At 66.1% G+C, this 57,671-nt stretch carries 48 protein-coding genes and 3 pseudogenes (2 of these 51 only partly in view); 26 read left to right on the forward strand and 25 right to left on the reverse strand.

Translation table 11 applies throughout. The features are described from left to right. From ACFO5K_RS08870 to ACFO5K_RS08895, 6 genes are all read right to left on the reverse strand, one after another. Positions 1 to 134, reverse strand: the beginning of a protein-coding gene (locus ACFO5K_RS08870; RefSeq protein WP_378558780.1) for a phosphoenolpyruvate synthase. Its footprint begins 2,563 nt before the window's first position; the window shows 134 of its 2,697 coding nt (coding positions 1–134); the start codon lies at positions 132 to 134; the stop codon falls past the left edge of the window. A 207-nt stretch (positions 135 to 341) separates the two neighbouring features. Further along, the gene (locus tag ACFO5K_RS08875; protein WP_378558784.1) at positions 342 to 773 is read right to left on the reverse strand and encodes a PPOX class F420-dependent oxidoreductase; all 432 of its coding nucleotides are present in this window, start codon (positions 771 to 773) and stop codon (positions 342 to 344) included. A 30-nt stretch (positions 774 to 803) separates the two neighbouring features. Further along, the gene (locus tag ACFO5K_RS08880; RefSeq protein ID WP_378558788.1) at positions 804 to 2,252 is read right to left on the reverse strand and encodes a sugar porter family MFS transporter; all 1,449 of its coding nucleotides are present in this window, start codon (positions 2,250 to 2,252) and stop codon (positions 804 to 806) included. A 1-nt stretch (position 2,253) separates the two neighbouring features. Beyond that, positions 2,254 to 3,681 (reverse strand): glucose-6-phosphate dehydrogenase, encoded by a 1,428-nt coding sequence (locus ACFO5K_RS08885; RefSeq protein WP_378558793.1) that lies wholly within the window; start codon positions 3,679 to 3,681, stop codon positions 2,254 to 2,256. A gap of 270 nt (positions 3,682 to 3,951) precedes the next feature. Next, positions 3,952 to 5,103: an acyl-CoA dehydrogenase family protein gene (locus ACFO5K_RS08890; protein WP_378559008.1), complete on the reverse strand. Its 1,152-nt coding sequence runs from the start codon at positions 5,101 to 5,103 to the stop codon at positions 3,952 to 3,954. Beyond that, the gene (locus ACFO5K_RS08895) at positions 5,103 to 6,170 is read right to left on the reverse strand and encodes a phosphotransferase family protein (RefSeq protein ID WP_378558797.1); all 1,068 of its coding nucleotides are present in this window, start codon (positions 6,168 to 6,170) and stop codon (positions 5,103 to 5,105) included. The genes ACFO5K_RS08890 and ACFO5K_RS08895 overlap by 1 nt, the downstream gene beginning before the upstream one ends. 321 nt (positions 6,171 to 6,491) lie before the next feature. On the opposite strand from ACFO5K_RS08895, the gene ACFO5K_RS08900 reads away from it, so the two are divergent. Continuing rightward, the gene (locus ACFO5K_RS08900; RefSeq protein WP_378558801.1) at positions 6,492 to 8,021 is read left to right on the forward strand and encodes an aldehyde dehydrogenase family protein; all 1,530 of its coding nucleotides are present in this window, start codon (positions 6,492 to 6,494) and stop codon (positions 8,019 to 8,021) included. On the opposite strand, the gene ACFO5K_RS08905 is transcribed toward ACFO5K_RS08900, so the two are convergent. The 4 genes from ACFO5K_RS08905 to ACFO5K_RS08920 all read right to left on the reverse strand — a co-directional run bounded on the left by ACFO5K_RS08905 (position 7,975) and on the right by ACFO5K_RS08920 (position 10,627). Further along, the gene (locus ACFO5K_RS08905; RefSeq protein ID WP_378558804.1) at positions 7,975 to 8,649 is read right to left on the reverse strand and encodes a TetR/AcrR family transcriptional regulator; all 675 of its coding nucleotides are present in this window, start codon (positions 8,647 to 8,649) and stop codon (positions 7,975 to 7,977) included. The genes ACFO5K_RS08900 and ACFO5K_RS08905 overlap by 47 nt on opposite strands. Before the next feature lie 72 nt (positions 8,650 to 8,721). After that, positions 8,722 to 9,606 carry an oxygenase MpaB family protein gene (locus ACFO5K_RS08910; RefSeq protein WP_378558807.1) on the reverse strand — a complete coding sequence of 295 codons (885 nt, stop codon included), beginning with the start codon at positions 9,604 to 9,606 and terminating at the stop codon, positions 8,722 to 8,724. A 62-nt stretch (positions 9,607 to 9,668) separates the two neighbouring features. After that, complete coding sequence (locus ACFO5K_RS08915) at positions 9,669 to 9,944, reverse strand: NAD-dependent epimerase/dehydratase family protein (protein WP_378558811.1); 276 nt, start codon at positions 9,942 to 9,944, stop codon at positions 9,669 to 9,671. Between the two features lie 56 nt (positions 9,945 to 10,000). After that, positions 10,001 to 10,627 (reverse strand): NADPH-dependent F420 reductase, encoded by a 627-nt coding sequence (locus ACFO5K_RS08920; protein WP_378558814.1) that lies wholly within the window; start codon positions 10,625 to 10,627, stop codon positions 10,001 to 10,003. A 133-nt stretch (positions 10,628 to 10,760) separates the two neighbouring features. Here ACFO5K_RS08920 and ACFO5K_RS08925 point away from each other — a divergent pair, with 133 nt between their 5' ends. Continuing rightward, complete coding sequence (locus ACFO5K_RS08925) at positions 10,761 to 11,423, forward strand: TetR/AcrR family transcriptional regulator (protein ID WP_378558817.1); 663 nt, start codon at positions 10,761 to 10,763, stop codon at positions 11,421 to 11,423. 21 nt (positions 11,424 to 11,444) lie between these two features. Here the strand turns inward: ACFO5K_RS08925 and ACFO5K_RS08930 are convergent, their stop codons facing one another. Continuing rightward, positions 11,445 to 12,014, reverse strand: a complete 570-nt coding sequence (locus tag ACFO5K_RS08930) for a TetR/AcrR family transcriptional regulator (RefSeq protein ID WP_378558821.1) — start codon at positions 12,012 to 12,014, stop codon at positions 11,445 to 11,447. A gap of 87 nt (positions 12,015 to 12,101) precedes the next feature. Between ACFO5K_RS08930 and ACFO5K_RS08935 the strand changes: the two genes are divergently transcribed. From ACFO5K_RS08935 to ACFO5K_RS08955, 5 genes and pseudogenes are all read left to right on the forward strand, one after another. Continuing rightward, positions 12,102 to 12,995: an NADP-dependent oxidoreductase gene (locus ACFO5K_RS08935; RefSeq protein WP_378558824.1), complete on the forward strand. Its 894-nt coding sequence runs from the start codon at positions 12,102 to 12,104 to the stop codon at positions 12,993 to 12,995. A 463-nt stretch (positions 12,996 to 13,458) separates the two neighbouring features. Next, on the forward strand, positions 13,459 to 13,878 hold the full coding sequence (locus ACFO5K_RS08940; protein WP_378558828.1) for a hypothetical protein: 420 nt from the start codon (positions 13,459 to 13,461) through the stop codon (positions 13,876 to 13,878). A gap of 155 nt (positions 13,879 to 14,033) precedes the next feature. Beyond that, positions 14,034 to 14,186, forward strand: a pseudogene (locus ACFO5K_RS08945) (MBL fold metallo-hydrolase); the annotation flags it as partial. 88 nt (positions 14,187 to 14,274) lie between these two features. Continuing rightward, a complete protein-coding gene (locus tag ACFO5K_RS08950) occupies positions 14,275 to 15,090 on the forward strand; it encodes an SDR family oxidoreductase (RefSeq protein WP_378558831.1) in 816 nt (271 codons plus the stop codon). A gap of 19 nt (positions 15,091 to 15,109) precedes the next feature. Continuing rightward, positions 15,110 to 16,021, forward strand: coding sequence for an NAD-dependent epimerase/dehydratase family protein (locus ACFO5K_RS08955; protein ID WP_378558834.1), 912 nt, complete (start codon positions 15,110 to 15,112; stop codon positions 16,019 to 16,021). A 97-nt stretch (positions 16,022 to 16,118) separates the two neighbouring features. Here the strand turns inward: ACFO5K_RS08955 and ACFO5K_RS08960 are convergent, their stop codons facing one another. The 3 genes from ACFO5K_RS08960 to ACFO5K_RS08970 form a co-directional block, all read right to left on the reverse strand. Next, positions 16,119 to 17,741, reverse strand: a complete 1,623-nt coding sequence (locus ACFO5K_RS08960; RefSeq protein WP_378558837.1) for a pyruvate, phosphate dikinase — start codon at positions 17,739 to 17,741, stop codon at positions 16,119 to 16,121. Positions 17,742 to 17,743: 2 nt separating this feature from the next. Then, entirely contained in the window at positions 17,744 to 18,253 is a 510-nt protein-coding gene (locus ACFO5K_RS08965; RefSeq protein WP_378558840.1) for a hypothetical protein, read from the reverse strand. A gap of 116 nt (positions 18,254 to 18,369) precedes the next feature. Further along, entirely contained in the window at positions 18,370 to 18,654 is a 285-nt protein-coding gene (locus tag ACFO5K_RS08970) for a hypothetical protein (protein WP_378558844.1), read from the reverse strand. A 110-nt stretch (positions 18,655 to 18,764) separates the two neighbouring features. Here ACFO5K_RS08970 and ACFO5K_RS08975 point away from each other — a divergent pair, with 110 nt between their 5' ends. Next, positions 18,765 to 19,970, forward strand: a complete 1,206-nt coding sequence (locus ACFO5K_RS08975) for an FAD-dependent oxidoreductase (RefSeq protein WP_378558847.1) — start codon at positions 18,765 to 18,767, stop codon at positions 19,968 to 19,970. Positions 19,971 to 20,138: 168 nt separating this feature from the next. Here ACFO5K_RS08975 and ACFO5K_RS08980 read toward each other — a convergent pair whose 3' ends face one another. Further along, a complete protein-coding gene (locus ACFO5K_RS08980; RefSeq protein WP_378558851.1) occupies positions 20,139 to 20,666 on the reverse strand; it encodes a CAP family protein in 528 nt (175 codons plus the stop codon). Positions 20,667 to 20,981: 315 nt separating this feature from the next. Then, on the reverse strand, positions 20,982 to 21,704 hold the full coding sequence (locus ACFO5K_RS08985; RefSeq protein WP_378558855.1) for a TetR/AcrR family transcriptional regulator: 723 nt from the start codon (positions 21,702 to 21,704) through the stop codon (positions 20,982 to 20,984). Between the two features lie 85 nt (positions 21,705 to 21,789). Between ACFO5K_RS08985 and ACFO5K_RS08990 the strand changes: the two genes are divergently transcribed. Both ACFO5K_RS08990 and ACFO5K_RS08995 read left to right on the forward strand, forming a co-directional pair. Continuing rightward, positions 21,790 to 22,206 carry a hypothetical protein gene (locus ACFO5K_RS08990; protein ID WP_378558860.1) on the forward strand — a complete coding sequence of 139 codons (417 nt, stop codon included), beginning with the start codon at positions 21,790 to 21,792 and terminating at the stop codon, positions 22,204 to 22,206. Continuing rightward, positions 22,203 to 23,144, forward strand: a complete 942-nt coding sequence (locus ACFO5K_RS08995; protein WP_378558863.1) for a hypothetical protein — start codon at positions 22,203 to 22,205, stop codon at positions 23,142 to 23,144. Before ACFO5K_RS08990 ends, ACFO5K_RS08995 begins: the two co-directional genes overlap by 4 nt. A gap of 126 nt (positions 23,145 to 23,270) precedes the next feature. Here ACFO5K_RS08995 and ACFO5K_RS09000 read toward each other — a convergent pair whose 3' ends face one another. From ACFO5K_RS09000 to ACFO5K_RS09015, 4 genes are read right to left on the reverse strand one after another with little or no spacing between them, the layout of a single operon-like run. Next, positions 23,271 to 24,761 (reverse strand): MFS transporter, encoded by a 1,491-nt coding sequence (locus tag ACFO5K_RS09000; protein WP_378558867.1) that lies wholly within the window; start codon positions 24,759 to 24,761, stop codon positions 23,271 to 23,273. Beyond that, positions 24,761 to 25,474: a hypothetical protein gene (locus ACFO5K_RS09005; protein ID WP_378558871.1), complete on the reverse strand. Its 714-nt coding sequence runs from the start codon at positions 25,472 to 25,474 to the stop codon at positions 24,761 to 24,763. Before ACFO5K_RS09005 ends, ACFO5K_RS09000 begins: the two co-directional genes overlap by 1 nt. Next, the gene (locus ACFO5K_RS09010; protein WP_378558874.1) at positions 25,471 to 26,877 is read right to left on the reverse strand and encodes a condensation domain-containing protein; all 1,407 of its coding nucleotides are present in this window, start codon (positions 26,875 to 26,877) and stop codon (positions 25,471 to 25,473) included. Before ACFO5K_RS09010 ends, ACFO5K_RS09005 begins: the two co-directional genes overlap by 4 nt. Continuing rightward, complete coding sequence (locus ACFO5K_RS09015; protein ID WP_378558877.1) at positions 26,877 to 33,302, reverse strand: type I polyketide synthase; 6,426 nt, start codon at positions 33,300 to 33,302, stop codon at positions 26,877 to 26,879. The genes ACFO5K_RS09010 and ACFO5K_RS09015 overlap by 1 nt, the downstream gene beginning before the upstream one ends. Positions 33,303 to 33,571: 269 nt before the next feature. On the opposite strand from ACFO5K_RS09015, the gene ACFO5K_RS09020 reads away from it, so the two are divergent. From ACFO5K_RS09020 to ACFO5K_RS09035, 4 genes and pseudogenes are all read left to right on the forward strand, one after another. After that, a complete protein-coding gene (locus ACFO5K_RS09020; RefSeq protein ID WP_378558880.1) occupies positions 33,572 to 35,827 on the forward strand; it encodes an MMPL family transporter in 2,256 nt (751 codons plus the stop codon). 25 nt (positions 35,828 to 35,852) lie between these two features. Next, on the forward strand, positions 35,853 to 36,920 hold the full coding sequence (locus ACFO5K_RS09025; RefSeq protein ID WP_378558883.1) for an alpha/beta hydrolase: 1,068 nt from the start codon (positions 35,853 to 35,855) through the stop codon (positions 36,918 to 36,920). 582 nt (positions 36,921 to 37,502) lie between these two features. After that, positions 37,503 to 37,715, forward strand: coding sequence for a hypothetical protein (locus tag ACFO5K_RS09030; protein WP_378558886.1), 213 nt, complete (start codon positions 37,503 to 37,505; stop codon positions 37,713 to 37,715). A 455-nt stretch (positions 37,716 to 38,170) separates the two neighbouring features. Continuing rightward, positions 38,171 to 39,574: pseudogene (locus tag ACFO5K_RS09035) on the forward strand (cytochrome P450). Between the two features lie 90 nt (positions 39,575 to 39,664). Here the strand turns inward: ACFO5K_RS09035 and ACFO5K_RS09040 are convergent. After that, the gene (locus ACFO5K_RS09040) at positions 39,665 to 41,239 is read right to left on the reverse strand and encodes a GMC family oxidoreductase (RefSeq protein ID WP_378558889.1); all 1,575 of its coding nucleotides are present in this window, start codon (positions 41,237 to 41,239) and stop codon (positions 39,665 to 39,667) included. Positions 41,240 to 41,262: 23 nt separating this feature from the next. Further along, positions 41,263 to 42,972 (reverse strand): aldehyde dehydrogenase family protein, encoded by a 1,710-nt coding sequence (locus tag ACFO5K_RS09045; protein ID WP_378558892.1) that lies wholly within the window; start codon positions 42,970 to 42,972, stop codon positions 41,263 to 41,265. Positions 42,973 to 43,226: 254 nt separating this feature from the next. Here ACFO5K_RS09045 and ACFO5K_RS09050 point away from each other — a divergent pair, with 254 nt between their 5' ends. Beyond that, positions 43,227 to 44,414, forward strand: coding sequence for a PucR family transcriptional regulator (locus tag ACFO5K_RS09050; RefSeq protein WP_378558895.1), 1,188 nt, complete (start codon positions 43,227 to 43,229; stop codon positions 44,412 to 44,414). Between the two features lie 353 nt (positions 44,415 to 44,767). Here ACFO5K_RS09050 and ACFO5K_RS09055 read toward each other — a convergent pair whose 3' ends face one another. Continuing rightward, positions 44,768 to 45,529, reverse strand: coding sequence for a nuclear transport factor 2 family protein (locus ACFO5K_RS09055; protein ID WP_378558899.1), 762 nt, complete (start codon positions 45,527 to 45,529; stop codon positions 44,768 to 44,770). Positions 45,530 to 45,681: 152 nt separating this feature from the next. Between ACFO5K_RS09055 and ACFO5K_RS09060 the strand changes: the two genes are divergently transcribed. The 7 genes from ACFO5K_RS09060 (at position 45,682) to ACFO5K_RS09090 (ending at position 51,766) form a co-directional block, all read left to right on the forward strand. After that, entirely contained in the window at positions 45,682 to 46,578 is an 897-nt protein-coding gene (locus ACFO5K_RS09060) for a helix-turn-helix domain-containing protein (protein WP_378558904.1), read from the forward strand. Positions 46,579 to 46,697: 119 nt separating this feature from the next. Then, positions 46,698 to 48,173: a 2-hydroxymuconic semialdehyde dehydrogenase gene (locus ACFO5K_RS09065; RefSeq protein WP_378558908.1), complete on the forward strand. Its 1,476-nt coding sequence runs from the start codon at positions 46,698 to 46,700 to the stop codon at positions 48,171 to 48,173. Positions 48,174 to 48,184: 11 nt separating this feature from the next. Beyond that, positions 48,185 to 48,985 (forward strand): 2-keto-4-pentenoate hydratase, encoded by an 801-nt coding sequence (locus ACFO5K_RS09070; protein ID WP_378558911.1) that lies wholly within the window; start codon positions 48,185 to 48,187, stop codon positions 48,983 to 48,985. A gap of 40 nt (positions 48,986 to 49,025) precedes the next feature. Further along, the gene (locus tag ACFO5K_RS09075; RefSeq protein ID WP_378558914.1) at positions 49,026 to 49,796 is read left to right on the forward strand and encodes a 2-keto-4-pentenoate hydratase; all 771 of its coding nucleotides are present in this window, start codon (positions 49,026 to 49,028) and stop codon (positions 49,794 to 49,796) included. Further along, the gene (locus tag ACFO5K_RS09080) at positions 49,793 to 50,251 is read left to right on the forward strand and encodes a RidA family protein (protein ID WP_378558918.1); all 459 of its coding nucleotides are present in this window, start codon (positions 49,793 to 49,795) and stop codon (positions 50,249 to 50,251) included. The genes ACFO5K_RS09075 and ACFO5K_RS09080 overlap by 4 nt, the downstream gene beginning before the upstream one ends. Beyond that, positions 50,248 to 50,769, forward strand: coding sequence for a 3-hydroxyanthranilate 3,4-dioxygenase (locus ACFO5K_RS09085; RefSeq protein ID WP_378558921.1), 522 nt, complete (start codon positions 50,248 to 50,250; stop codon positions 50,767 to 50,769). Before ACFO5K_RS09080 ends, ACFO5K_RS09085 begins: the two co-directional genes overlap by 4 nt. 4 nt (positions 50,770 to 50,773) lie before the next feature. After that, positions 50,774 to 51,766 (forward strand): amidohydrolase family protein, encoded by a 993-nt coding sequence (locus ACFO5K_RS09090; protein ID WP_378558925.1) that lies wholly within the window; start codon positions 50,774 to 50,776, stop codon positions 51,764 to 51,766. Positions 51,767 to 51,874: 108 nt separating this feature from the next. Here the strand turns inward: ACFO5K_RS09090 and ACFO5K_RS09095 are convergent. Beyond that, positions 51,875 to 52,045 (reverse strand): annotated as a pseudogene (locus tag ACFO5K_RS09095) (metal-dependent transcriptional regulator); the annotation flags it as partial. 150 nt (positions 52,046 to 52,195) lie between these two features. On the opposite strand from ACFO5K_RS09095, the gene ACFO5K_RS09100 reads away from it, so the two are divergent. After that, entirely contained in the window at positions 52,196 to 53,011 is an 816-nt protein-coding gene (locus ACFO5K_RS09100) for an alpha/beta fold hydrolase (protein ID WP_378558929.1), read from the forward strand. A gap of 8 nt (positions 53,012 to 53,019) precedes the next feature. Further along, a complete protein-coding gene (locus ACFO5K_RS09105; protein WP_378558933.1) occupies positions 53,020 to 53,886 on the forward strand; it encodes an alpha/beta hydrolase in 867 nt (288 codons plus the stop codon). A 62-nt stretch (positions 53,887 to 53,948) separates the two neighbouring features. Here the strand turns inward: ACFO5K_RS09105 and ACFO5K_RS09110 are convergent, their stop codons facing one another. Continuing rightward, positions 53,949 to 55,394 carry an amidohydrolase family protein gene (locus ACFO5K_RS09110; RefSeq protein ID WP_378558937.1) on the reverse strand — a complete coding sequence of 482 codons (1,446 nt, stop codon included), beginning with the start codon at positions 55,392 to 55,394 and terminating at the stop codon, positions 53,949 to 53,951. 136 nt (positions 55,395 to 55,530) lie between these two features. Here ACFO5K_RS09110 and ACFO5K_RS09115 point away from each other — a divergent pair, with 136 nt between their 5' ends. Then, entirely contained in the window at positions 55,531 to 56,463 is a 933-nt protein-coding gene (locus ACFO5K_RS09115; RefSeq protein ID WP_378558941.1) for a LysR substrate-binding domain-containing protein, read from the forward strand. Positions 56,464 to 56,623: 160 nt separating this feature from the next. After that, positions 56,624 to 57,671, forward strand: the 5' portion of a protein-coding gene (gene hsaA, locus ACFO5K_RS09120; RefSeq protein WP_378558945.1) for a 3-hydroxy-9,10-secoandrosta-1,3,5(10)-triene-9,17-dione monooxygenase oxygenase subunit. The gene runs 113 nt beyond the window's last position; only the first 1,048 of its 1,161 coding nucleotides appear in the window; its start codon is at positions 56,624 to 56,626; its stop codon lies beyond the right edge, outside the window.

Genomic DNA, 57,671 nt, shown 5'->3' on the forward strand with positions numbered 1-57,671 from the left:
CCGTCCAACCCTGCCGCACACACGAACGTGGCGAACACATCGCTACCGAGCGCCACCCACTGCGGAACCCGCACCCCACTGCTGTGTAACCCGTGGAGCCCACGGGCCTTCCCGCCCGCGAGCTCATCGATCACTACCGAATCTGACCACGGACCAAGCACCTGCACTATGGCTCTCCCACCACTCCCGGTCCGCGAACCGAGCACCGCGATGGTTCGGCCGGGAGGCAAACAAGATCAAAGGACACTCTCTGATTAGTGCATATTTCAGAGGTACGCCAGCCCACAGTTTTTGGGTTTGCGCCGACTTGGTTATCGTGATTTCGATACGGCCATGCCTGACTACGACCCCATAGCGCTTTCCGTCGCACGCATTGTCGACGGGTCCACGTCGAGGCTGATTTCCAGCCCCACCGCCCGTCCGCCGTACTGCCGGCGGCTGCCGAGCAGCGTGGTGAGCACGAACACACGGAACTTGTTGCCGTATTTCGTGGTCATCGCCCGCTTCGCGGTACGCATCTCGTGCGCGGGCAGCACACGCGCCGAGCCCGACTGCCACGGACCGGTCGGGGTGCCGTCGAAGGTCGACGCCGCGATCTCCACCCGAGGGTTGCGCCGGATCCGATCGACCTTCCACGAGCGCGCAGGTGTATACCCGTACCAGCGGCCACCCGCAGGTGCCAGCCACACAGGCGTCGTCCGCGCCGAACCGTCTCGTCGGAACGTACGCAGCGCAAAGAACTGGTCACCATTGGGATCGTCGCGAAACGCCATACCCGCAGTATCCCAAACTTCGCCACCCCATCACAGGTCTGGCGACCGGTGCTGAGTCGCTGCGGCGCCCGAGACGTGTCTGCCCGCGCGGGACTGCAGGTCTTCATCGATTCGTGCGAAGTCGCGGTCCTTGGTCTCGGGAACGCGGCGGTAGACGAATATCAAGGCCACCAGGCATATCACGGCGAAGATCAAGAAGACCGGGCCTGAGCCGATTGCCCCGGTCAGCGGCAGAAAAGCCGTCGACATGATGAAGTTCGACAACCAGCTCACCGCTGAGCCCGCGCCCGTCCCCTGTGCCTGCGCGTCGGGCGGGAAGACCTCCGCGAGGATCACCCAGAACACCGGGCCCATCCCGATCGCGAAGGACGACACGAACACCAGCATGCACACCAGCAGAATCACCGAACCGAGATCGACGATGAACGAGACACCGAGCAGTGCCACGGAGATCCCCATCCCGATCAGGGAGATCAGCAGCAGCGGTCGGCGCCCGAGCCGGTCGATCAAGCGCAGCGAAACGAACGTCATCGTGAGATTGACGATGCCGATGATGACCGAATAGACGATCGAGTTCGAGGCGCTGAGGCCGGTCTCCTCCATGATCGTCGGCGCGTAGTAGAGCACGGTGTTGATGCCGACGAACTGCTGCAGGATGGCGAGTCCCAGCGCGACGACCAGCGCGGGGCGGACCCGAGGCGCCAGTAGCACACGCCAGCCCTTCCGCTCGGGACTGTTGTCCTGTTTTCGAAGGCGCTGGCGTTCTTCCTCTTGGTGGCGGAAATGCTCGATCACCTTCTCGGCGCCCGCAGCACCGACAACCGATCCGATGGTGGTTCGTGCCTCATCGATACGCCCCTGCGCGATCAGCCACGCCGGCGTCTCCGGCAGCCGTCGCACGATCAACACCAGCAACACGGCCGGAATCGCGCCGACCCAGAACATCGCGCGCCAGTCGCCGCTGCCGCTGAAAGCCAGGTTCACGACGTATGCGACGAGCATCCCGACCGTCTGCAGCAACTGATTGAGAGTGAGCATTCGCCCACGGATCTGCGGCGGCGATATCTCGCCCAGATAGGTGGGAACGAGCGCTGACGCGATGCCGACACCGAAACCCATGACCAGGCGGCCGAGGACGAGCACCGTGAATCCCGTCGCCAGCGCCGATACGCTGAATCCCACCGCGAACAGCAGCCCGGCGCAGCCCAGCACCGCCTTGCGGCCGAACCGGTCCGCGAGCCCGCCGGTGAACATCGCCGCGACCAGCGCGCCGAGCAGCAGAATGCTCGTCACCAGACCCTGTTGGGCGTCGTGCAGGTCGAGGTCACCTCGGATGTAGAGCAAAGCCCCGGAGATGACGCCCGTGGCGTAGCCGATCATGAAGGTCGCGAGGTTGATCCACAGCCCCCACCGAGCGACCATGCGCAAGCCCGCGTTGGGGACGTCGAGTTGACTCGAACTCCCTGAGTTGTTCGTCATGTCATTCCCCCCGACCGGGGAGCCCGGTCGGAGCCCAGCCGCCGGGGCCGGTGCTGCCTGCCGCGTATTCGCCTATCGGCACCTGGTTTTCGCGCCACGCCTGGCGTACCGGCTCGATGATGCGCCAGCACTGGACGGCCATGTCGCCACGAACCGACATCGGCGGGATGCCCTCGAGAATGCCCCAGAGCACCTGGCCGTAGGGCGGCAGCATGCCCGCGCCGAACTCTCCCGCCAAGCTCACCGGGTCGATCTCGAACGAGTCGCCCGGTCCGCTGATGTTCACGTCGAGACCGAATGTGTTGGTGCCCAGGGAGATTCCGATGTGGAGCCGGTTGGGTTGCACGCTGCCGGTCAAGCCGACAGGTACCTGTTGCGGCGGCTCGAAGGTGACCGTCACCTCGGTGCGGGGCGAGCCGAGCGCCTTGCCCGAGCGCACCCGGAACGGCACACCCGCCCAGCGCCAGGTATCGACAGCGAGCACCAGCTCGGCGAAGGTCTCGGTGTTGCGGGAACCGTCGATGCCGTCCTCGTCCACGAAGGAGCGCACCTGACGGCCGTCGATCTCGCCCGCGGTGTAGCGCGCGCGGCGGCTGTATCTGATCGGGTCGTCGTCCCAGATCCGGGTGGCGCGCAAAATCTGCGCCTTCCCATCGCGCACGTCGTCCCCGTGCAGGGACGGTACGGGCTCCATCGCGAACAGCGACAGCACCTCGAGCAGGTGGCTCTGGATCATGTCCGCCAGCGCGCCGGTGCCATCGTAGAAGCCGGCCCGCCCTTCCAGCGTCAAGCTCTCGTCGAAGACCACGTCCACGCTGTGCACGTGCTGGTTGTTGAGCAAGGGCTCGATCACGCGGTTGGCGAACCGCACTCCCAGAATGTTGAGAACTGTCGACATGGCGACGAAATGGTCGATCCGGTGCACATGATCTTCCGGAACCAGCTGCGTCACCAGCTCGTTGAGAGCGGCGGCACTGTCGGCGTCGGTGCCGAACGGCTTCTCGATCGCCAGCCGCGTCCCCGCGGGCAGGTCGAATCCGGTCAGCACGCGGCAGACCTTCTCGGTGACGGCGGGCGGCAGCGCGAAATACAGGATCAGCTGACCCGAGCACGAATCGAGCAACCCGCGCAGATCGTTCTCGTCGGTGGCGTCCGCCCTGACATAGCGGGTGGTCGAGACGATGGCTGCCACCTGCGGTCCGCGCGCATCCACCGTGGCGAAGGACTCGGTGACCTGCGAGCGCCAGCGATCGTCGTCCCAGCTTTCCACCGCGCTGCCGACGAGCTCGAGCTTGTCCACACTGCCGGTCGCCAACAGCGCGCCGAGCCCCGGCAGTAGCAGCCGCGCAGTCAGGTCGCCGCTCGCGCCGAGAATCACCAGTGTCTGATCACGTGAACTGTTCGGAACAGTTGTCGAGTCCGAGGTCATCGTCCTTCGCTCCTGTCGTGCGGGATTGCGACGAGCAACGCGGCCTGAAATGCCGATCCGACCCTGAGCGCACCGCAGAGCGGAGCCTCTCGATTGAACTTGCGCGGGACAACTGTATGTCGCCGATGGTCCCGGTGCGGGGAGGCCGTGAGCAACGCGTCACCGAGTCATGCGCCACGGCAGGTCGCGAGCCCTGTCCGTCTCCGCTCCGCGGCGGTTGGGCACTCCTCGGTGCCGACCTGATGCGGTCGGATGACGACGACAGTGCACTCAGTCGATATCCCTCAGCAATCGGCGCGAGATGGCGTACTTGTGCACCTCGGTCGGTCCGTCGTAGAGCCGGAAGGCACGGATGTCGGTGAAGATCGCCGAGACCGGCGTCTCATCGCTGATTCCGATCCCGCCGAGTACCTGCACGCAGCGGTCGGCGACCTTGAACAGTTCCTCGGAAACCATGGATTTCACCATCGAGGACTCGTGGCGGCCCTTGCCGCCCTTGTCCAGGGTCCAGCACGCCCACCAGATCATCAGCCGGCATTGCTGCAGAGCGATCTCGTTGTCGGCCAGCATGAAACCGACACCCTGGTGCTGACCGATCGGTTTACCGAAAGACGTGCGGGTCTTCGCGTGCTGCACGGCGATCGACTGGGCACGCGCCGCGGCACCGAGCCATCGCATGCAGTGCGTGAGGCGGGCGGGGGCCAGCCGCAGTTGCGCGTAGCGGAACGCCTCGCCCACGGTGCCGAGAATCGACGACTCCGGCAGCACCAGGTTCTCGAATCGGACGACGCAGTGCCCTTCGACATAATTGCGGTCCATCGTGTTCATGACCCGCTCGATGACAATGCCCGGTGTATCGCCGTGACACAGGAACAGCGTCGCACCGTCACCGGGAACGTCGGCCATGATGATCCAGGTGTCGGCATTCACCGCGCCGGTGATCAGCCATTTGCGGCCGTTGATCACGAAGGTGTCGCCGTCACGGACCGCGGTCGTCGACAACTGGCTCGGGTCCGAACCCGCGCCGTCGGGTTCGGTCATCGCGAAAACCGAACGCCGCGTGCCGTTGATGACCGGCTGCAGGTATTCCGCGGCCTGCTCGGCATCGGCGACTTTCGACAGCAGGAACATGTTGCCCTCGTCGGGCGCGGCGCAGTTGAGCGCGACCGGACCCAGCGTCGACCAACCGGCGGCTTCGAAGACCACCGCCTGTTCCAGGTGTGACATCCCCTGGGGCCGGTGCTGGATCGACAGCAGACCGGCCGCTTTCGCCTTCGCCACCAGTTCGTTGCGAAGCTCGTCGGTCGGGCCGTGCGCTGTGACGCGCGGGTCGCGCTCGTACGGCACCACTTCGGTGTCGACGAATCTGCGTACCCGGGCACCGAGTTCAGCGGTCTCGGTGGGGATCTCGAAGTCGATCATCATTCTCCGCTCATCAGCGACTGCGCCCTGTCGAACAGCCGCAACGTCGTGTTGTGTAGTCGCTCACCGACACTCATCGGCGCCTTACCTGCCAGCGCTCTGGCGTAGCTCCCCTCGAGCACGATGCCGAGCTTGAAGCAGGCCAGGACGGTGTACCAATCAACAGCCGCGAGATCGCGTTTCGATCGCTCGCTGTAGCGGGCGACCAGTTCTCGCGGAGTGGGCAGGCCGCCCCTGCGCGCCAGTTCGCCCGCGAACTCATCGGGCGAACCCGGCAGGTCCCAGGTGGCCAGCAGCCAACCGAGATCGAGCAGCGGGTCGCCGATCGTGCACATCTCCCAATCGACCACCGCAACCACCGCCGGCTCGGTGTAGGAGAACATCACGTTGGACGCATGGAAGTCGCCGTGCAGAATCCCCGGCGAATACGCAGTGGGCCGGTGCTCGTCGAGCCATCGCGCGACCTCCGCGACCGGACCGATCACCGGACCGGGATATTGCGGGAACGCCGCGTAGGAATCGAGTTCTTTGAGCCATCGCGGCACCTGACGTTCGAGGAATCCGTCCGGTCGACCGAAGTTCCCTAGCCCGACCGCCACGTGGTCGACCGCACCGAGCCGGGCCTGCGCGTCGACGATGCTGAAGCACATCTCTCGGCGAAAGGTGACGTCACTCGCGTGTGGGTCGGGCAGTTCGACACCGGCATTGAACCCGGTGACAGGTTCCATGAGATAGAAGACCGCGCCACCGAGGACGGACTCATCGTCACATGCGGCGATCAAACCGGCATGCGGCACATCGGTTTTCGCAAGCGCGTCCAGGATGGTGAACTCTCGCCGGATGACCTCGTTGCTGCGTGGACGCAGATGGCGCGGGCCGCGACGCAGAATGAAACTGCGACCGCCGCGGTCGAATCGGGCCATCACGTTCTGTGTCCCGCCGGTCACCGGCCGCACCGATTCCAGTGGCCCCGATCCGAGGCCGCGGGCATCCATCCAGGCGGTCAGCGCTGCCAGATCAGCCTGTGTGAGCACGGCACCGGCATCGATCGAATCTTGCTCGAACATACGCTCCTCGAACGGGTTTCAGGCCTCCCGAACGCAGAGCGCCGACGTGGCGGCCGGCTCAGAATGTGTCCAGACAGGTTCTCGTACTAGAGAATGTGGATTAACATAGATCTGCTGGAGTACGTTGTCAACAGGAAGTATTCGGGTAGCATGTTCGACACTTATCTAGAATCGCTCATCACTTCTGTGCCCAGCTGAGGCTAGACGCACACGCCGAGCCCCGAGGTTCTACGACCACCCGGTTCTGACAGAGTGATATACAAACCATCTCACGCTATCTAAGGTGGGTCCGGTAGATCGCTCGGCCAGCCAGGAGAACAAGTGTCTGAATCCGCCACACCCACCGCCGACGCCACCGAACTGACTGTGCGCAACCCGGCATCCGGAGAACCGGTCGGGACCGTCGCCGTCACGACCGAGAAGGAAGTCGCAGCAGCGACGGCTGCCCTGCGCAAGGCGCAGCCGCGGTGGGCCTCGATCCGCGCCGCCGGACGCAAGCAATGGCTGCTCGCGCTGCAGGATTGGGTGCTCGACCACAGCGCCGAACTGGCCGATTCGATCCAGGACGAATCCGGAAAGCCGCGCGTGGAAGCCGAAGTCGAGGTCGCTTTCACTGTCGACCTCCTCGGCTACTACGCGCGCAATGCCGCGAAGTTCCTCGCCGATACCGACGTGCGCCCGCACAGTCCCTTGATGCGGATCAAGAAGCTGACCACCACCTACACCCCGCATCCGGTGGTCGGGATCATCACGCCGTGGAACTTTCCGCTGGCCATGCCCGCCTCCGATCTCGTTCCGGCGCTCGCCGCCGGCGCCGCCGTGCTGCTCAAGCCCTCGGAGGTGACCCCGCTGACGCCACTCGTCCTGGCGCGTGGCTGGGCCGAGATCGGCGCACCACCGGTGTTCACGGTGGTCTCCGGGTCCGGCGACACCGGGGCCGCGGTGGTCGACAATTCCGACTTCGTCCAGTTCACCGGCTCCGGCGACACCGGGCGCCGCATCGCCGTCGCGTGCGCGAAGCGCACGCGACCCTACAGCCTCGAGATGGGTGGCAAGGACCCGGCGATCGTCCTCGCCGACGCCGATCTCGACCGCGCGGTCAACGGCATCGCCTTCGGTGCGCTGACCAACGCCGGACAACTGTGCGTATCGGTGGAGCGGGTGTACGTCGAAGACCCGGTGTACGACGAGTTCGTCGACAAGCTGGTCAGCCACGTCGCGTCGCTGCGACTCGGCCGCGACGACCGCACCGGCAATGCCGACATCGGTCCACTCGCCAACGAGACGCAGCTCGCGATCGTCACCCGCCATGTAGACGACGCGATCGCCCGGGGCGCGCGAGCGCTCACCGGCGGAAAGGCGACGGGAGAGGGCAACTTCTTCGAACCGACCGTGCTGGTCGACGTCGACCATTCGATGTCGTGCATCACCGAGGAAACCTTCGGGCCGACCATCCCGGTCATCAAGGTCGCCGACGAGAACGAGGCCATCCGGCTCGCCAACGATTCCGAGTACGGCCTGTCGGCCTCGGTGTGGACGGGCGACAAGTCTCGTGGGCAGGCGATCGCCCGGCGGCTGACCGTCGGCGCGGTCAACATCAACGACGCCACCATCAACCTGTTCAATTTCGCACTCCCCCATGGCGGTTGGGGCCAATCCGGCACCGGGTACCGATTCGGCGGCGCCGACGGCGTGCGCAAGTACTGCCGCAAGCAGGCGATCACGGCTCCGGCGCTGCCTACGCAGAAGAAGGAACTCGTCTGGTACCCGTACAGCCTGAAGAACTTCGGGTTCATGCGCGACGCTATGCGCGCGACCGGTGCTCGCGGTCGGCGCCGATTCGGTCTGTGAGCGGACGGAATCCGGGCGCGATGTGATCGCGGGCGAACCGGCGCGCGGCCGCCTCGTCGTCGAGCGGAATGACCGTAGGCCTGGTCAACACCAGCGACAGCGCCGTGCGCGCGACCATCTCGGCGACGGGCAGCGGATCGTAGGCGGGGAGTTTTCCTGCCTGCTGCAAGCGAGTGATGAACTCGGCCAAGAAGTCACGACCGAGCTCGATCACCGGCGCACCGTCGGTAGTGAGATAGGGCAGAACTGTGGCGGCGTCGGTGGCGAGAAGGCGGTCCAACAGGGGGTTCTGCCGCAGGCCGACAGCAAAGGTGACGAACAGTTCGACGATCTGATCTTCGGCGCCCGCGTCCGCCTCGGCCAGCTGACGCATCGAGGCGTCGGCCTGCTCCAGCAGATCGCGCACCTGCCAGAGCCCGACCGCCTGGACCACCTCGGGTTTTCCGCCGAACCGGCGATACAGGCTCGCCAAGGACAGACCGCCCCGGCGGGCCACCTCGCCCATGCTGGTGCGTTTGATCCCGAAGTCCAGAAATGCGGCCAGGGCACCCTCGAGGACTTCGGCATTGCCGCGCTCGACACCGCCGTGTCCGCGAATCCGCGCCAGCAACCTGGTCGACTCGGCCACATCCCACTCCCCTCACCCGGACAAGAGCCCGACCCTAATGTGGTCCGCCATGGACTCGCAATCCTGCCACGCTCACACGAGTGGGCGTCCGAGCCGGTGGCGCCGCCGCATATCCCAGAGCAAGATCGAGTACGGGAAGATCCGCGCGCGGACGGGCAGCCGTCGGTAGACGGTGCCGATGATCCGGAACAGCAGCCGATGCCGCCGCTCCTGCCCGTCGGTCCACGGCAGGTAGAGCTGAGCGCGCATAGGTGCGGGCAGCAGACCGGTCACGACGAAGCGATGAAAGTTGGCGAGCTGACGTGGCCTCGCAACATTGCGCAGGCCGACGAGCTTGCGCAGGTACTCGGCGACGACGTCGTCGATCTGCATGCTCGCCAACCCGGATTCGAAGTAGCGTTCGAAAGCCGCCACGTCGGCCGGCCACATCTGCGGCCTCATCTGCAATCCGGTCCCGAATCTGGCCCCGTACTGCACGAAGACTTCCTTGGTCGCCTCGTCCAGTGGCCCGTACAGGCGTTCGTGGGTGTCCATCACTCCCCAGCACAGGCAGACCGCGACCCACTTCTGCAGCTCCGGATCGAACGCGTTGTACTCGACCTCCGCGCCCGGCGCCGAACGAACGCGCCGATGGACGCTGCCGACGGCCCGTCGATACACAGCGCGGTCGTCCTCGGTACCGAGCATCGCCACCGCGATGTAGGTGAGGGTGGTGCGCAACCGTTTCCACGGATGGACGTCGGCGCGACCCGACTCGACCGTGCTCTCGACAACGCCGTGGCCCACCGGCCGATTCGCCAGCTGCACGATGACGTTCGCGCCCGCCCCCGCGAAGGCGCCGATCCCATCGAGGAACCGCTCGATGTCGAAGTCCTCGACAGTGCCGTACCGACAGCTCAGCACCCCGCCGGGCGCACCCATCGCCGTCGGGCCGGGCACCGATGAAACAGCACGCATAATCCCGCGCCTCCTTGATTCGACCGCCACCCACGCGACGATACATTGAGATACTTTGCACCTCATCCTCTCATGAGGGTCGCTACTTCCGCGCCACAATGCGCTCGTCCGCGGGAATGCTCACGACGTGGATGACGCCGTCGGAGTCCGCGGCTGCTCTCGCGAGCCCCGTCGAGATCCTCGAGGTCGCCGCCACGCACCTTCGCGCCGAGCGCGGACAGCGCCGCCGCTGCCACGCCCGACCGGGCCAGGCCCGTGACCTCGTACCCGGCGGCGATGAGCTCGGGGATGATGCACGAACCGGAGTGGCCGGTCCCGCCGGTGATGAAGACGCGCATGCTGCTGCTCCCTGTGAGTGATGTGGCGTGAGAATTGGTGGCGCAGGTGAGATGCGTCAGTGGAATTCGACGCCCAGGGCGAGGTCGAAGCCCGCGCCGTTTCGCGCCAGCCCCATCAGCAGGAGGCCGGCCGATTCGAGGACCGAGGCCATCCGCAGCCCTCCTGTGTCGAGGGGCCGCAAGTCCAGGGTCTCCAGGAACGCGGCGACGCGTGCTTTTGCCTCGACGCTGTCGCCGGCGAGAAAAGCGTCCAGCGGCTTGTCGTGAGCGAGGACGTGGCCGAAGATCGTGTTCAGCGCCTTCACGACGTGAGTGCCCTCGGGGGCGGCAGCGGCGATCTCCTGTGCCGCCGAGCCGCCCGGGGTTGTTACGAGTCCGGTGGCGTCGGCGTTGAACGGGTTGGAGATGTCGACGAGGATCTTGCCTGCCAGCGACTCGCCGTAGTCCGCGACCGCTGAAACCACGTTGGTGTACGGGACGGCCACGATGACGATGTCACCCAGCGGCGTTGCGCCGAACGTGCCGACGACTGCGCGCGTGCCGATCTGGTCGACAAGCGCCTGAGCCGTGGCGGCGTTGCGGCTCGAGATCTCGACGGTGTGGCCGTGTTTCGCCGCCCGGTTGCCGATGGCGGTGGCCATGCCGCCCGAGCCGATGATGCTGATGGTGGTGGTGTTGGTCATGACGATGCGCCTCCGTGGATTCTGAGCGAGCGCCAATATGAGGCACCCCTCCGGTTACTGATGTCCACATAACCGGAGGGGTGCCTCATTTTATTCCGGAGGGGTGCCTCCGCGCCGTTGTTAGAGTGAAGAGATGAGCCAGAGCGACGCCGAGCGGACACGGAGACCCCGGCGCCGCGACGCCCAGGAAAGTCACGACAAGCTCGTCGCCGCGGCGCAGCGCGACTTCGCCGCACACGGTGTGGATGCGTCCCTGGAGAAGATCGCACGCGAAGCCGGCGTATCCATCGGCACCCTGTACCGCCACTTCCCGAAACGCCTCGACCTGCTCATGGCGGCCTTGACACCTCGCCTCCAAGAGTTCCTCGATGGTGCCGAGAAGGCCCTGCAGATGGACGATCCGTGGGATGCATTCGTCTACTACTTGGAGAACCTGCTCGGCAGGCAGGTGGGCGACCGAGGTTTCAGTGACTTCCTCTCTCGCCGCTTCACTCACAGCGCGGAGACCGAGCGCATCCACGACCAGATGTCCCAACAGATCGTCGACGTGCTCAGCCGAGCCCAGGAAGCCGGCCGAGTTCGCCCCGACATCGCCCAGGCCGACATCATCAATCTGATCTGGTCCATCGGCCGGATCATCGACGCCACCAGCGCCACGGCGCCCACGGCCTGGCGGCGCAACCTCTATCTCATGCTCGATGCCTACCGGACCGAGCGGGCACACCCGATCCCCGAACCGCCGATGACGGACCAGCAGCTCTATGACGCCATGGTCCATCTCAGCCAGGCGAGGTAGGGGCAACGGCCTGCCGTAAGGTCAGCCCACCTCCCAGGCCGCCTCGATCATCCGGAAGATCTCGTCTACCGCGGCTTCCGGGTCGGCCGCCTCCCGGGCCAGCGAATAGGCGTCGATCACGAACCTCGCGATCGTCGCACTCGCCGTCGCGGTCCGCGCCAGTTCGGGATCGGCGGCGATGGCCGCTGCCAGCGCCTCCGCGTGACGCAGCCGCATCGACTCCCCGTACCTCCGCAGCGCGGGCGATTCGTCGATCATGTTCCAGATCGGAGCAGCGCCGTCCGCCGCGCAATGTCGCACCATGGAATGGATTTCGCGGCGCAGCGCCGGGATGAGCGGTTCGCCGACCCCCCGGCTGGTGACCGCCTGCACGAGCCCTTGCTCGAAGTCTTCATCCCGCTCGAACACCAGGGCCTCTTTGCCAGCGAAGTGGGCGAAGAGCGTGGTGACGGCGACATCGGCCTCAGCGGCCACTTCGCGGATTCCCACCTCGTCGTACCCGCGTTCCAGGAACAGCCGCAGAGCGGTGTCGGCGATCTTCTGGCGGGTCGCCGCCTTCTTGCGCTCACGACGCCCGGTCGGCACGGTCATGTCATGAGGCTACCAGTTACAAACTTGAATCAGTTATGAAGTCATACCTGTTTCAAAACACTAACCGTTAGTGTTAGCGTTCAGGACATGAAAAAGGTGAGCTTCGCCGAATTCGGCGGTCCGGACGTTCTGCAACTCCTCGATGCCGAGGAGCCGCACGCGGGCCCCGGTCAGGTACGCATCGCCGTGCGGGCGGCGGGCGTCAACGCCGTCGACTGGCGGCTGCGGGAAGGCCAACGCCTCGGCCCGCATCCGATTCAGCTGCCCGCCGGCGTCGGGCTGGACGCGGCCGGGGTGGTGGACCGAATCGGCAGCGGGGTCGAAGGAGTCGAGATCGGCGACCCGGTGTTCGGCGAAGGCTTCAGCACCTACGCCGAATTCGCCGTGCTGTCGGCCTGGGCCGCCATGCCCGCCGGCCTGACCTTCGAAGAAGCGGCCGGGTACCCCTCCGTGGTGGAGACCGCTCTGCGCATCATCGGTGCCGTCGGCGCGCAGAGCGGCCAGACACTGCTGGTCAGCGGTGCGGCCGGAGGCGTCGGATCGGCGGTGCTGCAAATCGCGCGCGAACGCGGCATCACGGTGATCGGCACCGCCGGGGCCGCGAACCAGGACTATCTGCGGAGTCTGGGCGCCCTCGCCACGACGTACGGCGAAGGTTGGGTCGAGCGGGTGCGGCGACTCGGCCCGGTCGACGCGGCCCTCGATCTGGCCGGCTCGGGCGTGATCCGCGAGCTCATCGAGTTGACCGGGGACCCACAGCGGGTCGTCTCCATCGCCGACCTCGATGCGCCGAAGCTCGGGGTCCGATTCTCTGGCGTGGCCGGGAGCGTGCCGGATGCACTGGCCGAGGCCGCCACGCTCATTTCACAGGGAAAACTCCGCATCCCGGTCGAGAAGTCGTACTCGCTGTCCGAGGCCGCCGCGGCGCACATCGACAGCCAGGCGGGTCATTCCCGTGGGCGCCGGGTCATCGTCATCTGAGGCGCGGGCGCTGGCACGCCCAAGAGTTCACCCGGCCAAGTCGACCCGGTCGGCCATCGCACGGAGTCGGCCACGCGCAACACCCACCCACTGCTGTTCGTCGATGTCGACGGGCTGCTCCTCCCGTTCGGTGAAGCCCCCGAACCCGAGCTGTGCAATGTGGTGTCGAACTCCCAGTTCTCGCGGCTACGCCCCGAAGTCGGCCGCCGGCCGGCAGAACTGCCATGCCAGTTGGTCTGGGCCACAACCTGGGAAGACACTCCTGCGGCACGTCGAGCCATCCCGAGGATCGCCGCCCAACCGGTCCGTAGCAGAGTTCGGATCGGCACCGCGGCGATCAGCATCTCAGTGCCTCAGCGTTGGACCGTGAACTCGGAGCGAAGGTCTGTCGAGAACACGCGTTCGGCTCCGACCTATGGGCAGAACCCCGCCACAGGGGATCAGACCATCAGAGGAGCCCGTCATGAACATCATCAAGAGTATCGCCGCTGTCGGCGCCGGTTTCGTCGCCACCGCCGTGCTGTCCAGCGCGGCCGACGCCGTGCTGCAGGCGGCGGGAGTGCTGCCACAGGAGCACATCTACGTTGCCGCGCCGGTGATAGCTCTGGTGATCGCCTACCGCACCGCATTCAGTGTCCTCGGTGCCTACCTGGTCGCCCGGTTGGCGCCGAACCACAAGACAGCCCACGCCGTCGGCCTCGGTATTGTCGGCTCGGTCGGCTCGGTGATCACGGGTGTGGCGACGATGAACATGCAGGTCGGCCCGCTGTACTACCCACTGGCCCTCGCGGCGCTCGGCGTGCCGGCGGCGTACTTGGGAGCCAGAATCGCCCAGCGCGACGTCTCGGCGCGGCCCCACGCTCTCGCCGCCACCCCTGCCTGATCGCAGGTGTGGTCGGTGAAGCTCGTTGCGACGGAATGCGGACACCGTCGACGCTGGTGGAATTCGCGTGCGTCGAGTGGGGAGTTCAGGAAGATCCACAGGCCTTCCACACCATGCACGCCGGCCAGGTGCTCCGCTCGGTCGTCGTGCTGTGAGCCTTCTCCGACTTCCCCACCATCATCGGCTCGCTGCGCGATCGTCTGCTGACGCTACCCGGCCACACGAGCGTCTACACCGGTCACGGCGACGCCACCACCATCGGCTCCGAGGCGCCCCATCTCGAAGAGTGGATAGCACGCGGCTTCTGACCCGAGGCAGGGTCCGCCGGCACGGAAATGTTCCCACTCACCGAGAATCTGTCCCGGCAGTCCCCACGCGATGCACTCGAATCAGGACATGCTGCACAGTTCGGCTTTCACTCCGGGCGCCCTGCTCACCGGTCGGCGGGCACTGGTGACCGGCGGCGCCGCGGGAATCGGCGCCGCCATCGCCCACGCCTTCGCCGCACACGGAGCCGACGTCCTCGTCGCTGACATCGCGCCCCGCGCCCCGCTCGACTTCGATCCGGGCGCGGGCGGGGCGATCACCACCGTCGAGTTCGATGTCCGTACCGGCACCGCGGACCTCCTCCTCGCGCACGAGCCCGACATCCTGGTCAACAATGTCGGCCACTACCTGCGCCCGCCACATCTGTTCGCCGACAACACCGTCGAGTTGTGGCGGGAACTGCACGAGATCAACCTCGGACACGTGTTGCGCCTGACCCACGCCGTCCTGCCCGGAATCACCGAGCGCGGACGCGGAGGTTCGATCATCAACCTCACCACCGTCGAGGCACACCGCGCCATCCCCGGCCACACGGTCTACTCCGCCTACAACGCCGCGCTCACACAGTTCACCCGCTCCCTCGCCGCGGAGGTCGGACCGGCCGGGATCCGCGTGAACGCGATCGCCCCTGACCTCATCGAAACCGTCCAGGTTCCCTACGCCGACCTCGTGCCCGAGGAAGACCTGCCGCTCTGGCCGACCTGGTCGCCCCTCGGCGGGCCCGGACAGCCCGAGGACGTCGCGGGCGCCGCCCTCTTCCTGGCTTCTGGCCTGTCCCGATTCGTCACCGGCACAACCATTCACGTCGACGGCGGTACCAACGCAAACGGCGGTTGGTCACCCCGGTCGTCCGGCGGCTGGACCAACCGTCCCCGCAACCCCTGATTCGAAAGGCACTCGAACTGTGAAGATTCTGGTCATCGGCGGCACCGGCATGATCGGCGCACACGCCGCCCTGCACCTGCGCGATCATGGCAATGACGTCACCGTCGCGGCGCGCAGCGCAGTCGCCGACGACTCACCCGTCGCCGGTTTCCCGGTATTGTTCGGCGACTACACAATTCCGTCCTTCACCCCCGCACAACTGGAGGGTTTCGACGGCATCGTCTTCGCAGCCGGCCAAGACGTGCGGCACAAGAGCAACGACGCGGACGAGGCCGAGTTCTGGGACAAGACCCAGATCCGTGGTGTCCCCCGTTTCGCGGCGCTGGCGAAACAGGCAGGCGTCCCCCGATTTGTCCAGGTGGGCAGCTATTACCACCACCTGCGCCCTGACCTCGCGGCGGGAAATCCCTACATCACCGCCCGTCAGGCCGCCGACGAGGGCGCGCGCGCCCTCGCGGACGACTCGTTCACCGTCTCGACCCTCAACCCACCGTCCATCATCGGAGTGGTGCCGGGTGCCTCGACGAACCGCTATCGCCGCATGGTCTCGTGGGCGGCGGGCAACGAACCGGCGCTGCCGGACTTCGCACCGACCGGTGCCACCAACTTCATGTCCGCTCGCTCACTGGCGGAGGCCATCTGGGGTGCACTGCGCAACGCCGAGACGAGCACGGCCTATCTCGTCGGTGACCAGAACCTGCGCTACCGCGAGTTCTTCCAGATGCTCGTCGACGCCGCAGGGGGTTCTCGGGTGATCGATGAACGCGATGAGGAGCACCCACTGCTGCCCGACCCCTTCATCATTCAAGGCCGTGGCAATACGCTCGCCTATGAACCGGACACCGACAGCCTGCGCCTGCTGGACTACACGCGCAACGATTGCGCTCGTGCGGTCGGGGAACTCGTCGACGCCGTTCGCGCTGCTGACTGACTCGAACAGCGTCTTCGCGATCAGCGTCGCACCGCCACGGTCTCGATACAGTCGATACGGGCTGGGCCGGGTCGGCGGGGTCGGTTGGCGCGGCAGGCTATCGGCGACGGAGAGCCGAGTGTGCGGCGCTGAGGCGTTCGGCGTCGCTGCGTTCAGTGCTGTCGCCGGAGATCTGGTCGGCCCATTCGAGCAGTCGGTGCACGTGCGGGGCGGTGGTGGTCCCGATGGGTGGGTTTCCGGCGGTTATCTCGCCACCGGTTCCATCAATGGCGATGAGGGTACCTGCGGGGATTACGTGCCGGCCGATTCGCATCGTGGTGGCGTCGATGGTCAGATCGGCGACTCCGACGACGGCGGGTTTGCCCATCGCGCGCGCGACGACGGCGGCGTGGCAGGTGGGGCCGCCGTGCGCGGTGAGGACTCCGGCGGCGGCGGCCAGACCGTGCATGTCGAGCGGAGAAGTGTCCGGTCGCACCAGTATGACCGGGCCGTGTGCGGCCATGCGGACCGCGGCATCGGGGGTGGTCGCTACGCGGCCGACGGCGACACCCGGGCAGGCGCCTTGCCCGCGGGCGAGGATGTCGGCAGTGCTGTCGAGGATCATGCGGGGTGTGCGGGCGTGCTGAAGCTGCAGTGGGGTGATTCGCCGCAGTGCCTCCCGGTGCCCGATCACATCCTCCTCGACGAGAGCGACCGCGATGTGTACGGCGGCCGCGGCGGCCACTTTGCCGCGGTGTACTTGCAGGATCCAGAACTCACCGCCTTCGAAGGTGAACTCGATGCAGCACGAGTCTCGGTAGCGCGCTTCGATCCGGTCGAGGGCCGCCACGAGCTGGGCCCACACGGCCGGCTCTCGATCGGCCAGTTCACCCAGCGGCAGCGTCGGCGATCTGCCGGAGACGACGTCGTCGCCTTGGCTGCCGAACAGGACGTCGCCGAAGGGGACCCGTTCGCCGGTATTGGGATCACGGCTGAACGCGACTCCGGTCCCGCTGTGCCGGTCGCGGTGTCCGAAGACCATCGCCTGCACGGTCACGGCTGTTCCGAGGTCGTGCGGGATATCGTGGATCGCCCGGAACGTGCGCGCGCGTGGGTTGTCCCATGAGGAGCACACGGCTGTGATCGCCAGCTCCAACTGCCGGAACGCATCGTGGGGAACCTGCTGTCCGACTTGTTCCGAGACGAGGGCCTCGATGACTCCGATCGCGTGGCAGATGCCTGACTGCTCGTCACCGAGATTCTGCTGGATCGACTCGGCCATCACCGATTCCGCGCTCGCTGCGCCGATGCCGGCGACCGTGGAGGCGAAGTTCGACAGGAATCGCAACCGGGCGATGGACGCGAACCGCGGATTGCCTGTCTCGGTGGTCAATCCGCGTGCGGCCGCGGCGGTGAGCCCGAGATTGAGGACGGTATCCATCATGCCGGGCATCGACACCGCGGCCCCGGAGCGAACAGATACCGTCAGTGGCCTTTCGGAACCACCGAGCCTACGCTGCGTGGCAGTTTCGAGGTCACCGACGGCGGCCGTGAGTTCGGCGGCGAAGCCCTCGGGAAAGCACCCGTCACGCAGGACCGCTCGGCATACCTCGGTGCTGATGACGAAACCGGCGGGCACAGGCAAACCCAGGCGTCGCAGCATGATGAGCCCGTGCGCCTTGGCGCCCAGGACTTCCGAGGTCTCCTGCACCTCAGCGGAAAGTGTGTGAATGTATCGCATCTTCAGAATCTCGGGATGCCCAGCGTTGCCAGGAGATCTTCGTGAAGCTGGAACCAGACGGTGTGGTACGACGACGTGCTGGTCGCCACGTACTCCAACGCGCCGGATCGCGCTCGAACGAGCGCATCGGCCAGACGTGGACCGTACCGCCCGAACCGACCCACTGCCGCGGACAGCTGCGCGCAGACGACCTGCGCGCGGTTGTCCAGGTCGCTCAGCCGCTCGAGAATTCGGGCGTCGTAGCCGGGGTCGGTGTGGTCGTTCGCGGTCAGGACTCCATGGGCCGATCGCGTCTGCCATGCTGCGCACAGGTCGAGCAATTCCGGGTTGAGCGCGAGAAACCTGTGGTAAGCCTCGGTCACGGCGGTTCGGGCTCCTGCGTTTTCCAGTTCGTCGGTGATCCGTTCCGCGTCCAGAGCACGACCGGTGGCCGTGAGTCCCCACCCGCCGAACTCCCCGGGCGTATGCGTGACATGTCCGCCTGCGCCGAGGTCTATCAGCTCGGATTCCACGACAGACTCCGGCAGGCCCGTCGCTGCCGCCACTCGAGACACGCTCGCGTGGCCGACGCAGCGAAGGGAATGCAGTACGAGCAGGTCGGCACCGGCTGAGCGCGAATCCGGCCACGTCACGATCCTGCTCCCAGCCGTGAATGTGTTGCCGCACGCGCTGCGACCCTGGCCCCGAATCGCTTCTGCGCTGCTTGCCGCGACACACCGAGGCAGGCGCCGATCTCGGCCCAGGGCACGTCTGCTTGCCGCGCCTGGTCCACGAAATAGTCGAGCAGACTATCGGCCAGCCGCACCCAGTGCGCCGCAATGATCGCCGCTTGGGACAACTGATCCACAGTGTTGCCGGGCCGGGCCCGCTCGATAGCGGCGATCACATCGCGCAGTGGCACCTGACGATCCATTCGTCAACTGTAGGTTGACTCTTGCATCATCGTCAACTACTTGTTGACGATACGCGAGCGAGTGCAGTACCTGCTTTCGCTGATAACAGACCGATCCAGGAGTGGTAGTGATGGCTATCGAGAACGCGGCACGGGATGCCGCCGGGACAGAGCCCAAGCGGGTGCTGATCGTGGGCGCCGGTATCGCCGGCCTGGCCGCCGCGCTGCGGATGCATCGGCACGGCTGGGATGTCGTCGTGGTCGAACGCGCGCAATCCCGGCGCAGCAGCGGCTATCTGGTGAACCTGCACGGACCCGGATACGACGCCGCGGAGCGGCTCGGGCTGCTACCGACACTGACTCCGCGTGATATCGGGTTCTTCACCTCGATCCTGGTTCACGCGGACGGTAGCGAGAAGTTCGCGATTCCGGCCGCTGTCGCACAAGCCGCTGTCGGGAATCGGGCACTGAGCCTGTTCCGCGGGGACCTGGAGTCGGCGCTCTACGACGCGGTGGCCGATCTCGCCGACATCCGGTTCGGTACCACCGTGCAGGCGGTCGCCCAGGACGCCGGCGAAGTCGTCGTTACGCTCAGCGACGGCACCCGCATGCAGGCCGAACTTCTCATCGGCGCCGACGGCGTGCACTCCCGAGTTCGTGAACTCGTATTCGGCCCCGAGGCCGACTATCTGGTGGATCTGGGCCACATGGTGGGAGCGTTCCCGCTCGAACAGGTTCCCGAACAGGTACCTGAAGGCGCCGGCACGACATTCCTCGGACCCCGGCGCACGGCCGCAGTGATGAACCTGGGGCCGGGCCGGTCCTCGACGTTCTTCGCCTACCGCAGTCCCGATCCGGCCACCGAACTGGCGCTGGGCCCCACACCCGCACTCACCCGAGCCTTCGGAGATCTCGGCCGAGGTGTCGCCGATGCCCTGCGCCAACTCGGCGCCGACCCCGCCTCCGCCTATTTCGACTCGGTCGGCCAAGTCGTCATGGACCGCTGGAGCCACGGCCGTGTCGTCCTGCTCGGCGACGCGGCGTGGTGTGTGACCGTATTCGCCGGTTACGGAGCAGCCCTCGCCCTCGAGGGCGCCGACCGGCTCGGTGCCGCGGTAGCAGCACACGGCGACGATATTTCCACCGCACTCGACGCCTGGGAGACCTCGCTGCGCCCCGAAGTTCGCAAACGACAAGCACTGGCCCGCAAAGGAATAAGCCGATTCGCCCCGCCCTCACGCGCTCACGTCTGGGCCGGCGAACTCATGCTTCGCGCCATCGGGCTACCCGGCATCCGCGGCCTGGTCCGGCGCGCCATCCAACGCGCCAACAATTAGGCGGGACGCCAATTGTCATACCCCCCGCCCCGGCGCCCACCCACCGACGCACTTCTCCTGCGCACCGTCATCGCAGCCGACATGGGGCTGTAGCATCCGACGGTCCGAGGCCACAGATCAGCCGATGGCCAGGCCGTCGGCGCGCACGGCTGCTTTCACAGGCCCGGCTCAGCGCGGTCGTGCCACATTCTGTGGATACTGCCCCTGTACATTTCCTGGTGGATTGTAGAGCGCGACTACGACACTCGTGCCACCGTCCGAGGCGTAACCGATCCCGAGACGCGTACTGGATTTCCACACCAACTGTGTGAAATGGCCCGTCGCCATACTGAACCCAGGATTGTTGAAATCGTAGTATTTGATCTCGTCGTACCACATCTTCGTACTCATCTCGACGAGTGATACAGCACTGAAGCTGCCCTGCCCCATGACGAGGTTTTCCCCGGCCCCGTTCTTGTACGGGCAGCTGTGATCGATCGCGCCTTTGGTGGCGTAGTACTTCGCGCATTGCTGGGCACGGTTGTTCAGGTTCTGGGTCAAGGTCATAGCGGGGGAACCGTGCTCGGCCCGGTACGTGTTGTGCATGGTGAGCCCGGTCTGCGCATAATCGCTCTGCCCGGCGGCGGGGCCGCCGCCGTTGACGAGCGCGGCGAGCATCACCGTGGCAACAACCGATACCAATCCACCGACACGCACGACGACCTCCCGAGGCGGAGCGGGACACAACAGAAACGAACCACAAGGCCCTCGGAACCCACACAGGACGTGAGGTCTCGGGATCAGGCCAGCATACCCGGATCCGCTGCACTGCTACTCGAATCCGTCAACGTACGCCCAGCCCCTGAATGTTCGCCGGGGACACGGCGAGGTCAGCACTGCTCCTGGCACTTCCCGGTGGGCGAACCAGTCCCCCGTTGTTCGACAGATCCGACTCTTGCGCATCGACCGGACGAGATCCCGATGCGCGACTGCTGGTGGCCTGAACTGGATCTCGTCGAGACAGGCGCGACGTCAGTCTCGGTGTTCGGCTGTGGGGCCGACCGATGACGGCGGGTTCGCGACAAGTCCGCCGCGTAGGAGTTCGGCGACCGCGTTGTCCCAGCGATGCAGTTGCGATGGGGCGGTCAGGGGCTCGGGCAGGTGGCGGTCGATCTGTTTTCGCAGCATGGCCGTGCCGATGACCAGGATCAGTGGGTGCAGTGGCGCCCAGGTGCGGTCGACACCGGATCGGAGCAGGCCCTGTTCATCGAATTGGTTCCATTGGTTTGTGCTGATCGCGACCAGTCCGTCGAAGATGGTTGCGCCGACGGTGTCGCCCTCGACGAATGCGCGCGCGATGTAGTCGACGACCTCGGGATGGTCGGTCATGATCGAAGTCACCCGGCGCCCCAGTTCGCCGAGCGAATCTTCCGGTGGTGGTGGTAGTGGTTCGGAGGCAACCGCTGTCGCGACGGTTCGCAGCACGTACTCGTCGACAGCGGCGACGAGCCCGGCCTTGGTCCCGAAGTGATGTTGCACCAGTCCGATGGATACCCCCGCCTTGTCTGCGACCGATCGTAGCGAGGTCGCCGCGACCCCTTCGGCGCCAAAGCAGCGCAATGCGGCGATGCGAATCCGGTCGGCAGCAGATGGGCCAGGGGCTGCCGGTAAGGGGAATGGCCAGGAGGGGTACACGAGTCCACCATAGACAATATGCTCGTATGGTGCCACAATATAACCATATTGTCGCACCATATGAACGTATTGTCAGCGGGATCGAGGTTGGTCAATGTCCATCCAGAACGATCGGCGTAGCGCTCGGAACCTGCGATCAGCCGCTGTGCTGTTCGCGATCGGCTTCGGCATCCACGGCCTGGATCATCTTCGGCGTGGCATGGATGCCTCGCCGATGGCGATCATGATCGGTGGCAATGTACAGGCCGTGTTTGTTGCGATCGCCGTCCTCATGGCGGTGACGCATCGCTACCGGGCACCGGAAGCGGCGATCGGCATCGGCTTCGGCAGCGCCGTGGTCTTCGTTTACGCCCATCTGCTACCGACGTTCTGGGCCGACTACCAAGACAGCTACATCTCGTTGCCGCACACCGGCGTCACCTGGTTTTCCTGGACGAGCGCGGTCACCGAGATCTGTACCGGCCTGATATACGGGTTCGTCGGCGTCAGAGCACTACGCGCCAGGAAATCACCCAGCGCACCGGTGAGCCTCGGCGTCCGCGCACCTGGAACGACCCGATGAGGGTCCTGGTACTCGGCGGCTACGGTGCCGTCGGCGGCCATCTCGTCACCCATCTTCGCCGCCGGGGCGACACGGTGGTGGTCGCCGGGCGCGATCCGGATCGCGCGGGCACCGTCATCGATCTGCAGGATCCCGCGCTGGCAGCCTATCGTGCGGCGCTGCCGGGCATCGACGTGACAGTCAACGCTTCGGGTGCCGAGAATCCACGACTGGCCGCCCTGGCCGGCTACCACGGGTCGGCATTCATCGAAATCTCGGCCAGCACCGCCTATCTCCGTGACCTCGCCCAGCTGAAACCACAGTCCCCGGTCGTGGTCGAGGTCGGCCTCGCCCCGGGACTGACCAACCTGCTCGCAGCAGCGGTCTACCGAACTTCGCCGGGGCCCATCGACCTCGCGGTGTTCCTCGGCGCCGGCGAACAACACGGCCCGGCCGCCATCGAATGGTCATACCAACTGCTGGGCAAACGCTTCCGCGACGGCGACGAGAACGTCCGCAACTACACCCAGCCCGAAACTTTCCTGCTACCCGGGCATCGGAAGCCACGGCGGCTCTACCGCCTCGATTTCGCCGACCAGCACACCCTGCAGCGCGACTTCGACGTAGCGGTCCGCACATTCTTCGGCCTCGATTCCCGGCTTGCCACCACCGCGCTCGCCGCACTGACCTGGCTCCCCGGCGCATCGAAAGCACCACGCGGATTTCACTTGCCAGGAACCGACCAATGGATCGTGCTGGCTCGCGGTCACGACCGCACCACACGATGGGCACGCGGGACAAGCCAATCCCGAGCCACCGCGATCATCGCGGCCACCGCCGCATCACACGCCCTTCATGTCCCCAGCGGAACCCACTCTCTACACCACATCCTCGCCCTCACCGACCTACCTCTCGACGAAATCGAACTCGACACTCGACAACACCGTTGCGATCCATGACCCCGCCGACCGCGGGCAGCCACCGGCCTGGCCCGCGGTGATCAACACCGCCGACCCGCGACCGTTGCCACCACCACGACGGGTGTCGACGCCGCCGACCATGCCCTGAGATCGTTGCTCGAGCGATTATCCGCAGCGTGGTTCCGCCTCCCGAGCAGCGCTGGTCGCAGCCTGTTCCGTCCGATCGAGCAGGCCCGCCGCAGCCCGTTCCCGCCGCTCGTGCGACGGCATCGCCAACGTCAGCACGGCGAGCACGACGGCGACGACGGCGATGGCGCCCATCATCATGATGCTGCCACCGAGGCTGTGCGAACGGAAGAACACCGTGGTCAACACCGCGAGACCGACCGCGTTCCCCACCTGCTCGACGGTCGGCAACACACCGGAGGCCTCAGCCATCCGATCGGCGTCGAGCCCGGACAGCATCATCGGCTGCAGCTGCACACCGAAAACCCCGACCCCGAATCCGGCCGCGAACACCGGACCCGCGCAGAGCAGTGCGTTCGCCACACCGTCGACCAGATACAGGTACACCCCGCCCGCGCCGATACACCCACCGAACAGCGCGATCCCGGCAGCCAACGCCCAGATATCCCAGCGGGGAACCAGAATCAGTGAGCCGAGGGCACCGGCGCCCGCGCCCAGCGCGAACAGTGTCATCACCATGCCGGTGAGCAGCGGCGAGTAGCCGAGCACATCCTGCATGGTGATCGAGGCGGCGAACACGAACGCGGTGAACAGCCCGAAGAAGGCGCCTACCAGTACCGAGCCGATCCGGAAGCCGTGGTTGGCGAACAGGTCGAGGCGCACGAGCGGGTCGGCACCTCGCGCGGTGCGGGCGCGCTGCTGGGCGAGGAACACCGCCGTCAGCACCAGCCCGGCACCGGTGGCGGCGATGACGTCGAGCCGCCACCCGTGCTCCTGAATCCGGGCCATGCCCGCGATCAGGGCGAACAGACCGAGCCCGGACAGCGCGGCACCGACCAGATCGAGTCGGTGACGACCGACCGGGCTGGTCCGGTCCAGAAACTTCCAGGCCAACGCGAACGCGAACAGCCCGATCGGCAGGTTGATCAGGAAGACCGATCGCCACCCCCAACCACCGACATCGATGGTGAGCAGCACGCCGCCCACAATGGGCCCGAGCATCCCGGCGAATCCAGCCACGCCCCCATAGAGCGCGAAGACCAGGGGATGGCGCTCGCGCGGGAAACCGGCCGTGAGAATGGCGATCGTCTGGGCAGCCATGCCCGCCCCCGCCGCGCCTTGGAACACGCGCGCGATGACGAGTTCATCGGGGTCACTGGCCAATCCGCACCATGCCGAGGCCGCGGTGAAGGCGACCACCGACACCAGAAACATTCTGCGCCGACCGACCATTGCACCGATCCGTGCGGCGGTGAGCAGCGTGCAGGCGAACGCCAGCGCATACCCGGAGATCACCAGCAGCTGTGCCGACCTGGACGCCCCGAGGTCGGCGGTCAGACTCGGCAGCGCGGTGTTCACGATCGTCACGTCGATCATCTGCATGAACACCGCGATCAGGCAGGCGCCGAACGCCAGCCACGCGCCGAGCCCGGGCGCCTGTGCCTTCGCGACGCCGGTGGTTTCGCTCATCACGCCAATTCCATCGTGGCGCGCGGGGCCGACATCGACATCTGGGTCGGGAAACTCAGCTGCACCATCCGATGCGGCGCCACCACCTCGAACAGCGCGATGAACGGCGGCACGACGGAGCCGACCATCTTGTCCAGCATCCCGTTCACCTGCTCGAAGCCGGGCCGCAACCGCACTTGCCAACACGGGAACACCCCGGCCGGTCCCGCGAACACGACCTGTTTCTCCACCCGGACGAGCAGCGGCCAGTGCACCGAGGACGCGAGCCACACGTCGATCGATTCGACCAGTCCGTCGGCGAATTCCAGTCCACGCAGCATCGTCAGACCACCGGCGATCGGCATCACGTTCGGGGGGAACGGCCCGGGCAGGCCGCCGAACTGCAGATGCACGGTGTCGACGAAATTCACTTCTTCGCGAGAAACCACCGTTGCGCCCGACCGAGCCTGCGCGCGATAGGTTTCCGCGTGCAGTCGCCCGTCGATACGACCTATTCGCTGCTCGACCGTCATGACCAGTTCCCGGTCGCGCCCACCTTTTTCTGCCGGGCTCACCTCGGTCGTCGTGTGATATCCGCCCCGGTCGTGCACGACGACGTGCGAAACCTCGAAGCCGCTGGGCTCACCGGCGATGCCGACGCGATACCGCGACTTCTCGCCGTCAGGAATGCCAGGGTCACCGAAGATGGTCGGTACGAATTCTTCTCGGATCATGGGTGCTCCGTGGCGCTGTCGATGATGGCTCCGAACACGGACTTCATGGTGGTCAGGTAGCGGCGCACCGACTCCTGCGCGATCGCGGTGTCGGGGAAGATGACGCTCAGCGACGTTCGGCCGGGTAGCCGGTTGATCCAGATGAGTGCTTCCTCGGAGGCAGCGCGGTTGGCGAAGACACCGGCCTTCATGCTGTCGAACAACTCGTTACCCAGGAAGTTTCTGGCGTCGATGAACGAGATCATCGGGGTGACCCACCCCGGTTCGACCTTGATCTCGGAATCAGCGGGCAGCAGGTCGAGAACACGGTGGAACGAGGTGGGTGCCAACAGCAGACCGCTGTCGTAGGCCCGTTGCGCGATCGTGAGCGCGCGGGCGAAGGTGGTGCGTTCGGTGAGCGGGAACGCGACCGGAACGAGCGTCACGTACCAGCCGACCGAGTTGTTCTCCGCTGCCGAGGACCTGGTGCTGACCGGGGTCATTCCGAAGTAGTAGTCCGAACCCACCAGCTCCCGTTCGGCAAGTGCGGCGGCGGCGAACACACCGCCGACGAATTCGGCGCCGTTGGCACGGCAGACGCTTTCGAATCGATCGGCCTCGTCGTCGTCGAACAACACGACGTTGCGGTGGGCGCTGCGATGGTAGCCGTCGGTCTTCTTGCCCAAGTCGAGTGGGAAAACCGGCAGTCGGTTGTCGTTGCCGTGCAGCAGGGCGAGCCATTTCTTGACCCCCGGCGAGGACAGGCTCTGCTGATCGCTGAGTGACCGCTCGTTGCGGCAGTAGTCGAGGTAGCTCGCCGCCGGGGCCGGCGGTTCGGCCTCGTCCCATAGCTGGGTGGCGTAGAGCTGGGCGAAGTCGGCCGCCGAAAGGTACTGCCCGAGGCCGTCGGTGTGCAGATGGTCGACCGCCAGGTACACGGTGGTGGAGTCGCTGTGCTCGATGGTGCCGAAGGTGAAGCAGTCCCATTGAAACGGGCCGGGTGTCGTCTTCTCCACGTGCCGGCAGATCGACTCGGGGTCGTCGATGTAGCCGTAGTCGACCGGTACGAACTCGACATCTGCCTCGGGAACCAGATGGCGCCGTACGGTGCCACCGGCTTCGACGGCGAACCACGTGCGAAAGGTGTCGTGGCGCATCAGGAAAGCGTGGATCGTCCGGGTGATCGTGTCGCGATCGAGGTCACCGGCGGGGATCTCGGCGACCGCCAGACACAGGCCCGAGAACCGGAAGTCCGCGCCGGCGTGCCGGTCGGCCAGGCGCAGGTACTGCTCCTGTTGTAGTGAGGGGGGTGCCGGATGTGCCGGGGCCCTGGCCGCGCGCGCGACCGAGTCCGCCGAGGCGAACCAGGTCACGAGCCGACCGGGTGACGGGCGCCATTCATCGATCAAGCCGAAGTCGACCATCAGTGCGATCCCGCCATCGATACTTCCGCCGGCCGGTCGAGGTCCCATGGTGCCGGCGGTTCGGCACTCGACGCGGCAGATTCTGCGGGCGCCGTGTCCGGCCGTAGCGGTGTGCCAACGGATTCAGAGGCCAGGATCAGTTCGGCGACCTTGGGACCCGCCTGTTCCAAACTGAACGAGCGCCCCATCTGCATCGACATCAGGTCGATGCCGAGCGTCTTGGTGACGCGCGCGCCCAGTTCGACCGCCATCAACGAGTCCAACCCCAGTTCGGGCACCGGCACCGTCATGTCGATCGACTCGACCGGCACCCCCATGACAACGGCGAGTTCGTCGGCCATCTTGCGGGCGATGGCGGGCCCGCGCTTGGCCTCCTCCATCGCGGCGAGATCCGCACGCAGCTTGGCCAGTTCGGAGGTGTCCTCGGCCGAGGACCGGGCCAGTGCAGCGGTGCGACCGGTGCGCACCAACTGCGGGAAGGTTCCGGTCAGTTTGGCCCAATCGGTGGGAATGATCGCCGCGTTGGTCACGCCCAGGCGCAGGGTCTGTTCCAGGTAGGCGGTGGCGTCGGCCATGTCTATCGGACCGAATCCGACCAGATCCAAGTACTTTTCGGCGGTTTCATCCGAGGCCATGCCTCCTGAGGCGCCGGACAGGTGTCCCCAGCCGATGCACAGTGCGCGCTCGCCCGCGGCGGCCCAGCGTTGTGCCAATGTCTCGACGGCGACGTTGGCAGCGCAATAGTTGTACTGACCGTAGATCCCGTACATGGAGCCACCCGAGGAGCACAGCACGAACATGTCCAAAGTGATACCGGCATCGGCCACCGCCTGGTGGACCACCTGCGCGCCGTGGACTTTGGGGCGATAGACCCGGTCGAGCTCGTCGAGCGCCATGCTGGCGAGCCGGTTGTCGGCCACCGCGCCCGCGGCGTGGAACACCGCGCGCAACGGGTGCTGTTCGCTGTGCGCACGAGCGACGAGCGCGGTGACGGCGGCGGCATCGGTCACGTCGGCGTGTTCTTCGATCACCTCGATGCCCGCCGTGCGCCACACCTCGAGCTGGCGGCGAGCCGTCTCGGTGCGGGCACCGCTGCGCCCGACCAGCACCAGCCTGCGCGCACCACGCAGCGCCAGCCAGCGCCCGATCGCCATGCCGAAGCCACCGAACCCACCGGTGATGAGGTAGCTACCGGCGCTGTCGATGTCGAGTGGCGGCAGTGCGGGCCGTACGGGCGGCTGCGGGTCGTCCATCCGCAGGGCGACCCGGCCGACGCGCGAAGACCTCAGCGTCTCCTCGAACGCCTGACTCACCTCGTGTGTCTCGAACATCTGGTACGGCAACGGGGTGTAGACACCCTCGGTGACCTTCTCGAACACTCGCTGCAGCAGCCGCGACAGCCGTTGCGGGCGCACCGCGACCAAGCGGTCCAGATCCATCGAGTAATAGGCGAGATTCTTGTCGAAGTTGGCCAGTTCCAGCAGGCCACCGGTGTAGATGTCGGCCTTGCCGACCTCGACGATGCGACCGAATTCCGCGGCGGCATTGAAATTCTGGCGCAAGATCTCACCGGGCGCACTGCTGATGATCACGTCGGCGCCGGTACCGCCGGTCAGCGCGAGCACGTCGTCGACGAAGTTGAGCGAACGTGAGTTCACCGCGAAGTCCGCGCCCATCGCCAGCACGTGCTCGCGGCGCTCGGGCGAACTCGCCGTGCCGATGATGCGTGCACCGATCGCCTTGGCCACCTGAATGGCCGCGGTGCCGACACCGCCGGCCGCACCGTGGATCAGCACGGTCTCGCCCGGTTCGAGGCGAGCCAGATCGTGCAGAGCGTATTCGGCCGTGCCGAAGGCAATAGTGCTGGTGCAATACCCGGGATCAGTGTCGGCGGGCACTATCACGGCCAGCGCCCGATCGACGATGGCGAATCTGCGCATCATGCCCTTGGACGCCACCGCGACCTTGGCACCGACCGCGACATCGGTGACATCGGCGCCGACCCGCACCACGGTGCCGATGCCCTCCATGCCGGGCACGGTGCCGAAATACGTGGGCGCGAGTTCGCGTTCACCGAGCAGTCCGATCACCTTGAGCGGATCCTTGTAGTTCAATCCGATCACCGCCATCGCGACCTCGACCTGGCCGGCGGCGGGTTCCGGACGCGGGCACGCACGCCACCCCACCTGCGAGAGCACACGGGTCCGTGGCAGGTCCAGCTCGAAGTTCGCCGCCGGGTCGGCAAACGGGTGCGAGGTCTCGAGCTCTTCGATGCGCTCGGGCAGCGGCTTGGTCACCATCGGCGCCCAGCGCTTGCCGCCGCGCAGCAGCACCTCGTCGCTGTTGTCGAGGGTGAAAGCACCGGGCACACCGAGTTCGGTGACGAGTTCGGTGATCGGGGTGGCCGGCTCGGTATCGACCAACCGCCAGCGCAGCGGGGTCTGTTCATTGAGCAGCACCCGGCGGCCGCCGGCGAGCGCGGCCTGGCGCGGGTCCGGTGCGACATCGCTGCCAGGAACCATGAAGGCGGACTCGGTGACCAGTGTGGCGTGGACGTTGCCGTCGCCGAAGCTGATCTGTGGTGGGGCGCCCTCCACGGTGGGCGTGACGTACTCCGACACCGCGACCGCGACGCGTTTGAGCGTCCACAGGTCGGCTACGTCGTCGGTACCCGCACCGACGACGACACAGACGTGCGTGCGCTGGGTTTCCTCGGCTGTTGCCGCCTCGAGATGCGCGAGGAGATCCGGTTCCAGCTCGTCGCTGTCCGGGTCGGCGAGCATCACTCGCGCCCCTGGGATCGCGGCGGCGAGTTCAGCGGTACGCGAACTGTCACCGAGTGCGACGATCACAGTGGACACCGACCCGACGTCGGCCAGGGCCGCGGGGTCTATCGGGTCCCGTTCTTCCAGCACCTCGGTGTAGTAGAAGTCGGCCATCCGGTGCAGCGGGCTGTTACCTGGCTCGAGCGCACCGATCTGCAGGCCGGTCAACCGTGCGACCAGCTTTCGGTCGCGGTCGAGCAGGTCGACGTCGGCGCGCAGGCGGGCTCGGGGGTCGCGGCGAGCGATGACGGTGATCTCCGTGGGGAGTTCGGCGAGCAGGCGCACCGCGTTCACCCCGACGGGCACCATGACACCCTCGTTGATCCGTTCGTCGGTGAAAAGCATTGCGGCGCACTGCATGGCGGCATCGACGACGGCCGGATGCGCCAGATGTCGCGAGCCTTCGGCGATGCTGCCGTCGACGGTCGCCAGCACCACATCGCGTCCCACACGCACCGAGGTCACCCGCCGAAACGTCGGACCGTACTGCAGGCCGGCCGAGGCGAGGCCCGCGTAGAACATCGCCGGGTCGACATCGACCCCGATCTCGATGGTGGGCAGCTCGACTGCTGTCTGTTCGTGACTGCCGGTCAGCGTGCGCCCGGTCGAGTGCACTGTCCACGCCGTTCCGGTCGCGCTGCGCGATCTGATCATGAAGCGGCCGCTGGCTTCCTCGACGCTGATGGCCACCAGGGGCACATCCGGGGCACCCATGATCAGCGGCGCGACGAACCGTACTCCTTCCAGCGCAACCTGTTTGCTGCCGATCCGGGCAGCGGTGGCGCTCAGTGCCGCGTCCAGGTACGCCGCACCCGGCATGATCTTGACGCCGTTGACGACATGGTCGACCAGCCACGGCAGCAACTCGGTGCCCACCTGCAACAACCACTCGGGACGACCCTCCACATCGGGGTCGCCGAGCATCGCGTGGCCTTCGGGCGTGCCGAGGCGGGCCTGCTCGAACAGCGGCAACGCCGAGTGCAGGCGGGTGCGCTGCCAGGGGTACCGCGGCAGCGGTACGTGCGCGGTGACACCCCGATCCGCGGGGAACAGCAGGTCGCGGTCGAGCACGCCGGCGGCGTGCAGGCCGATGAGGGTGCGCCGGATGCTGTGCGAATCGGATTGCTCGCGGTCGAGGGTGGGCACCGTGGCGCCGTTCACGTCCGCGTCGACCAGAGCCTCGCGGATATTGCCCGACAGCACCGGGTGTGGACCGACTTCGAGGAAGATCCGGTTGCCCGCGTCGATCAGGTTCCCGATCGCAGCGAAGAATCGCACCGGCTGACGAACATTCGACCACCAGTACTCGGCGTTCCAGACGCCCTCGGTGACGAGTTCGCCCGTCACCGAGGAGTACAGCGGCACCTTCGGTGCCTGTGGCGTCAGATCGGCCAGCGCCGTGCGCAGTTCGTCGCGGATCGGGTCCATCAGCCGGCTGTGATACGGCACCTCGACACGCAGGCGGCGTGCGAAGATGCCGTCCTCCGTGAGCTTTTCGGCGATTTCGTCGAGCCGGTCGACGTCGCCGGACAGGGTCACCGAGGTGGGGCTGTTGATCGCCGCGATGTCGACGCGCGGATCGTCGGCGATGAGCTCGTCGACCTGTTCCTTGGTCATGCCGACGGCGAGCATCCCGCCGGTTCCGGCGGTAGTGGCCTGCAACCGCGCCCGGTGACAGGCCACGCGCACCGCTTCGCGCAGCGACAGCATGCCGCTGACATACGCGGCCGATACCTCGCCCACACTGTGTCCGACGATGGCCGCGGGGACGATCCCGTATTCGGCCAGCTCACGCACCAGACCGACTTGGACCAGAAAGTTGGCCGGCTGGGCGACCTCGGTGCCGGTGATCCGGGACTCGTCCGCTGGCTTGCCCAGCTCCTCGATGATCGACCAGCCCGCGATCGCGCGGAATTCCGCATCGATCTCCTCGGCGGTTTCGGCGAACACCCCGCCGGCCGCGAGCAGCCCACGGGCCATCTTCCAGTGCTGTGGCCCCATACCGGAGAACACGAACACCGGCTCGGCGGCGCTGGAGGAGACCGTGCGACCGGCGTCGCGACCGCCGCCCGACGCGTACTCGTGCAGTTCGCGAACCAGTTCGTCGGCGGAACCGTCGAGGAGTACACCGGTGCGGAACGGGTGGTGCGCCATCCGGGTCCATGCCGCTTCGGCCAGCTGATCCGGGTCGGCGCCCGCGGTGATCAAGTTGGCGAACCGGCCGGCCAACGCACGAGCGGCGCCGGTACTGCGGGCCGAGATGGGCAGGATGCCGAAGTGCCGGGCCGGTTGGATCAGCGGTGCGGGTGCGCGGAACTCCTGCAGGATGGCGTGAGCATTGGTGCCGCCGTAGCCGAAACCGTTGACCGCCACCGCCATCGGCGCGGAGTCGGCGGGTAGCGGTTGCGCCTCGGTCTGCACGTGCAAGCCCAGCTCGTCGAACGGGATGTCGGGGTTCGGGTTGTTCAGCCAGCCCTGCGGTGGCAGTGTGCGATGTCGCAGTGCCAGCGCGGCTTTGATCACGCCGGCCACGCCCGCGGCGGCCTCGGTGTGACCGATCGTCGCCTTCACCGAGCCGACGCCGATGCTGCCGGAGCGCCCGGACGGTGCACCGAAAACCCGGCCGAGGGCGCGCAGTTCGACGGGGTCGCCGACCAGCGTGCCGGTGCCGTGCGCCTCCAGGTAGGTGATCTCGTCGGGTGCCAGGCCCGAGCGTTCGCACACGGTCCGGGCCAGCGCCTCCTGCGAATCGACGTTGGGCACCGTGATCGCGGTCGTCCGTCCGTCCTGATTAGATCCGGTGGCCTTGATCACGGCGTAGACCCGATCGCCGTCCCGGACAGCGTCTTCGAGCTTCTTCAGCGCCACCATCGCGGCACCTTCACCGCGACCGTAGCCGTCGGCGGACGCGTCGAAGGACTTGCAGCGACCGTCGGTGGCCAGGAATCCGCCTTTGCACATGAGCACGAAGGTTTCCGGCTGCAGCATCACATTGACCCCGCCCGCCAGCGCGACCTTGCAGTCGTCGTTCTCCAGCGCCTGGCAAGCCAGGTGGAGCGCGACCAGTGACGAGGAGCAGGCGGTGTCGACGGTGATCGCCGGACCGACCAGGTTCAGCGCGTAGGCGATGCGGTTGGACAGCATCGTGTAGGAAGCGCTGGCCGGGGTGTGCATGTCGGTGTGGAACAGCGCGGGGCCCACCACGCCGATCACCGACTGGTCGACCACGAAGCCGCCCACATAGACCCCGACCTGCGCGCCGGCCGAGTGCCCCGCGATCCCGGCGTCGTCGAGCGCCTCCCAGGTCACCTCGAGCATCAGCCGCTGCTGCGGGTCGAGCACGGTGGCCTCACGCGGCGAGATCCCGAAGAAGTCGGGATCGAACTCCCACGGATCGGTGGTCATGAAGGCGCCGTGTTTGGTGTAGCTGCGCCCCGGCGTCCGCGGCTCGGGGTCGTAGTAGCGGCGCCAATCCCAGCGATCGGCGGGCATCTCCACGACGCCGTCACGCTTGTCGACAATAAAGTCCCAGAACGATTCCGGCGAATCGATTCCGCCCGCGAACCGACATCCGATTCCGACAATGGCAATATCCGACACGCAATTTCCTCCGGTTCGACCGGTCTGTGGCATCGACCGTTGGTGTCAACGTAGGAGCCCACCACCGTGGCGATCGTCCGATCACCGACCTCTGGAATTTCGGACTGGCAATAGCGCGCTTCGCTGTGATCGGACCCATATCGCGAAGTCACGGCTCACAACGTTGTCCCGAGAGTCATTGTGACCGGCCGCAACATTGCGCTGTAGCGATCGGAAAGGCCCTCGACAGTGACAAGTTCGACCACATCGCGAGCAGTTGGGAGGCGAATGTGTTCGCCGAGTTGGCACAGTGGTCGGACATCGTCGTCCGGCGGCGGTACCTGGTGATCATCACGATGGTGGCCGGATTGCTGGCACTGGGAACCTACGGGCTCGGTCTCGGCGCGGATCTGAGTTCGTCGGGATTCGACGATCCGTCGTCGGAATCAGTTCGTGCGGCGCACGTACGCGACAACGCCTTCGGACGTGATCACAGCAGCGACGTGATCCTGCTGGTTCGGGCGCCCGAGGGCTCCACGATCGACGATCCAGCCTTCGCCGAGACGGTCGTGGCGGGCCTGAACAGCCTGCCGCAACGGTTCCCGAACGAGATCGACCAGATCAACGGCGCGTATTGGCCGACCGATACCGGTGTGGCGCTTCCTGATGTCTTCGGCTCGCCCGAACGTGACTACGCATTCGCCTCGGTCGCGGTCAGCGGCCTGGATCCCACCGAACAGGCTCGCAACTACCGCAAGATCGCTGAGGAACTCGTGATCCCCGGGGTCGAGGTCGAGCTCGCCGGCAGCCAACCGGTCGCCGCCGCGTTGAACGACACCATGGTCCAGGATCAGCGACGCGTGGAGTTGCTCGCCATCCCCGCAGTCGCGGTCCTGCTGTTCTTCCTGTTCGGTGGCGTCGTCGCCGCGGCGCTGCCGCTGATCGTGGGCGGGCTCACCATGCTCGGAGCGTGGGGGCTGCTGCGCTGCCTCACCGCGGTCACCGAGGTGAACTCCTTTGTCTCCCCTGTTGTCTCGATGATCGGCCTCGGGCTGGCGATCGACTACGGACTGTTCGTGCTCAGTCGTTTCCGCGAGGAACTCGCCGACGGCCGCACGGTCGACGACGCGGTCCGGCGTTCGGTGGCCACGGCGGGGCGCACGGTGTGGTTCTCCGCCTTGATCGTCGTGGTCGCGGCGGCCGGCATCCTGGTGTTCCCACAGGGCTTCCTGCGGTCGTTCGCCTACGGCGCCATGATCACCATCTCGCTGGCCGCACTCACCTCGATCACCCTGCTGCCCGCGATGCTGGCCGTGCTGGGCAGGCGAGTCGACTGGCTCGGGGTCGCCTGGTTCCGCAAACCGGTCGCGAACGACCGTGTGCCCGACAACAGGTGGGGGCGATTCGCCGCCGGGGTGATGAAACGTCCGCTGGTGGTGGCTGTTCCGATCTGCCTCGGCCTGCTGCTGCTCATCGTCCCGATCCAGAACCTGGCCTTCGGCTCCGTCAATGAGCGGTTCCTTCCGCCGACACATCCGACACGTTCGGCCCAACAGCACTTCGACGAGCTGTTCCCGCTGCGCCAGATCGACCCGATCGACCTGGTCATCGTCACTTTCGACCCCACAACCGCGGATACCGTCCGCGCCGATGCCGACCACGCCCCAGGCCTGGCCGCGCCGTTCGCCGAACCGATGCAGTCGCCGTTCCAGCCTCAGGTCCTCACCACCCACACCGTGCTCGCCGGTTCCGGCGACGCCGAGGCGACCATCGACTACCTGCGTTCGATGCCGCTGCCGCCCGGCACGACACTGATGGTCGGTGGGCAACCCGCCGTGGAGAAGGACAGCATCGACGCACTGGTCGAGCGGATGCCGCTGATGATCGCGTTCGTCTTCCTGGCCGGCACGCTACTGATGGCACTGATGTTCGGTTCGCTGGTGCTGCCGCTCAAAGCCGCCGCACTGAACCTGCTCGGACTCGGCGCCACCCTCGGTGTGCTCACCTGGGTCTTCATCGATGGGCACGGTGCGGGACTGTTCGGCTTCACCCCGCAACCGATCATGTCGCTGGTCCTGGTGGTGATCGTGTCGGTGATCTACGGGCTGTCGACCGATTACGAGGTATTCCTGTTGTCGCGCATCGTCGAAGCCAGGGCCGCCGGTGCCTCGACCACCGAAGCGGTGCAGGCGGGTATCGCGCGTACGGGCCGCATCATCACCGCGGCCGCATTGATCCTGCTGGTGGTCACCGGCGCATTCGCGCTCTCGGATCTGCTGATGATGCAGTACATCGCCTTCGGCATGGTCACGGCCCTGTTCATCGACGCCACCATTCTGCGGATGCTGCTGGTACCGGCGTCCATGCGGCTGCTCGGGGACGCCTGCTGGTGGGCACCGGCGTGGCTCAAACGCCTGCAGCCGGCATCGGAACACGAAAATCTGGCCCACTCGGCAACTTCCGGAGCTGCTCCGGCGCCCAGACCACGTCCTGATCCCGAAGACCGCGCTCAACTGGTCGACGGGCAGAGCCGCCATGGGCACTAGCGACGACACAGGAGAGAACGCGGACATGACAGTGGTGAGTTCTTCGGTGCGGCGGCTGGCAATCGCGGTGACGCTCGCCGCCACCGGCCTGCCCGCCGTCGCGACAGCGCAGGCGAGCCCGGACCTGGTCGCCGCCCGCGCCATGGCAGCGGCGGTACCGGCACCGAACGGCTCGTTCGCGGTCGCGGCGGCCGCCAACGGGCCCGGCAAGGTGATCGACCTGACCGTGCACTCGGCGTCGATGAACCGCCCGGTCACCGTCGCGATCATTCCCGCCGCCGACCCCGAAGCACCCGCGGGCTCGCTGTATCTGCTCAACGGGATCGACGGCGGCACCGACACCCAGGACTGGCGGGAGGGCGGCAACTGGTTCACCAGAACCGACGCCGTTGAATTCTTCGCCGCCGCACAGGCGAACGTGGTGATGCCGATCGGTGGAGCGGGCACGTTCTACACCGACTGGCGGGCCGACGATCCGGGCACCGGACGCAATCGCTGGTTGACGTTCCTCACCACCGAACTCCCACCGATCATCGACTCCGCCTTCCACGGCACCGGCCACGACGCGGTCGCCGGTCTGTCGATGTCCAGCGCGGCGGTGTTCCGGATGGCACAGGTGGCGCCGCAACGATTCCGGATGGTCGGCTCCTTCAGCGGCTGTATCCAGACCAGCAGCCCGGCCGGACAGGCGATGGTGGCCTCGATCGTCACCGCGCAAGGCGGCAACCCACTGAATATGTGGGGGCCACCCGCCGATCCGGCCTGGGCGGCCGGCGATGCGGCCCTCAATGCCGAGAAGCTGCGTGGCGTACAGGTGTATGTCAGCACCGGCAACGGCCTGCCCGGCCCGCTGGACACCCTCGATGGCCCCGGCATCGAAAGCGACCCGGTGAAACTGCTCGATCAGCTGATCATAGGCGGTGCACTCGACGGAATCACCGTGGTGTGCACCGCGTTGTTGCGCGACCGACTGGCCGCACTGGATATCCCGGCGACATTCGAATTCCGCCCAGCAGGCACGCATTCCTGGGGTTACTGGGAGCAGGACCTGCGCACCTACTGGGAGCGGGCCGCCGCGCTGCTCGTCCCCTGATCCTCCAGCCGCAGTTCGTGACATCCATCGACGTCGCCGCCGGCAGTGGGCTTGTTTCACACGCCGAACGCCCCGACCTCGTCAGTAACAATTTCGGGCAGTCGTGATCGGGTAATCGGCCGCGCACAGGCTTGACGCAAGCTAATGATTATTTGTCCGATTCCGCGTGCGTTGCCGGCCTGAGGCCCACGACACAGGTGGCGACTGCCGGTGGCCTGCCCAATCTGTCCCACGAGTGGAGAGTTCCCGGGTGCAGCCGCTCCTGGCACTCTGCTGCGACAATGGCCTGATGGTCTGGCCGAATTTTGGAAACTTTTCGGACGCAGACATGCTGGTGTGGCGAATACCGATGCAATCCGGTGCTGTGCCGGTACTTGACGCTGCTGAGGGTATGAGCCCGCCCGAAGCATGGGTGGAGGCGTTACATGCCGTTTCGCGGGACATTCTATGCCTGCAGTACGGGGGCCGATTCGACAGCAGTGATCTGGTTTGGGAACTCTCGATCGACGGTACTACACCGTCGGGCTGGGATGGCAACGCCTCGGTAGGAGCGATTTCTGGTACACGGGTGGAGGCGAATCGATGGATGCATCATTTGCGGTGGCAGCCGTTTGGGCGGCTGGTGTGGCTCAGGGGCAACTCGTCATCGGCCGAGAAGTTGTGCATTGGCCCAGTAAGGGTTGGAATCTGCTCACCGCGCAGTTGGTCGATGAGTTGCCTGTGTGGATCGATACATCTGACGGGTCGATTATCAGCAATATTGGGATGTTGTGCGAAGCAGGAACAAATTGGTAGCTATCCATCCCAGGTAATTTGATCGGATGCAGACCCATTCTCGGAACGTCGTCTGGATCGCCGCCGCCATAGTGGCGGTGTCAGCCGCTCCGCTACTGCGCTCAGCGACGCGATGGCTCGGCTGCTACGACAAGCAGGCAGTGGCGGCGGCTGCGACCACTCTGGCAAGACCCGGACGTCTTCGCGAAATCCACTGCGCAAGAGCATGTTCCCAAGACCGAATGGGACACGGCCGGCCTCGCACTACAGTTGGCAACAGCCGCCCACGATCGACGCCGCAGGCCGAAATGGCGACGCCACTACCTACCTCGACATCGGCGAACCTCGCCGACGAGGTATCGGAGTTGTTGCCGCTGGCCAGGTGGTGGTCGCCCGCTTACCGATTCGTGGCCGCGGGCCGGCCCGCTTCGAACAGGCCAGCCGAATCAACGACCCAGAAGACATAGGGATACATCATGATCGATACGACCTCCGCCCCAGAGCTGTCGGCGAAGCTACCGCATCCGCGGTTCCGGCTGCCGCTCCTCGGTGACGTCCTGACCACCGATTTCGCGAAGCCGTGCCAACAGCTGGCCGAGCAAGCGCGGGAGTTGGGGCCGGTCTTCGAACAGAAGCTTTTCGGTTACCCCGCGATCATCGTCACCGGGGTCGAGGCCATCGAGGAAGTCAACGACGAGTCGCGGTGGGAAAAGCACGTCGGCCACGCGCTGATCAAACTGCGACCGCTGGCGGGGGACGGGTTGTTCACCGCTTACAACTCCGAGCCGAATTGGGCCAAGGCCCACACCATTCTCGCCCCCGCCTTCACCAAGTCGGCGATGGCCAACTACCACGGCGCGATCATCGAGACCGTCCGCGAGTTGACCGACGTCTGGTCTGCGACACCGCAGTGGATCGACGTACCGGCGACGACGAACAAGCTGACCTTCGAAATCATTGCGCGAGCGGGTTTCTCGCATTCGTTCGGTTCGCTGGCCGATTCGCGCAGCGGTTAGTTCGTCGAAGCGATGGTGCGCGAGCTCGCCTACGCCAACCGCCGCACCGATGTACTGCCCTTGTTCGACAAGGTCTTCCGCCGTGACGACCGCGATCAGCACAAGGCCGACCTGACACACGCCCACGCTGTCGTCGACGACATCATCGACGCCCGCAAAATCGATCCGCAGCGTGGGTATCGCGACATCCTCGATCTCATGCTCGACAGTGTTGACCCCGACACCGGGGAGCATCTCGACACGGTCAACATCCGAAACCAGACCCTCACCTTCCTCATCGCAGGCAGCGAAACCTCCGCCAACACCATCGCTTTCGCCCTGCATTACCTCTCGACCCGCCCCGATATCGTTGCGGATGTCCGCGCCGAACTCGACGAGCGCTGGCCCACAGCGGAATTCCCGGATATCCGCTACGACAACGTAGCCAAGCTGCGCGGTCTGCGCCGCGTCGTCGACGAAACCCTGCGGCTGTGGCCGACCGGCCCCGGATACTTCCGCCGCGCCAAGCGCGACACCACGCTGTGCGGCCGCTACCGATTTACCAAGAAGGCCTGGGTGCTGGTGTTACTCCTCGCCGCCCACCGCGACCCGGCTTGGGGCCCCGACGCAGACCAATTCAACCCAGACCGATTCCTGCCTGACAACATTCGCGGCCTACCACCCCGCGTCTACAAGCCTTTCGGCACCGGGCCCCGCGCCTGCATCGGCCGCCAGTTCGCCCACCACGAAATAGCGGTGGCCCTCGCGGCGCTGCTGCACCAGTTCGATCTGGAATCCGACCCAGGATATGACCTCGATGTCCGCGAAACTCTTACCCTCAAGCCCTCAGGTCTTCGGCTTCGAGCGCACCGGCGCCGACGCTAGGTAGCGTGCAGGCAACAGTGACCCAGACAGCAATACCCGCCAAACCCGTTGCCACAGAGGCAACCTGGCAGTGTTCGCGGCGCCGTTCGTTCAGCGGAGAAGGTCGGCCGCCTTCTCGCCGATGACCACCGCGGGGGCGTGTGTGTGGCCACGAATGATGGTCGGCATCACCGAGGCGTCGGCCACGCGGAGGCCGTCGAGGCCGCGAACCGTCAGTTCGGGGGTGACGACACTGGCGGCGTCGCTGCCCATCCGGCAGGTGCTGGTCGGGTGGTAGAGGGTGTGGGAGTGCCAGGTGAGAGCGTCCTCGAGGGTTTCCTCGACCGTGGGCTTTTCGCGTTTGGGCTGGAGGAATCGGCCGATCCGGGAGCCGAGCGGCTCGGCGGACACGATGCTGTGCGCGATCCGCAGCCCGGCAAGGAGCGCGGCGCGGTCGGCGCCGTCGGGATCGGACAGGTAGCGCGGGTCGACGAGCGCCTTGGCCATCGGGTCGGCGGAGGCGAGGGTGACCGTGCCGCGGCTGCGTGGCTGGAGCAGGATCGGGCCGATCGCGATGCCGTGGCCGGGCGCGATGCCGATGCCCTCGTCGTAGAACGGGGCGGGTCCGAAGATGATCTCGAGGTCGGGCAGGTCGAGTTCGGGCCGGCTGCGCACGAAGCCGTATGCCTCACCGACATTCGAGGTGAGCATGCCCTGACGCCGCGCGAGGTAATTGAGCAGTTCCAGCGGCTTCTCCGCGGCGAACAGCGTGCCGGAGTCGACGGCGAACCCCATCAGCGAGATCAGGTGATCGGTGAGGTTACGACCGACCTCGGGCAGGTGGTGCACAACCGGAATGCCCTGGCGCCCGAGCGCTTCTCGATCGCCCACCCCGGACAGCTGCAGCAGCTGCGGACTATTGATCGCACCGCCGCACAGCACCACCTCCTTGTGTGCGCGCACCAGATGGGTTTCGCCGTTCCTGCGGTATTCGACACCGACGGCACGGGTGCCCTCGAACACGATCCGGGTCGCCTGCGCGCCGGTGAGCACGGTCAGGTTCGGCCGTTTGCGCGCGGGCTTCAGGTAGGCGTCGGCGGTGCTCCAGCGGGCGCCGCGCTTCTGGGTGACCATGGTTTGCGTGAAGCCTTCGGGCTGCGGCAGGTTCGCGCGCTCGCGCTTGAAGCCGGCGTGCTCGGCCGAGGTGAGGAAGTCGTCGGTCCACTGACGAGCACTGCGCTGGTGCGAGATCCGCAGCGGACCGGCGCGACCCTCGTCGGGTTCGGCGGCACCCTCGACCGACTCGATGCGCCGGAAGTACTCGACCACCTTCGCGAACGACCAGTCCGGACCGGCGGCGCCTGCCCACGCGTCGTAGTCGGCCGCGAAACCGCGGACCCACATCATCGCGTTCATCGACGACGACCCGCCGAGCATCTTGCCGCGCGGCCAGAAGATCTGGCGGTCGCCGAGTTCGGGCTGGGGGGTGGTGAGGTAGTTCCAGTCGAGATCGGTCTGGAACAGCTTCGAGAACGCCGCCGGAATGTGGACGGCCTGCTTCTTGTCCTCGGGACCGGCCTCCAGGGCGATGACGCTGGTGGCCGAGCGCTCGGTGAGCCGTGCGGCGAGTACCGCGCCCGAGGATCCGGTGCCGACGACGACGTAATCGGCGATGCTGGTGTTCATCTGATTCTCCAAGGTTGTCGGGCTCAGCCGCGCAGGGCGGACGCGAAGATCTGGGGCAGGCGCAGCCAGCCGGGGTCGGCGCCGAATTCGGCGAGCAGTCTGCCGGTGCTCGCGGCGGTCTTGTTGCCGACGAACCACGGTGGCTTCGGCGAGATCGCGAGTTCGCCGCGCAGCAGCGAGCGCGGCGCGGGCCGGAACGGGCCGCGCACCACGGTGCGCTCCACGCGGTCGATCAGCCACGCGTTGTGGACGACGCCGATGCCGCTCTGCACGTCGTCGATGGTGTGGCCGGGGAAGGCGCCCCAAGAGGCCGTCGGCGTCAGGTAGCCGACACCGGTCCAGGCGTTGATCGCCACCGTGCCGTAGCGCAGATCCTCGATCAGCTCATCGAAGGACGCGCCGAGTTCGGTGATGGTGCCGGGCTCGGCGATGATGTTCACACCGAGCGTTCCGGCGAACGCCTCGTTCGCGGTTCGGGCGGCTGCCCTGGTGAATTCCGCTTCGGTTCCGGGCAATTCGACTACCCCGAAGACGGGCGCGAAGTACTCCTCGGTCAGTAGCGGCTCGGCCGGGGAGGGCGCGAGGCCGGTGACGAGCACCCGGCCGCCGCCGAGTCGCTCGGCTCCCGGATAGGACTCGCAGGCTCCGGCGACCCGATCGTCACTGCCCGGGTAGTAGGCAGGGCGGGCGGGCGCCTTCGCGATCGCGGCGCGCACCGCGGCGAGGAATTGATCCTTCTGCGCCCAGTCGGCGGAGATGATCATGGCCTGGGCGGCGACGCAGTTGTAGCCGCCGTTGTGCAGCCGCTGGGTCGCGACGTGTTCGGCCTGGAAGGCGATGTCAGCCGCGCTCCACTCGCCCGGCAGCACGATCGTCGGCGACACACCGCCCAGTTCGCTGGTGACCGGCTTGGTCAGTTTCGGTGTGCCCGCCAGTCTCCGCTCGGCGGCCTCGGCACCGGTGCCCCAGACGATCGCGTCGTGGGTGCGCGCGCTGCCGGTCATGTGCACGTGGTCGACGAGCTCGTTGCCGATCAGATAACCGCCCACCTCGGCGCCACCGGTCAGCAACCGCACCGCGCCGAGGTCGATCAGCGGGGCCAGGATCTTCGCGAAGACCGGCAGCATCGGATCGGTGATCGGGTTGAGTTTGAGCGCGACGACCCGGTTGTGCGCGATCAGTTCGTAGAGCACGTCCAGCGGCGCGATCGAGGTGATGTTGCCCGCGCCGAGCACTGCGCCGACTCCCTGTGTGCGGCTCGGATCCAATTGGGCCAGACCGGCGTTCGCCTTCGCGGCGGCAGTGCTCACGCCGCGCTGCAGCCACACCTGCGCACTGAAGCCGTTGAGCAGCAGCGCGTCGAACGGGCTCGCGGGCAGCACGTCGACGGTCACCCGGTCACCCGCGACGCCGAAGCTCGCCTTGTCGAGCGGGCTCTCGCCGCGGTCGAGGATGTCGAGTGTCTTCGACAGCGCACCGAGTCCGGCGGCCATCACATACGGTCCCGAGGTCCATTCCTCACCGACCAGCGGCGAGTCAGCCGCGAGGCCTTTGATGCCTGCGGCCGCGTCGACCCACTCCTGAGCGTGCCGTCCGGTGAGCTCGCGCACCCGGTCCAGCAGCGCACGCCGACCGGACAAGGAGGTGGCCGCCCACCTCTTCTCGCCGTCGACGAGCTCGGACAACGCGACATCCACCGCGGCGAGGCCGGGCTCTGCCTTCTTGGTGACCACTGGCGATCCTCCACAACTGTTGGGCCGGCTTCGGCACGCAGCGGCCGAGATAGTTCGATTCTGTCGCCGTCAACCGATGAGCACCATGTGCTCCGGTTGCGGATCCGCCCCCACCTCTGTTGTGCCCGGGCACAATGTCGACGTGACCTGGCTCATGCGGCGTCGTGGCGAGTTCGCTCATCGGCCACGACCATGATGTGCTCGTGCACAACCCAGGGGTGGCGCAGCTCACCCCGTGGTCTTAGCCTGTAGGGATGACCGCTACATCGCCGATCACGACCGCGCCGCCGACCGGGCTGGCCGAACCGCTGCTCGATTCGGTCGAGGCCATGGCCGCGGAATTGGTCGGCCGCATCGCAGGCGCTGACCGGTCCTATGCCGACCCTGGCCTGCTCACGGCCGAGGAACTACAGCAGGCCTGCCTGGAGAATCTCACCGCGATCATCAGCGCGCTGGCCGGAACCGGGCCGGCGCGGCTGCACGCGGCGCGCGCCGTGGGACGGCTCAAGGCCGAGCGTGGCGTTCCCATCGCCGCACTGCTGCACGCCTATCGCCTCGGGGGCAGACTGACCTGGGAGGAACTCACTGCCCGGTCCACCGGTCCCGGCGACCCGCGGCTGCACGACCTTGCCACCGATCTGTGGAATCTGATCGACACCTTCTCCGACGCGGCGGTCGAGGCCTACCGCGAGACCGAGATCATGCTCGCGCATGTCGATGCGCAGGCCCAGAGCCGTTTGATCCGTACGCTTTTCGACGATCACTCCGACAATCCCGCCCACACTCTGACCGCCCTGCGCACCCTGGGTCTTTCCGAGAACGGCGTCTTCGCCGTCGTGTCGATCGAGACCACCGACTCCGGCGCTACTCTCCCCGCCCGCCTGGTCGGCGCGCTGCGAGATCTCGGCGCCAAATCCGTGTGGGATTCCCAGATCGACTCGCACACCGGGCTGCTGTCCGCGTCGGCGCCTGCGATGATCGAACGTGCCTGCGACGTGCTGGCCGAGCTCATCGACGGGCGGATCGGCCTCAGCGCCGCCTTCACCAGCCCGATCGCCATCCCCGGCGCGCTGACCGAAGCCCACCTCGCCGCTCGCAGTGCGCGACCCGGCGCGCGCACCGTCGTCCGGTTCGGCAGCGAGCCGCTCGCCCATCTACTCGTCACCGTGCCAGAGGCCAGCAGGCGTGCCGCCGCCCAAATACTCGGGCCCGTGCTACGACTGCCCACCCCTGATCGTGACGATCTGATCGCCGCGCTCGACGCGTGGTACCGCCACCGCGGATCGACCGCCACCGCGGCCGAGGAACTGCACTGTCACCGAAATACGGTGCGCTATCGCCTGCGCAAGATTCGTGACCTGACCGGTCGCGACACCGCGGATCCGGTGCACTCCGCGGAGCTGCATCTTGCGCTGCAAGTAGTCATACTGCTCGCGCCGTAGGCGCCGAACGGGGCTGCTGCAGGGGTAGGTGAGGGCTGTCACCCGAAGACGAAGTACAGAGCGTGGATTCCTTCGATTGTGATCGAGCCCTCAGGCGGTTCTGCTGTTGCGGCTGGTAGCGGCGACCCGCGGGAGCGGAGAAATCGCGCGGACATTCCACGCGGAGTCCGGATCGCTCTCCCCACATTCCGGTAGGGCAGTTCAGGGTCAACGACACCACCGATGTCGAGCGGCCAGGCCGAAGCGATCCGCGCGCCGAAGCCGTTGGTGGACCGATGAGCTCGGTCGTGCGCGCCCGGATCAAACCGTGCGGCTCATCGTCGGCAACGCGCTGCGGTACATGCGGGTGACGATCAGAACAGGCCGTTGGTGTGCGGCAAGACGGCGGGGATCGGGGCGATGACATCCCAGTGCTCGACGATCTTGCCGCCGCCGACGCGGAACAGGTCGTAGTACGCGGCCGGGTCTCCGAATTCGCCCTCGGACTGGAGCAGCACGAAATCGCCTTCGGCGATCACCTTGTGGACCTTCTTGTACACAAGGTTCTTTCCCTGTGACGCCCACTTCGCAGCGGCGGCACCGAACCCGTCCAGACCGTCCGCGGCTTCCGGGTTGTGCTGATCGTAGGTCTCGGTCGAGATGTAATCGGTCAGCACCGAGTAATCAGCGCCGACAAGGACCTTGCGTGCGAACTCGGCGACCAGGGCCCGATTGGACTCGGTCCTGTCCAGATCGGTAATTTCTGTGGGCCCGTCGGTCTGGCCGCGCCCGGAAACGGTGGCACCGACCAGCGGAGTGAGTGCATCCCAGTGCTCGGCCAGCCTGCCGTTCGCGTCGACACGGAAGATGTCGAACCCGACCAGCGGGTCGGGACCGAAGCCGAAGTAGGTACCGTGCAGGGCAACCAAGTCACCGTCGGTGATCACCCGAGCCCCTTCGTAGCGGAAATCGTCGCCGAGGCCGGCCACCAACTGACGAAGGGCCTGCGGTCCGTCGGCGGCCAACGAGCTGTGCTGGATGTAGTCGTCGGCAAACCAGCGATCCACCGCGGTCGGGTCCTTCTTGCCGAACAGTTCGGTGGTGGCGGTCATGACAGCGTTCTCGATGTTGCTCATTATCTGTACTCCTTCTGGAGGTAGCGAAAACGGAACTGCTCGCACGCTGCTCTCACTTATTCTTATCCGACACCCGGATGGGCACTGGAAGGGTGAACAAGCCAAATCTACGGTGAAAGTGCAGATGGATTCGGATACGCTGAGGACTGGATATGGTCAAAAAGCGACACATCCGGGTAGGGAGACTGCTCGACGTTCCCTTTTCCGCCCCAGTCGGTACCCCGACCGGTGTCGAGGTACTGCGGCTGTCCGAGCTGCGGAATCGGGTATCCGGCGACGTTCTCTCGACCCCCCAGCGACCCGACTTTCATCACCTGCTCACCCTCACCGAAGGTTCTCTGCGGCAAACGGTCGACTTCGCCACCTATATCCTCGAGCCGCGGTCCTGGCTGTGGATCCGACCCGGCCAGGTCAACCAGTGGGGTGATCTCGCGCATGTCGACGGTTCGCTGGTCCTGTTCCAGCAGGGTTTCCTCAGCCCGGCCACCGTCGCAGGCGCCCGCATCGACGACCCGCATGCCCCAGTTCTGCATCATCCGTCCCCCGGTGATGTCGCGGCTTTGCGACTGGCCACCGACCACCTGACCGAAGAGTTCGATGCCTTCGGCAGGCTTCCCATCGAGATCCACACAGCGACTCTGCGACACCTGCTGTCGGTCCTGGTGCTGCGCTTGGCTTGTCTCCCCACCCCGGCCGGCGCCCCCGTCGCCGAAATCTCCCCCACGTTCATGATCTTCCGAGACGCTGTCGAAGCTCACTTCACCCACACCCGCCGGGTCGAGGACTACGCCCGAGAACTCGGATATTCGCCCCGGACCCTGTCCCGCGCCACACTCGCCGGAGCCGGACTCGGTGCCAAGGACTACATCGATCGCCGAGTTGTCCTGGAGGCCAAACGCCTACTGGCCCACAGCGAACAAACCGCGACCCGCATCGCCGACCACCTCGGATTCGCCAGCGCGACCCACTTCAGCAAGTACTTCCACCAGCGCACGGGACAGACTCCCATCACTTTTCGCAATGCGATCCGTGGGCACACCGAACCCTGAGAGCGGCCGAAGTCCCGGTCGTACATCAGGCCGGCCGCAACTGAGCACCTTCACATCAGGCATAGCTCGCATCCGAATTTGCATTTGTTCAGCATAGGAGATTCGCCAATCATGTAATCATGACCACATCGACCGAACGCTGGATTCGCAACTACGTGGACGGCGAATTCATCGATCCCGACCCGCAGCGCAGCTTCGACAATCTCGACCCCACTACCGGCGCGCTGGTCGGGCGTGTGCACGAGGCCGATTCGCCGATGGTCGACCGAGCCGTCGCTGCGGCACGCCGGGCACTACATCGGGGTTGGGCCGACACACCGGTTCGTGAGCGAGCGGAGTTGCTTCGGCGGGCGGCGAATCGGATCGAGGAACGGTTCGAGGAGTTCGTGGCCGCCGAGATCGCCGACACCGGGAAGCCGATCACGCAGGCGCGTGAACTCGATGTCGCGAGGGCGCCCGCCAACTTCCGAGCCTTCGCCGATATCGCGGCGGCCGCCGGGCAGGAGTCCTTCCTCACCGACCTCGCCGGCGGCAGACAAGCCTTGAACTACGCAGTCCGCAAACCTTTGGGTGTGGTCGCGGTGATCGTGCCGTGGAACCTGCCACTGCTGTTGCTGACGTGGAAGGTGGCGCCCGCGCTCGCTTGCGGCAACGCTGTTGTTGTCAAGCCGAGTGAAGAAACCCCTTCGACAGCGAATCTGCTCGCAGAGGTGCTGCAAGAGGTGGGGCTGCCACAAGGTGTTTACAACGTGGTACACGGCTTCGGCGCGGGCTCGGCCGGGGAGCTTCTGACAGCGCACCCCGGAATCGATGGCGTGACCTTCACAGGGTCGTCCGCAACCGGCACACATGTGATGAGAACAGTTGCACCGCGGGTGAAGCCGGTGTCCTTCGAACTCGGCGGCAAGAACGCCGCCGTCGTGTTCGACGACGTGGACCTCGAGGAGGCCCTGACCGGGCTGACCCGGTCCGTGTTCACCAACACCGGGCAGGTGTGCTTGTGCACCGAGCGGGTGTACGTCCAGCGGGGAATATTCGACGATATCGCAGAAGGTCTCGCCGAGCGGGCCGCCCGGCTGCGGCTGGGTGCACCGTTGGACCCCGCGACCACCACGGGGCCGCTCATCTCCCAGGCGCACCGAGACAAAGTTCTCGGCTACTTCGAGCTCGCGGAACAGGCCGGCGCCGAAGTGATCGCCGGCGGCGGCATTCCCGAACTGGGCACCGCTCTGAACGCCGGATCCTGGATAGAGCCCACCCTGTGGACAGGCCTGACGAACGCGGACCGCCCGATACGGGAAGAGATCTTCGGTCCGGTCGCCGCGCTGATCCCCTTCGATACCGACGACGAGGCAATCGCACTCGCCAACGACACCGAATACGGTTTGGCCGCTGCGGTGTGGACCAATGACCTTCGGCGGGGCCACCGCGTCGCGCAGCAGATGCGAGTCGGCATCTCCTGGGTCAATACCTGGTTCACCCGAGAACTCCGCTCCCCCTTCGGCGGTGCCGGGCTCTCTGGCATCGGGCGCGAGGGCGGCGAATCCTCGCTGCACTTCTACACCGAACCGACGAATGTGTGCGTGCAGCTATGACGGAACAGCACATGATCGCGAGCACTGAACTCATCGCTGCCGCAGCCGACCGGCTACGCGTCGCGGGCGAGACCCGAACCGCCGCCGCTCCCGTCCGAGAGCTCGTGGGCGCGACAGACCTCGACGCTGCCTACGCGGTGCAACGCGAGGTGATCGGCGCGCGAGTCGCGTCGGGAGCCCGGGTGGTCGGCGCGAAGATCGGCCTGACCGCGCCGGCAGTTCAACTGCAGTTCGGTGTCTTTCAGCCCGACTTCGGCATGTTGCTCGACGACATGATCTATGGGCACCGCGAACCTGTGCCGTACGCACGATTCCTCCAGCCGCGCGCCGAAGGCGAGATCGCCTTCGTTCTCGGCCGTGACATCGACAAGCCCGGCGCCACGGTGGCAGACGTACTGCGCGCCACGGATTTCGTACTGCCCGCGGTCGAGATCGTCGACTCCCGGATCGCGAACTGGGATCTCACCATCACCGACACGGTCGCCGACAACGCCTCCAGCGGTGCCGTCGTCCTCGGCGTCACGCCGGTGTCGCCGACCGGACTGGATCTGGCCCGAGTCGGGATGGTGCTCGAGCGCGACGGTGAGCCGGTCTCCTTCGGCGCAGGGCATGCCTGTTCGGGGTCGCCGGTCGTGGCTGTGACCTGGCTGGCACGAGAACTCGCTCGGCGCGGACAGCCACTACGCGCAGGCGAGGTGATCATGTCGGGCGCATTGGGGCCGATGGTACCGATCTCGGCCAAGGGCACCTTTCGGCTGCGGCTCGGCGGCCTCGGCGAAGTCGACGCCGTCATCGAAGAAGAGTCGGCATGAACAGGACGCGCCACACAACACTATTGGAGAGTGAATCCCGTTGAATACGAAAGCAGTCGACTTCACTGGTCTGGCCGCCCGCCTCGATGAAGCTCAGCGCACAGTGACCGATACGCCGAGCCTGGCCGACACCCTCGACATCAGCATCGACGACGCGTACCGAATCCAAAGCGAACTGATCGGCCGCCGACGGGCCCGTGGCGAGTCCATGACCGGTGTGAAGCTCGGTTTCACCAGCAGGGCGAAGATGGCCCAAATGGGCGTGTCGGAGGTGATAGTCGGGCGACTCACCGACAACATGAGGATCGATGACGGAGGCGAGGTGGCGTTGTCGCGCTTCATCCATCCCAAAATCGAGCCCGAGATCGCCTACCGGATCGCTCGCGATGTCGACCCGGACGATCCGCTGGTGGACATCGAATCCTGTGTGGATTCGGTCGCGCCGGCCATGGAGATCATCGACTCGCGATATCGGGATTTCCGGTTCACCTACACCGATGTCGTCGCCGACAACACCTCGGCCGCAGCCTATGTGATCGGCCCCTGGCAGGGCCCACAGGACGTCGCGAACCGAGCTGTGCGTTTGGAAGTCGGAGCCGAGACCATGCTGGGATCGACAGCCGCGATCCTGGGCGATCCGGTGCGGGCGCTGCACGCACTGCTCGATATCAGCCGTCGCAGGAAAATTCCGTTGCGCGCCGGTCACGTGGTCCTCGCTGGTGCCGCAACGGCAGCGATCCCGCTGACCGCGGGCATCGCACAGTGCGACATCGCCGGACTCGGCCACGTCACCGTGAAGGGAATCGCATGAGCAGCGGCGCACACAGCGCCAAGGTCATCGATCACCTGGCAATCCCCCGTGGCAGGTTCCCACACGTGAAGGTGGCCGGAGACTTCGTGTACGTCTCCGGGACCAGCTCCAGGCGGCCCGACAACTCCTTCGTCGGTGTCGAGGTCGACGAGATGGGCACCACCGACCTCGACATCCGAGCGCAGACTCGCGCGGTCATCGAGAACATGCGCGCCATCCTCGCCGGAGTCGGCGCCGAGCTCTCGGACCTGGTTCAGGTCACCGCCTATCTGGTCTCGATGAACGACTTCGGCGGCTACAACGACGTCTACGCCGAACTGTTCGATGAGACCGGACCAACCCGCACCACCATCGCGGTGCACCAGCTACCGCACCCGCATCTGCTCATCGAGATGAACGGCGTGGCCTACTTGCCCGCCCGTCCGCGCAATCCGACCGAAGAGGCTATGTCATGACACGCATCCCGCCCACCATCAATTTTCAGAAGTGGATCGCCGACAACGAGCACCTGCTCGAACCGCCGGTCAACAACCAGACCATGGCGCTCGGCAATGACTTCATCGTGCAGGTCGTCGGCGGCCCGAACCAGCGGACCGACTTCCATCTCGACCCCTATGAGGAGTGGTTCTACCAGCTCAAGGGCGACATGCACGTCAACGTGATGACCGACGACGGCCCTGAGACAGTCCATATCAACGAGGGCGAAACCTGGCTGCTGCCGGGCAATCTGCCACATTCGCCGCAGCGCCCGCAGGCCGACTCGATCGGGCTGGTGATCGAGCGGGTGCGTCAGGAGGGCACCCTCGAGAAATTCCAATGGTACTGCCAGAAATGCAACGCTCTGATCCATGAGATAGAGCTCCAGGTCCGCAACATCGTGGCCGACCTTCCGCCCGTCTTCACCCAGTTCTACGACAGTGTCTTGGCCCGCACCTGCGGGAACTGCGGAGCCATTCATCCAGGCAAGGGGTGAGGACGTGTCCGGAATGATCGATATCCACACCCACTATGTGCCGAAGGGCTGGCCGGATCTGACCGAAGACGGCGGCTCAGAGGCACCGTGGCTGCGGGTCGAGACCGAGTCGGACGCCATGATCATGATGGGTACTCGGGAGTTCCGGCGGATCCGAGCGGACTGCTGGGACGCCACTCACCGAGTGCGGGACATGGACGCCGACGGGGTACACACGCAGGTCGTCTCCCCCACGCCCGCGTTCTTCAATTACGGCCGCTCCGGCGAGCAGGGCGCGCGGATTGCGCGAATATTCAACGACCTGGCGCTCGAGATCGTCGCACCGGAAGCCGACCGGCTGATCCCGTTCTGTCAGGTGCCGCTGCAAGACACCGACGCCGCCTGCCGCGAGCTCGAGCGATCCCTGTCCAACGGCCACCGCGGCGTCGAGATCGGCAACCATGTCGGGGACAGCGATCTGGACAGCGAGGGAGTGGTGACATTCCTCCAGCATTGCGCCTCCCTCGACGTTCCCGTGTTCGTTCATCCGTGGGATATGGCGAGCTCGCCACGCCTGGACCGGTGGATGGCGCAATGGCTGACCGCGATGCCTGCGGAGACCCACCTGTCGATCCTCGCTCTGATCCTCGGAGGTGTCTTCGACCGGATCGATAGCCGCCTGAAGATCGGCTTCGCCCACGGCGGCGGATCATTCGCGTTCTGGCTGGGACGGATGGAGAACGCCTGGCACGGGCGCAACGATGTGATCGGCACGTCGGACTTCCCGCCGTCGCACTACATCGGCCGCTTCTACGTCGACTCTGTCGTGTTCGATGAACGCGCCCTGCGCCTGCTGATCGACACAGTCGGTGTCGACCGGGTCATGGTCGGAAGTGACTACCCCTACCCCCTCGGCGAACGGCCGGTCGGGGAGGTGGTCCGCAAGAGCGAGTTCCTCGATGATGCTGCGCGACAGCTGATCGTACGGGGTAACGCGGAGCGGTTCCTCGGCCTCTGAGCGTCCGGTCGAGCGGGGCGGTGGCGGTCGGATCGGCGGCGGATCCAGCTGACGTCGACCGACCACCGCCCCGGCATCAGCCAGGTCAGGGCTGACTCAGATCCTGTTCGGCGACGTGGTGGGGTAGTCGAGGAATCCGAGGCCTCGACGCTCGACCGCGTCACTGATCACGTGCTCGAACTCGCACGCCTCGGGATGCACCCGCTCCCAGGCAATCCCGACCACATCCGCGAGCAGCCGCTCCGCGATTCGGTGTTTACGCATCACCGCGATCGCCATGACGTCGGCCCATTGCCGGATCGGCATACCCCCGGCGCAGAATTGCATTCGACAGGCATGTGCCGTGAGCACAAGATGGAATGGACTGCGCTGCCGCCAGAACGGGACCGACCACTTCTCGGCACCGACTCGAATCGAAAGGAAGCCCCGATGAACCCTCCGACGAAGAGCATCGATGTTGCCGGACATGCGATCTCGTACGACGAACACGGCGATCGCGATAAACCGACGGTTACCCTGCTGACCGGCTGGTGCCAGGACCACCGACTGTTCGACCCGTTGGTCCCCCTCCTGGCCGAGGACCACCATGTCGTCCGGATCGACTGGCGCGGGCATGGCGCAGACCGCACCCCGGTAGCCGATTTCGGGCCGCCCGAGCAGGCGAGCGATACACTGGCCGTCCTGGACGGCATCGGCGTCGACCGCTTCTTGCCGCTGTCGACCTCGCACGGCGGCTGGGCGAACCTCGAACTCATCGATCGCGTGGGCGCCGACCGCGCGCCCTCCGCAATCGTCATCGACTGGCTCATGACGCCTGCCTCGGCGGAGTTCCTCGCCGGCCTGGCCGCCGCCCACGCTCCGGACAGCTGGCGGGCAGCCCAGCGCGAGCTGTTCGACATCTGGCTCAACGGCAGCTCCGACGAGCGAGTGCGCAACCATCTCGACAACGAGATGGCGGCTTTCGATCACGAGATGTGGTCCCGCTCTTGCGATGTCATCGCCGCCGCCTACGGCCAGTGGGGGTCGCCGCTGCAGCGGATGGACAAGCTGGCCGCGCACCGACCCATCAGACACTTGTTCTCTCAGCCGACCGCGCCGGAGTACCTGCAGGCCCAGCAGGACTTCCATGACGCTCATCCGTGGTTCACCTACCGGATGGTCGGTGGCGAGACACATTTCCCCACACTCGACTCCCCCGCCCTGGTGGCCGAGGAAGTTCGCGCCCTCGCTCGTTCCGCGTTCTGACCCCTCGGATGTCCGATCCGCAGATCGACGTCGAGTACAACGTCCGCAATACAGTCACCCCGGAGCTGTTCGACCAGGTGATGGCCGAGTACCGGGTTCGATCCCACCGAGCAACTGCGGGATTGCGAGGCATCGAGGGGCTGTCCTACGACCAGCGAAGCCAGCAGAAGCTGGACGTCTGGGGCACGGTCGCCGATGAATTGCGCCCAGCGTTCCTGGTTATTCACGGTGGCTACTGGCGAGCGCTGTCGCGGCACGACACAGCGTTCATGGCGCGAACTCTCGATGCTGCCGGGATCGCCACCGTCTCGGTCGACTACGGCCTCGCACCCGAGACATCGCTGGAGGAGATCGTTCGCCAGGTCCGCGCTGCCGTTGCCTGGGTGCATCACCACGGGGCGGCATATGGCATCGACCCCGGGCGCATCGTCGTCGGCGGCAGTTCGGCCGGTGGCCATCTCACGGCCTCAGTCATGACGGTCGGCTGGCAGCGCGACTTCGACCTACCGGATCACGTTGTCCGCGCGGCGATGCCGATCAGCGGACTGTTCGATCTACGCCCCCTGGTCGACTCGTTCGCCAATGAGTGGCTCGGTCTCGACATCCGTCGTGCCGAGCTCCTCAGCCCGGTCCTACATGCCTCTGGTCCCGGACCGAGAGCGGTCGTCGCCGTCGCCGAACGCGACGGAGCCGGATTCCTCGAGCAGAGCCGGCAGTTCCATCGGGTGTGGGTGGCTCACTCTCCCAGTGAACTGCTTGTCGTCCCGGACCGAAATCACTACGACGTCTTTCTGGATCTGGCCGACGCCGGTTCGGATCTCACTGCCGCCCTGGTCCGTATGTTCGCCGAGCTCGGACAACAACCGAGCCCCTGATCACGCACTGAAGCCCCGAATGCCCCACGTCAGTGGGGCATTCGGGGCTTCGTCGGTCTGGCTCAGTCCGTTTTGTACGCCTCAGCGAAGTTGGCGGCGGCTGTCTGCTCGGCCGCCGTGAACCAGCCGCGGATCTCCTCCGTGCTGTGCGTGGTCAGGCCCGCAGCCGCCTTCTCGATCCGATCGAGCGCCGCGTTGGCCCGGGTTCGAACGGCGGCCAGATCCTGGCCGACAAGGTGACCGTGGCGCTTGCGGATCACTCCGTCGACCATGACGGTGTCCACGTCGGCCGCGGTCGACTGCAGCACCACCGAACCGGCTGGGTAGCTCGACCGCACCAGGTCCATCCGCGGTTTGACGACGATCACGTCGGCCTTCTTACCGACGGTCAAGGATCCGATACTCTCGCCGAGGCCCAGTGCCGCGGCTCCGTTGCGTGTTGCCCAGGCGAGTGCGTCATGGACACGCAGTTGCACGGTGGCGGGCACAGACCCGGTCGCGTGGGTCGCGGCGTGGTCGAGCGCTCGCTGGAATTGCAGACCCAGGCGCATCTGCGAGAACAGGTCGCCCGAGCCGACACACACGATGTCGGTGCTGATCGCCGGGGCGAGGCCGTGGTCGAGCGCCGCCCGGAACGGCGGATGCCCCATGCCCATCTGCATCTCGGTCTCGGGCGCGATGGTGACCTTCGCACCGGTGTCGGCGAGCAGTGCCCACTCCCTCTCGTCGAGGGCCGGACAGTGGATGTGCAGGTGCCCGGGCAGAAGCAGGCCGTGGTGATGGAGTTCGTGCAAACCCCGCAGCAGGATGGAGTTCGTCGCGGCGCCGGTATGCGAGGCGCCGAGGATTCCCAGTTCGCGGACCTTTCGGATCTCCGCTGCTGTATCGGCGAACGCGACGGTGCCGAAATCGCTGTACAGGATTGCTATTCGGGACAGATTGTCTTCCGAGGTGAAGTACTCCGACCGTAGCCGCTGCGCCTCGTCGAGGCGGTGGCCATGAGATTCGAACACAGGCGGCCGGTAGTCGTACTGCTGCATGCCGTACGCGTAGACCGAGCGGATCCCGACGGCACGTAATGCCTCGATGTCGGCGCGTGCGTGGTCCGGACTGTTCACACAGTCGTGGCAATCCATGATCGTTGTCACGCCCGCGTCCAGTGCTTCCAGCGCGCCGACCGTCGACGCAGCAGCGGCATCCTCCGGGCGCACGATCGAGCCGATCCCGTAGAAGGTCGAGGCAAGAAACTCGAGAAGCGAGTGGTCCGCTGAGGTTCCTCGCAGCAATGCCATCCATGTGTGTCGATGGCTGTCGATCATTCCGGGCAGGATGTAGCCGCCATCGGTGTCGATGACTTCGGCATCGATGCCCGTGAACTCGTTGGCGGACCGCGCGACGGCGATGATCCGGTTGCCCTCGATCAGGACGGCTCCGTCCGGGAGATCGCCGTACTCGTCGTCCATACTGATGACAGTTCCGCCGGTGATGACGGTTCTTCTCACGCTCATCCGTACATCGTCATCACGTGACGAAGGTCATGCCAATACTTGTTCGTTCCGTACTCATACCCAGGAGGACATGGCTCGGCAGTGAACTCACCAGTTCTACGTATCGCGGCGCTCGGCAAACCGATACGCTCGGCTCGTGGACATGCCCAAACTGCTCGACGGGCGGCTGAAGCTGCGACACCTCGTGCTCGTCGACGCCCTGACCAGGCAAGGTAGCGTCGTCGGCGCTGCGGCCGCCTTGCACGTAACCCAGCCCGTCGCGACCCGCAGCCTGCACGACCTGGAGACAATCCTCGGGGTCTCGCTGTACAAGCGAGGCGCACGTGGCATCACCCCCACCATTTTCGGTGAGGCGTTCACCACGCATGCCCGGGCCGTGCTGGCCCAGCTGAATCAGGCGGGTCGCCATGTCGTGGAGTTGGCCGAAGCCGACCGCGGCACGGTAGCGGTCGGCACCCATCTCGCGGGGTCCAATGTGCTGCTCCCCGTCGCGATCGCGCGACTGAAGGCCGAGCGCCCATCGCTCACCGTGATCGTGCGAGAAGGAACTCCCGAGGTGTTGCTGGTCGAACTCGAGGCAGGGCGCGTGGATCTCATCGTCGGCCGGCTCACCGCGGCCACCGACGAGAATGTGGTGCGCAAAACCCTGTACCAGGAATCCATCGAACTCGTCACCCGCTCGGACCATCCGCTGTCCGACCGCGTTGATCTCACTCTCGACGACCTGCGTGGGTTCCCGTGGATCCTGCCCGGCACCGAGACTTCGCTGCGGCGCGAGCTCGAAGAGCATTTCGTGCGCAATGCGATGGCATTGCCGGACAATCGTGTCGAGGCAACGTCGTTCCTCACCGTACGACGGCTGCTTCTGGAGACAGACATGATCGCGGCACTCCCGAGTCTGATCGCCAGAGACGACAGCAGGTTGAAGCCCCTCCCTGTTTCGCTGGAGCCCATCGGACACAGCGTCGGCCTCACGCTCTCTGCCAGCCGGACCCTGAGTCCATCGACTGCGGCTCTCGTCGACAACCTGGGGACGATCGCGGCCGAGATGGCACCGACTTGCGACTGAGGAACATCAGTCGACCATGAGTCACCTTTGAGACTATGCCCTGGAGGCATTGATCACGGCCCAATAGGCATTTGTCCGACATGGCTCATGCGCGTGATGCTTAGTGCAGCGAGGAGTGAGACCTCCGACACACTGCACGGCCACCGAACAGGAGCACGCCATGACCGAGCAAGTTCTCGACGGCATCAGAGATCTACTGCCAGCACTGCGCGAACGCGCGCAGGAGTCCGAGGACAACCGCATGGTTCCGGACGAATCCATCAAGCAGATCCGCGAGACCGGCTTCTTCCGGATGCTCCAGCCTGCCCGCTATGGCGGAACCGAATCCGGCCTCGTGCCCTTCTATTCCGCCGTCAAGCTGATCGCGAGCGCCTGTGGATCCACCGGCTGGGTTTCCTCGGTCCTCGGCGCGCACAACTGGCACCTCGCAACGTTTCCAGAGCAGGCACAGGACGACATGTGGGCGGACGATCCCGATGTCCTGATGTCTTCGGCCTATGCCCCCATGGGCAGGGCGACCGCCACCGAGGGCGGCTACCGGCTCAGCGGTAAGTGGAGCTTTTCCTCAGGTTCCGCGTACGCCGGTGGCGCCATTCTCAGCAGCCTCGTTCTCGGCCCGGACGGCAATCCTGTCGACAACCTCGCCATGCTGGTTCCCGCCGAGGACTACACGATCGACGACGTATGGCACACCGTCGGGCTTCGCGGCACCGGCAGCAACAACATCATCGTCGATGACGTCTTCGTCCCACAGCATCGCACGCTGAGCTTCGCAGACTCCTTCCGCTGCACGTGCCCCGGACAAGCCGTCAACACCAACCCTCTGTATCGCGTTCCGTTGTTCTCGCTGATGAGCACGACCATCACCACGCCCCTCGTCGGTATGGCGGTCGGCGCCTACGATGCCCACATCGCGCACCAGAAGGAACGGATCCGCGCCTACGGTGGTGCACGATCCAAGGACGATCCGTTCGCCAAGGTGAGGGTGGCGCAGGCGGCCAGCGAGATCGACGCCGCGTGGCTCCAGCTGACCACCAACATCGCCGACATCGAGGGCGCGGCGCAGTCCGGCGATGTCCCGATGACATTGCGCACCAAGGTACGCCGCGACCAGGTCCGAGCATCAGAACGTGCCATCTACGCCATCGACCGCCTGTTCGAGAACTCCGGTGCCTCAGCCATCTCGACAGGCGCACCGATCCAACGGT

It is taken from the genome of Nocardia halotolerans, assembly GCF_042650145.1.
GTDB lineage: Bacteria > Actinomycetota > Actinomycetes > Mycobacteriales > Mycobacteriaceae > Nocardia > Nocardia halotolerans.

What these genes read in the sequence shown, in the direction of transcription:
- ACFO5K_RS08875 (WP_378558784.1), bottom strand. Translation starts at nt 773, where the DNA reads ATGGCGTTTCGCGACGATCCCAATGGTGACCAGTTCTTTGCGCTGCGT.
- ACFO5K_RS08880 (WP_378558788.1), bottom strand. Translation starts at nt 2,252, where the DNA reads ATGACGAACAACTCAGGGAGTTCGAGTCAACTCGACGTCCCCAACGCG.
- ACFO5K_RS08885 (WP_378558793.1), bottom strand. Translation starts at nt 3,681, where the DNA reads ATGACCTCGGACTCGACAACTGTTCCGAACAGTTCACGTGATCAGACA.
- ACFO5K_RS08890 (WP_378559008.1), bottom strand. Translation starts at nt 5,103, where the DNA reads ATGATCGACTTCGAGATCCCCACCGAGACCGCTGAACTCGGTGCCCGG.
- ACFO5K_RS08895 (WP_378558797.1), bottom strand. Translation starts at nt 6,170, where the DNA reads ATGTTCGAGCAAGATTCGATCGATGCCGGTGCCGTGCTCACACAGGCT.
- ACFO5K_RS08910 (WP_378558807.1), bottom strand. Translation starts at nt 9,606, where the DNA reads ATGCGTGCTGTTTCATCGGTGCCCGGCCCGACGGCGATGGGTGCGCCC.
- ACFO5K_RS08915 (WP_378558811.1), bottom strand. Translation starts at nt 9,944, where the DNA reads ATGCGCGTCTTCATCACCGGCGGGACCGGCCACTCCGGTTCGTGCATC.
- ACFO5K_RS08920 (WP_378558814.1), bottom strand. Translation starts at nt 10,627, where the DNA reads ATGACCAACACCACCACCATCAGCATCATCGGCTCGGGCGGCATGGCC.
- ACFO5K_RS08925 (WP_378558817.1), top strand. Translation starts at nt 10,761, where the DNA reads ATGAGCCAGAGCGACGCCGAGCGGACACGGAGACCCCGGCGCCGCGAC.
- ACFO5K_RS08930 (WP_378558821.1), bottom strand. Translation starts at nt 12,014, where the DNA reads ATGACCGTGCCGACCGGGCGTCGTGAGCGCAAGAAGGCGGCGACCCGC.
- ACFO5K_RS08935 (WP_378558824.1), top strand. Translation starts at nt 12,102, where the DNA reads ATGAAAAAGGTGAGCTTCGCCGAATTCGGCGGTCCGGACGTTCTGCAA.
- ACFO5K_RS08940 (WP_378558828.1), top strand. Translation starts at nt 13,459, where the DNA reads ATGAACATCATCAAGAGTATCGCCGCTGTCGGCGCCGGTTTCGTCGCC.
- ACFO5K_RS08950 (WP_378558831.1), top strand. Translation starts at nt 14,275, where the DNA reads ATGCTGCACAGTTCGGCTTTCACTCCGGGCGCCCTGCTCACCGGTCGG.
- ACFO5K_RS08960 (WP_378558837.1), bottom strand. Translation starts at nt 17,741, where the DNA reads ATGCGATACATTCACACACTTTCCGCTGAGGTGCAGGAGACCTCGGAA.
- ACFO5K_RS08970 (WP_378558844.1), bottom strand. Translation starts at nt 18,654, where the DNA reads ATGGATCGTCAGGTGCCACTGCGCGATGTGATCGCCGCTATCGAGCGG.
- ACFO5K_RS08975 (WP_378558847.1), top strand. Translation starts at nt 18,765, where the DNA reads ATGGCTATCGAGAACGCGGCACGGGATGCCGCCGGGACAGAGCCCAAG.
- ACFO5K_RS08985 (WP_378558855.1), bottom strand. Translation starts at nt 21,704, where the DNA reads ATGGTGCGACAATATGGTTATATTGTGGCACCATACGAGCATATTGTC.
- ACFO5K_RS08995 (WP_378558863.1), top strand. Translation starts at nt 22,203, where the DNA reads ATGAGGGTCCTGGTACTCGGCGGCTACGGTGCCGTCGGCGGCCATCTC.
- ACFO5K_RS09000 (WP_378558867.1), bottom strand. Translation starts at nt 24,761, where the DNA reads ATGAGCGAAACCACCGGCGTCGCGAAGGCACAGGCGCCCGGGCTCGGC.
- ACFO5K_RS09005 (WP_378558871.1), bottom strand. Translation starts at nt 25,474, where the DNA reads ATGATCCGAGAAGAATTCGTACCGACCATCTTCGGTGACCCTGGCATT.
- ACFO5K_RS09010 (WP_378558874.1), bottom strand. Translation starts at nt 26,877, where the DNA reads ATGGTCGACTTCGGCTTGATCGATGAATGGCGCCCGTCACCCGGTCGG.
- ACFO5K_RS09025 (WP_378558883.1), top strand. Translation starts at nt 35,853, where the DNA reads ATGACAGTGGTGAGTTCTTCGGTGCGGCGGCTGGCAATCGCGGTGACG.
- ACFO5K_RS09030 (WP_378558886.1), top strand. Translation starts at nt 37,503, where the DNA reads ATGGATGCATCATTTGCGGTGGCAGCCGTTTGGGCGGCTGGTGTGGCT.
- ACFO5K_RS09040 (WP_378558889.1), bottom strand. Translation starts at nt 41,239, where the DNA reads ATGAACACCAGCATCGCCGATTACGTCGTCGTCGGCACCGGATCCTCG.
- ACFO5K_RS09050 (WP_378558895.1), top strand. Translation starts at nt 43,227, where the DNA reads ATGACCGCTACATCGCCGATCACGACCGCGCCGCCGACCGGGCTGGCC.
- ACFO5K_RS09055 (WP_378558899.1), bottom strand. Translation starts at nt 45,529, where the DNA reads ATGAGCAACATCGAGAACGCTGTCATGACCGCCACCACCGAACTGTTC.
- ACFO5K_RS09060 (WP_378558904.1), top strand. Translation starts at nt 45,682, where the DNA reads ATGGTCAAAAAGCGACACATCCGGGTAGGGAGACTGCTCGACGTTCCC.
- ACFO5K_RS09065 (WP_378558908.1), top strand. Translation starts at nt 46,698, where the DNA reads ATGACCACATCGACCGAACGCTGGATTCGCAACTACGTGGACGGCGAA.
- ACFO5K_RS09070 (WP_378558911.1), top strand. Translation starts at nt 48,185, where the DNA reads ATGATCGCGAGCACTGAACTCATCGCTGCCGCAGCCGACCGGCTACGC.
- ACFO5K_RS09080 (WP_378558918.1), top strand. Translation starts at nt 49,793, where the DNA reads ATGAGCAGCGGCGCACACAGCGCCAAGGTCATCGATCACCTGGCAATC.
- ACFO5K_RS09085 (WP_378558921.1), top strand. Translation starts at nt 50,248, where the DNA reads ATGACACGCATCCCGCCCACCATCAATTTTCAGAAGTGGATCGCCGAC.
- ACFO5K_RS09100 (WP_378558929.1), top strand. Translation starts at nt 52,196, where the DNA reads ATGAACCCTCCGACGAAGAGCATCGATGTTGCCGGACATGCGATCTCG.
- ACFO5K_RS09105 (WP_378558933.1), top strand. Translation starts at nt 53,020, where the DNA reads ATGTCCGATCCGCAGATCGACGTCGAGTACAACGTCCGCAATACAGTC.
- ACFO5K_RS09110 (WP_378558937.1), bottom strand. Translation starts at nt 55,394, where the DNA reads ATGAGCGTGAGAAGAACCGTCATCACCGGCGGAACTGTCATCAGTATG.